Below are 55,013 nucleotides of genomic sequence, written 5' to 3'. Positions count from 1 at the left end.
AACAGAACCCGATTCCCCTGCTTATCGACCGCCAGTAATCCACGGTTGTGTGGCTGCATAGTGCCTCCTTTGTGTTAACCACCTCGTCTAAGCGTAGTTAACCTGCATCAGGAAGGGGCAAATCCCTGCCAGGCCAGCGAAAAATGTAGCCGCTTTAAACCATTTGAATGCGGGGATTTTTTATCTAAGCCGCAGCCAGCGCCAAGGCCAAGTTATTTTATTAGGAATAGTCCTAATGATGATTAATTATAAAATCAGTCGGCCATTCAATTATTTCCGGGAAATTTTACCCTTAACGGATCCTTCATTTTCCGTTTTATCTGAAAGAAAAAAAAAGTCATAGCCTCTAAGGCCAGAATGCTTTATTAAGCTGATGTGAGTACTTTTTACACACAGCCGTGAGGAAACATAAGAGCGCATAAGCTGCCAGCATCAGGGAATCCTTGCCACCATAATCACAATAATCAGGTGCACCATGAATAAAAAACGTCTCCAGCCAGCGCTCGCGCTCTGGCAGAACTGGAAAAGAATCGCTTTTACCAGCCAGACATTACTGCAGAAAAAACAGCATACTGCGCTCTGCGCGCCGGAGTACGATCCTCGCGAAGAGGACAATATCGTGTTGTTTTCTGGCGAAAAGTCGCTGCCAGAAATACCGAAAAAAGTGTGGATGTATTGGGATAATGAATATTTACCGAAATCCATGATGTTAAATATTCAAAAGCTGCGCAAAGATAATCCTGATCACGATATCTATTTGCTCAATCGATTAACGGTAAAAGAAGTTTTACCTGATTTTATTTTCACCTCAACATTATTAAGCGAACAGCAAAAAAGCGAAGTCATTCGTCTGGAACTGCTGTTGCGCTACGGCGGTATTGCCATTGATTGCAGCACGCTGTTATTTGAAGATCTCTCATGGGTACATCGTGCTCATCAAGAGCGCTGCATGGATGTGATTGGTTATTATCGTGAAAACTCCACCGTCAATTATCTGGCGCCAGTGATTGAAAACTGGTTTCTGGCGGCGGCTCCGAATAACCCGTTTATTCGTGAATGGCAGAAGCAATACGCCCCCATCAAACATCTGGGTGAGCAGAATTATTTCAACGAGCTCAACAAGCGCGATGACTTTTCACTCCTGACCCAGAAAATTGATCAACCTCAGCAGCAGTTGGGTTCACTGGCACAACAGGCGGCGATGCGGGAATATCGTCGGGTGAATCTCTATCTGCGCAAGTGTGAAGCCAACGCTTACTATTATCAGCGTTTGAGCGGCTGGAAAAGCGAGGCGTTTGCACATGCCATCCTGTTCAACCAGCGTCCTATGACACCACCACCGGTGATTAAGCTCAGCGGTAACGAACAGATGCACCTCGACTTCAACCTGCGTTTAGGCAATTACAACCGCAGCAGCCTGCTGGGTGAGATGATGCAGCCGCATGCGGCGATGGCGTTGGCTTCACCCATCAACAAAGCGCGCGCGTAGCCAGTGGATAAAGGTGGTCACCGCCCGTGGCACCTGTGCCGCATACGGGCGCACCACCCACAGCCGATCGGCAAAAGCATCCACGGTTTGCCACTGCGGCAGAACCTGTTGCAACGTGCCTGCTGCCAGCGCCGCCGCGGCGCTGAAATCGGGCAGCATGGCAATGCCCAGCCCTTGCAACGCGGCATCGCGGATTGATTCGCTGTTATTGGTGGCAAAATTACCCTGAATTTTCACCTGCACGGATTCACTGCCGCCACTCACCGGGCGGAAACGCCATTGTGGCGATTCCAGACCACGCGGGTAGTAGAGGCAGTTATGTTGCTGCAACGATTCTGGCACCTGAGGCACATCGTTTTGCGCCAGATAAGCCGGCGAGGCCACTAACAGCGCGCGCGTCTCACACAGCGGCAACGCCACATGGGTTTCGGGCAATGTCTGGCTGTGGCGGATGGCGAGATCAAATCCTTCACTGCCTAACGACACTAAGCGATCGGTAACATCCAACTGCAGCCGCACCTGCGGATACTCTCGCAAAAAATCACCGATAATCGGCACCAGCTGCTGACGTGCAAATGCCACCGGCGCGCTGACACGCACCAGGCCGCGAACTGGCCCGGCTTCATCACGTACGCTGAAAAAGCTTTGGGCGATGCGCGCGAAAGGATCGCGCAACTCATCCACCAGCTTCTCGCCCGCCGAGGTCAGACGCACGCTGCGCGTGGTGCGCTGCACCAGTGACACCCCCGCCATCTCTTCCAACTCTTTAATCTTTTGGCTCATGGCCGCTTTGCTGACATCTAATCGTTCAGCTGCACGAGTAAAACTGCCCAGTTCAGCCAGCACCGTTAGCCAGTGCAAATGCACCCAGAGCGCATCAGTTTTGATTTCTTTCATATGGATTGTTCAAAATAATAAATAATCATTTCAACCAGCGCGCTTTTTCTTTCCTGCAGCAAGCGGCAGCATAAAGCCACATCCTACTCTTATCTTGTGAGCAAAAACGAGGGTTTATTTATGCCGTTACTGACTTTTGATGTGATTCAGGGCCGTTCTGAATCAGAAATTCGTACCTTGCTGGACGCCGCGCACCGCGCGGTATTAACCGCGTTCAAAGTACCCGCGCGGGATCGCTATCAGATTGTTCATGAGAATAAACGCTATCAAATGGTGTTTCAGGATACCGGGCTGGGTTTCGAGCGGACCGATAACCTGGTGATGGTGCGCGTGTACACCAGCCCAAGAAGCGAAGAACAGAAAACGCTCTTCATGGCAGAGTTAGCGCGCGAGTTGCAGGAAAATTGTGGCGTGCAGGGCAACGATCTGATGATCAGTTTTATCACTAACAGCAAAGGCGACTGGAGCTTTGCCGACGGCGAAGCGCAGTATCTGACTGGTAAGCTCTAATCCCTCCTCGCCCCTCGCTGGCAGCGACGCGCGCGTTGCTGCCAGGTCAAACCATAGTCAATATAAACCTGCCTTAAACGGATCGGAACCCGCCGCACAATTCTGTGTGGTTATGTTGCAGCACTGTGACAGCCCATATAAATTGACGCATAACCCCCAAAGAGGGCCGAGGGCGCAGGGATGGCGTCACTAATTTATGTGAGGATCAAACCTTGTCCGAGTTGGTTTCGGTTGTACTCTTTTTAGCGGCAATCGCCGTTTACTCCTGTAAAGCCGGGCGAAATAAATTCTGGTTTATCCTGATCTTAGTGCTGCTCACGCTGTTTATCGTGCTCAATGCCACGCTGTTTGCCAGCAACTATTTTACCGGCGATGGCATCACCGATGCGGTGCTGTTTACCCTGACCAACAGCCTGACAGGTGCCGGCGTCAGTAAATATGTGGTGCCCGCCATTGGATTAATCATTGGCCTGTTTTTGCTGTTTTGCCTGCTTTCCTGGCTGCTACGCCGCCGTAGACGGCCGCATCATTTAGGCTGGAGTTTACTGGCTATCGCCTGCGCGGCAGGTTCGGTGCAAACCACACCTGCTTTTCGTCAGGTGAAAGATCTTATTGCCTCGCACTCACGTCTGGCCGACTCTGATTTCGATAACTATTATAAGACGCCCAATAAAACCATTCCCGAACCCAAACTTAACCTGGTGTACATCTACGGTGAGAGCCTTGAACGCACCTATTTTGATCAAGATGCTTTCCCCGGACTCGCGCCGGAACTGAGTCGCGAAAAAGACCAGAGCATCGATTTCAGTGAAACCGAACAGTTGCCAGGCACCGATTACACCATCGCGGGGATGGTGGCTTCGCAATGCGGTATTCCCCTGTTTGCGCCTTTTGATGGCAACGCCTCGGCCTCGCTTTCCAGCTTCTACCCACAGAATATTTGCCTCGGCGATATCCTGAAGAACTCCGGTTATGAAAACTGGTTTATTCAGGGCGCGGATTTACGCTTTGCGGGCAAGGACACCTTCCTGCTGTCACACGGCTTTTCGCCCGCACATATGTATGGTTCAGAAGAGTTAAAGAGCCGGGTTGCCGATCCTGGCTACCGCAACAACTGGGGTTTTTACGATGACACGGTGATGGATGAAGTGTTTGAGAAGTATGAAGAACTTTCACGTCAGCAAAAGCGATTTGCCTTATTTACCCTGACGGTGGACACCCATCATCCTGACGGCTTTATCTCGCGCAGCTGTCAGCGTAAAAGTTACAGCTACGATGGAAAACCCAATCAATCCTTCAGCGCTGTGGCATGCTCACAAGAGCATGTCGCGCGTTTGATTGCGCGTATCAAAGCGTCGCCCTGGTTTAAAAACACCATCATCGTGGTCAGTTCGGATCATCTGGCCATGAATAACACTGCGCATCAGTATCTGATTAAGCAGCCGCGCCGCGATCTGTTTATGGTGATTCGTGGTGACGAGCCACAGGCGGAAGTGCTGGATGGCAAACGCAGCACCCTGGATAACGGTGCCACGGTGCTGGATATTCTGGGTGGTGATAAGGCAATTGGACTCGGCCGCAGCGGCCTCTCTTCAACATCTTTATCGGCTCAGTTTGAAGACATGGCGCAGAAGGTGACGGCATGGAAATCCGATATCATTCAGCTGTGGAAATTCCCCAGTAAGATGGATGTCTTCACCATCGATCAGCCCAAAAACACCTTCAGCTTCTCGGGATCAACCTTCAAATTGCCGATTCTGTTCCGCGTCGGGCAGGATCGCGTCGAGCCACTGCCAGAAGGCGAATATTCTGCTCCACTGCGCTACCAGCTCGCGGACTTTACCGCCTCGGATAAATTCGTCTGGGTCGATCGCTGCTTCAAGATGGGCCGCTTATGGCAGCCTGATTTGGCCCTTTCTACCGATCTCTGTGTCGCCATGGGCCAGATGGGCGCAAAACCGACGGTAACGCGCATCGATAAACCGCAGTGGAAGGGCAAAGCGCAATTCCCGAAAGTCGAGGTGAGTGCCGCGACTTATCAACTTAACGAGCAGCAGATTCGCGTGGAAGATAATGCGATTCGCTATAACGCCGACAGCTTCCTGCTGACCGTGCCTGGCGCCCCCACTGGCGTGAAAGGTTTCACCGGGATTTCACGGCCCGAGAGCTGGGGAAGATGGTCGAATGCCAATCTGGCACCGGAAGTGAACATCGAATATGTCGAGCCGTTGCCCGCCCGTTTTGATCTGGTGATCACCGCACGCGCCTATGGCCCTAATGCGCATCGGCCCATCCCGGTGCGCGTCGGTGATGAGGAGCAGAGACTGAATCTCGGTGATGAATTCTCTACCACCACGCTGCACTTCAGTAACCCCAACGGCAGCCACAATTTGGTTATCGCACCGCCGGAGCCCCAGCCCTCCAACGATGGCAACATCACGGGCCAGGACCCGCGTAAATTGGGTATCGGTATGGTAGAGATAAAAATAATTCCACAGCCGTAACGCGAACTATTTCTTTCACAAACCAAGGCCTGCCTGTGCGCAGGCCTTTTTATTAGCCATTCACGTTACTCATTGTAAGCATTGATTTTTTTCGAGGTAGCGCGCAAAATCCATATTGTCACATTGAGAAACTATCACCCTCTGGATACGCTTGCTTCTTCATGGAACGACACCAGAGGAAATAAGGATGATATTGACAATGCTTAACACTCATAAAGCCTATAAAGCCTTGCAGGACGCGGGCGTTGCGGACAAGCAGGCCGAAGTCATGGTGGATATTTTTGCTGACATGCAGCAAGAAAATGCCTTAACCAAATTCGACTTGTCGCAAGCAACGGAAATCTTAGTACGAGAACAAAGAGCGACTAATCAGCGCATTGATTCTCTTGAAGGGCGTGTTGACAAGTTCGAAACTGAGGTCAATCAGCGATTTGACAAAATCGATGTGAAATTTGAAAAGATCGATGAAAGATTCGACAAAATCGATGTGAAATTTGAAAAGATCGATGAAAAACTCAGCCAGCACGATGCTAAATTTAACGAATTAGATCAACGCATGCAGATTGGTTTTACCGAGCTAAAACAAGACAATGTCTGGATGAGACGCATAATGTTCACTATCGCCACCACAATGATCGCGTTTACCACCAAATATCTGTTAAGCAACTGAGCCGGGTATCCCGCCCGGCTGTCAACATGCTATTAACGCTGCGCCTGCAACTTTGCGCGCTGCGTTCCATCCTCATTGAAATTGTCTGCTGCCAGCCAGCGCTCAAAGGCCTGTTTCAACTGCGGCCACTCTCCATCAATAATGGAGAACCAGCAGGTGTCACGGCTGCGGCCTTTGTACACGATGGCCTGACGAAAAGTGCCTTCAAATTGGAAACCTAACCGCAATGCTGCCTGGCGTGAGGGCTGGTTGCAGCTATCGCACTTCCATTCGTAGCGACGATAACCCAACTGCTCCAGTGCGTAGCGCATCAACAAATAGTGCGCTTCCGTTGCCATACGGGTTTGCTTGAGCAGCGGCGAAAAAGCCACATGCCCGATTTCGATTGAACCGTGCGTGGTATCGATGCGCATCAGCGCCAACGTTCCGACGGCACGCTGAGTCTGCAGGTCAATCACCGCGAAATGCATCGGATCGCGACCCTGCTCGATCTTGCTGGCATAGGCCAGATAAGCATCCTCATCGGTGAAAGGCTCAGCAAACATATAGGTCCAGTCACGCCCGTCGCTGGCCTGCGCATAGGCAGCATAGAGTTCGCGCCCATGGCGTTCAGCACTGAGTGGTTCCAGTCGGCAGTAGTGGCCGGTAAAGGTCTCATAAGCGGGCCAACTGCGCGATTGCCACTCTGGCAAAGGTGCGCCTACCGGTTGTCCGTACTGGTTAGTGTGTTGCGTCATCGCTCAATTCCTTTATCAGAGAATACCTGTTGCACAGCGTGCCAGTTCGCTGGCATGTTAAAAAGCACCATATTCAGTGAAATTTATGGATCCACGAAGAATCATAATGAATGAGAGTGAATTGCACAGCCTGCTACTGGCACCGTTACTTCCCGAGGGCGCACTTACGCTACAGCAGCAGCTGTTACAACGCATTAAACAAGCCATTCTGACAGGCGCACTCTCCGCAGGAACGCCTTTGCCCTCAACACGTCAACTGGCTGCCGACCTTAAGGTGTCACGCAATACCGTAACCGGCGTCTGGGCACAGCTTCAGGCCGAAGGCTTTTTGATTAGCGATCGTCAGGGCAGCCGCATCAGTCCTTTCGCGCAACCGCCATCCTCCCCTAATCACGACGTCAGCGCCAGTGACCTTCTGTTACCGCCAAGAGTGGCGCAGCTTCGCTCCAACCACCGCCCCCTAAGCCAGGAGATGGCGCTGCGGCCCGGTGTTCCCGCGCTGGCACACTTCCCGCTGGCCCAGTGGCGACGAACGCTTAATCGCGTGATGCAGCATCAGCCACAGCAGCTCCTCGGCTACGGTGATCCGCTCGGCGAGCCTGCTCTGCGTGCCGCACTGGCCCAACATCTGGCACTGGCGCGCGGCGTCCGCTGCACACCGGAGCAAATCGTCATTACCGAAGGCGCGCAGCAGGCGCTGACGTTGTGCGTGTCTCTTCTAAGCCAGCGCGGCGACATAGGTTGGGTGGAAGAGCCGGGCTATCGCGGAGCAAAAGCCGCCATGCGCCTTGGGGATATGCGCGTTGAGCCTATTCAGGTGGATGCACAAGGCCTGGCTCCGCAAACCCGTGACTGGCAACAGCGCCCGCCGCGGCTGATCTACAACACCCCAACTCATCAATATCCTACAGGCGTGGTGATGAGCGCGCCTCGTCGTATGGCTCTTCTCGCCACAGCGCGCCAACATCAGTCATGGATTATAGAAGACGACTACGACAGTGATTTCCGTTACAGCGGCGAACCGATCGCTGCGATGCAAGGCATGATGCAGCCATCATCGGTGATTTATGTGGGATCGTTCAGTAAAACGCTGTTTCCGGCACTTCGCATTGGATTTATGGTGCTGCCGCCCCAGCTATTGGCCCTGTTACGTCCGGCCTTGCATGAGTTACTGCGCGGGGGAAATCGCCCCGAACAGCAAGCGCTGGCCCAGTTTATTCACAGCGGGGACTACAGCCGTCATCTGAGCAAAATGCGTCGCCTCTATCGGCAGCGTCAAACCAGCTTGCGCGAAGCACTGTTGCTAACCCTGGGGACGCAGACGTCGTTGCTGGGCGGCGAGTGCGGCATGCATCTGGTATTGCGCCTGGCTGATACACAACAAGATGCAGAAGTGGTGGAGAGGCTGATGGCCAGCGGCTATGCGCCCGGTGCACTGTCGGGGTTTTATCTGGGAGAGGAAAAGCAACAAGGGTTGGTGCTCGGGTATGGCAACAGCAGTACCAGTCAAATCATTGCCGGCGTCGCGCGCATCGCGCAATGCCTGGACGTGAAGTAGCGGCGGCCTGATAGCCGCCGCGACAAAGGATTAACCTTTGAAGAAGATGTCGCCAGATTTACCCATCACAATTTTGCCGCTGTCGTCGGTGATCAGGATGTAGTTGGCATTGATATAAGCCCAGTGTGTACCAGGCTGCGGTGCTGGCAGGTGGCGTGGCTGCCACTCCACAATGGTGTACTGCTTTTTACGATACTCATCGGGTACCACATCACCGACTTTGTACTCTTTGTAGTCGATAATGATGGTATTCAGATCGTAATTATTTTGCCCGGCAGGGGCATCTTGCATCCCATTCTGCGATGGGCGAATCGGTGCCACATCACCGCTGGATTCGGCTGGTTCATTGCTGGCCGGGGCATCCACTGCCGGAGCCTGAGTTTGTGCGTCGGGTGCGGTCTGCTGCACCTGAGGTGGCGGTGGTACGTTATCCGTTTGCTCGCCTTCAGCCAGTGCGGCTGGAGTCAGGCTCAAAGCGCCCAGAAAAATTCCTGCAGAAAGAAGGGTGACGTGTGTCCTGCGCATTGGTGATTTCCACTCTGGTTAATTATTAACTGTCCAATCTACTGACAAGTGCAGCACGCACAAGGTTCCCCCGGCGCGTTTTGCGCGTCAAATTTCGCTGCACAGCATACCTCAGCAAAAGCGACTTTTGGCGCAGTAAAATTGCAAGCAACCATGTTCGCTACTCTGCCTGATTCTTCTGTGCCAGATCCATCAACAGAGCAATACCCAGATAGTTGCTCCAGTTAAAGGCGTTCTGCAGCACCACAATGGCATTGCCATTTTGCTTATCAAATCCGATAAAGCTGGAGTAACCGCCAATGTAACCCACCTGGTAAGTGATTTTCTGATCACCATAGGTGTCTGTTACCCAGGCAATATTCTGCGACTGATTGCCATGTTGCTCGTAACCGTGATTGACCTGCGCAAAAGCCGCATTGATGGGTGCGCTGGCGTCATTTTGCAGATGCGCATCCAGATAGCGGATTAAATCACGTGCGTTGCTATACAAACTGGCGGCGGCCACCATGTTATTGCTGAATGCCCAATCCGGCGTCAACTCACCACGCGGAATCAGCTTTGGCTGGTCGCCCGCATGGCCCAGCGCACGCATCGGATAGCCACGCAGGCTTTGTGGTTTGAAGCTGCTGCTGGTCATGCCCAGGGGTTGGAACAGATTGCGTTGCGCCAGGCTTTCGATGCCCTGATGCAGACGATGCTTCAGAATATAGCCGAGCAGCGCATAGCCCAGATTGGAATACTGCGCCGCGGGTTTTGCTGGTGCGTCAAAATCAGCCAGATAGCTCAGCACTGCATCGCTATCGAGGTTGCCGTAAAAATTCTCACCGCTGCGCAGATACGCCATAAATTTCATAAACATCGGTAAATCCATATCCTGACGCGGCAGGCCAGAGGTGTGCGTGACCAGTTGCAGCAGCGTGATGCGTTTTGCATCTTCACTGAGCGGCACCTCCGGCGGCAGCAGCGTAGCAAGCGTATCCTTCCAGCGCAGCTCACCGCGATCCACCAGCTCAATGATCACCTCCGCCGTTATGCCTTTGCTGAGCGATCCAAGCGCAAACAACGTATCGGGTGTGATCGGATAACGGTGTACCGCATCAGTTACGCCAAAACTATAAAACTGCGCAGGCTGGCGCTGATGGATAATCGCAATGCTGATGCCCGACACCTGCTTTTGCTGCATGTAATGCCGCACGATATCATCGACGTTTTCATTGAAGGTCGCATGGGAGAGATAGACTTTATCGCCGACCGGCGCAGAAGTTTGTGACAGCGTGCCACAGGCGTTCAATAGCAAACTGAAGCACAACAGCAGCGATCGCGGAATGATGCAGCGCATCACCGATTATTCCTGGTGAAAGTTTTCATAGCAATTGATTTATAAGATATTTTTTATTTTTAGCAAAAAGTGCGATGGGTGTTTGTGGCGAAATATAACACAGAAGAGGTGAATCGCCACCTGCCAGAAACAGGTGGCGAGGCGGGATTATGGGTTGACCGGAATCACCGAACCTTGATAGTGCTGGTTGATAAATTCAGCAGTTTGCTTTGACTCCAGATCTTTGGCTAATTCGAGAATCCGCGGATCATGGGCCAGTTTTGGCGTCGTCACCAGCACGTTCGCATACGGATTATCTTTTGCCTGCTCCAGCGCCAGCGCATCTTTCGATGGCACTAACCCCGCCTGCAACGCGTAGTTACCGTTAATGATCGCCAGTTGCGCATCATCCAGTGCACGCGGCAGCTGTGGCGCTTCGATTTCAATGATCTTGAGGTGATGCGGATTGTCACTGATGTCTGCCGTCGTCACCAGTGAACTGGCGTTGCTGCCCTTGAGCTTAATCAGACCGCTATCCTGCAGCAGATACAGCGCACGGCTGAGGTTCGTGACATTATTGGGCACCGCGACCTGCGCGCCATCAGGCAGATCTTTCAGGGATTTCACTTTATGCGAGTAAATACCCAACGGCTCAATATGCACCGTCGCCACCACTGCAAATTTCTCCCCCAACGCTTTTTCTTGATCGCGCAAATAAGGCACATGCTGGAAGTAGTTTGCATCCACATCGCCGCGCGCTAACAGTTCATTGGCGTTAAGATTTCCGTTGAGCTCAATCACCTTCAGATCGAGCTTTTTATCGGTTTGTTTGATGTGGTTGAGGATTTCGCTGTGCGGCACCGGATCGGCCGCCACACGCAAGGCAGCTGCCGAAGCATAAGTGCTGAATACCGAGAGCAGTGCCAGGGTTGCTATCACCTTTTTAGTCATGTGCTTTCCTTACTTTTATTATGATTGAACCGTGTTCTGGGCGTCGGCGTAGTAACGCGCTGCCACGTCGCGATGCGATCGCAAACGCCCTTTGAGATAGTTCCAGCCCACTTCACGCAGCAAGGGATTGGCGGGATCGCTGGTCGGCCCGTGCGCTTCTGCCGCCAGCTGCGGCGGTAATTGATAAATCGGCACTTCGGCATCCAGCTGTGCACCGAGGAAAAAGGCGATGGAAACACGCTCTTTGCGTGCAGGCGGCGATACCACACGGTGAACCGTGGCACGCAGATAACCATTGGTCGCAATCTCCAGCAATTCGCCGATATTCACCACAAATGCGCCCGGTTTCGGCAATGCATCCACCCAGTGACCCGGCGTCACTTCAACCTGTAAGCCGGGCTGCCCATCCTGTAGCAGAAACGTCAGGAAGCCTGAATCTTTGTGCGCGCCGACGCCCTGCTGGCTGGCATCGCTGGCCTGGCCGGGATAACGAATCAGTTTCACATGCTCGTTGGGATGCGTGCCGTACAGTGCATCAAATGCATCTGGCGGCAGCGACAACGATTTGGCAAACGCACGCAACAGGCGCAGTGCAATCCCGGTCATCGCCTGCTGCCAGGCGTGGATCACTGGCCTGAGCTGCGGCAGCGCCTCTGGCCATAGATTTGGCCCCTGCAGACGCTTCCAGGCGGGATCGCCCGCTTGTAACGCTAACGCCACACGTTCCGCGCCAATATCAAACTGCTCACGCTGGTCGCGTTGCTCACGGGTATATTCCACGCCAGCCCGGTTGTAGCCGCGGAAATGCGGTGAGTGGATCATCGAGACACGCTGCTTCTCCTCATCCGGCAGGGCAAAAAACGCCTGGGTGATGCTTTGCACGTTCTGCAGCAACTGTGGATTGATGCCATGATTGATCAGGTAGAAAAAACCGACATCGCGCGCCGTGGTGCGCAGTTCGGCGAGATAAGGCGACTGATCAGCATTCGGGAGTTCCAGCAGTGCCAAATCCAGCACCGGCAATGTTTCTGCCATACAATTTGGTCCTTAACGCAGTAAAGTTCTGCGTTTACGCTGCCACTGGCGTTCCATTCCAGCCAATACTGTTGCGCAATATGTTATGGCGAATGATTTTTAGGAAAGCTTCAGCAATCTATATGCAAAAAGCGGTAAATCCGTGCCGCTTACCGCTATAATCGCGCCGTCAAAATTTTGCCTACCCGCACCGCACAGGAGATGCCGTATGAACCAAGGCCCGTTAACCGAGAAAGAACTGAACTGGCTGGAAGATATGCTGGAGAAATACGGCAATGAACAGTCGGTGGTGGATACTTCCGAGCTGGATGGCATGCTGACGGCTCTGCTCTCCGGCCCGAACGATATCGAACCGAGTGAGTGGCTGGTGGCGCTGTGGGGCGACAAGAAACACATTCCCAAATGGGCCAACGAGCGTGAAATGGATCGCTTTATGGCGCTGATTTTCCAGCACTTCAACGACATTGCTGAGCGTCTGGCTGATTTTCCGGATCAGTTTGATCCCCTGTTTGGCATGCAGGAGATGGAAGGTCAGGAGTTCACTGTGGTGGAAGACTGGTGTTATGGCTATCTGCGCGGCGTAGCGTTAGATCAAGATTGGGATCAACTGCCTGAAAGCCTGCAACCGGCGATGGCCGCCATCACGCTGCACGGCAGTGAAGCGGAATTGGCAAAGCGTGAAGCGTTCTCGCCAGAGGAGTTTGAGGCCAGCATTGACGCCATTCGCCCGGCGGCGCTGGAGTTGCATGAATACTGGCAGGAACAGCGCATGGCACAGCCCGATCCGGAACCCCAACTGCCACACTTCGCGGGCGAGAAAACCGGCCGTAACGATCCCTGCCCGTGCGGCAGCGGCAAGAAGTACAAGCAGTGTTGCGGTAAATAACGCCTCATCACCGTGAGAGGGCGCCAGGTCGCGCCCTCTCCTCAATCTACTTTCAATGCTGCAACTTCACTGAACCCAACTCAGGGCGTGTAGGGCGATTAGGCCCTTGTGCCGGCTTCACAAAATCTCACAACGCATTAAGAGGCGGGCTTCACCTCAGTGACCAGGGTCGGCAATTGCCATGCACCGCCAGCGCGAATCGCACGACACATGCCGGTGGTAGCATCACTGCTCTGCACGAAATCCTTGCCATCCCATACCCAGGCCGCTGTACTCCAGCAGTCGCCAATACCGCGGCCTTTCTGCGCCTCGGAAATCACGCCCTGGCTGTAATCGGAACCGGAATCGGTGATCAGCTGCGGTTTACCCTGAAATGCACGATCCATCAGCCAATAGCCATAGCCTTCGTTATAGGCACCGCGCCAGCACAGCGCGGCAATCAGCACATGCGTATCATCCACTGGCGTTAACGTGAGCGGCTCAGCGCCCTCTTCAGGTTGATCATCCGTAGGGTCCAGATTATCGCAGCTGTCGTCATCGGTCAGCGAAGCAATCAGCTTCGGCTTGAGCAACGCCAGTTCATCCGCACTCAACGGACGAGGCGCGGCTTTCTCAACTTTGACCTGCTGAATCACCGGCATTGCGACCGCCGCAGGAACACTGTTTTCAGGCTTATTGCCCTTGCGCACCAGCGCGCCAGGCGTACTCAGACGACCCTGTGCATCGTCCATCTTCAGCAGCGTGGCAAAGGCACCATTGCTGGAAAGCTCGAACGGCTCTTCGCCGCCGCGAAACTCCACTTTGCTACTGCCTTTGATGGCATTAATCAGCGCCAGCGTTTGCGCATCGGTCAGCGTCCACTCATCGTTCTCGACTTTGGTGACCTCGCCCTGCGCGTGATCATCAATCCACAGCGCCAGTGCATCCACTTGCCTGGAGTCATCATCGCCAGTATCGGCCAGCACCACGCATCCATGGGTCGGTGCATTGGGCCCGCCCTCACGTGTGAGCAGGACTGAACCACCCGCGCCCTCTTCAGCGCTGTAACCCGCAGCGCGGCAGGTTAAGGTATTGTCGCAGGCGAGTTCCCAGTCTTTATGGCTGAAGGAGACGCCATCTTCATCTGCCAGCAATGGCACGCTCAAACTGGTGAGCAGCGCGAACGCCAGCAGCAATCGGGTTTTCATGCCATCACTCCATAACGGTAAAGGTGGCTAGTGTGATGATTTTTAGTGCGCGGGAGAAGTGAATTTTTTGCGCTGATAGGTTTTCCATGATCCTGCGTGATAATGACGCCACACCAGTGAATCGGATGCCCCGCAAGAAAATAAAACTCACTGTTTCCTCTTTTTTTAATAGATTTTTTTAATAAGTGAACGGCAACTGGCGCGCTGATATTAGAGCAGAAAAGGAGTCTGAAGTGGCATGACCGCTGGGTTGATGGAAACATCGGCGTTAACGTTTCACGTAATGAGCCACATTGGCTTGAGTGGAACGCGTTATTTGGTCAGGTATTGAACGACTCAAAGCTTGCGCACATACTCTCATCACATTCATTGAACGCCCGATGCCTTATGACAATTGCCAATATTAATCCTGCCATGCTCAGTTGGTCCCGCGAACGGGCAGGTTTTACCCTGGATAAATTGGCACAAAAGTGCGGCATCAGCCTGGAACGTCTACAGGAATGGGAAAGTGGCCAGCAACCCTTAACATTCAATCAGGCAATGGCGTTTGCTGGCAAAGTACATGTTCCCTTTGGCTACCTTTTCCTGCCCCATCCTCCCGAAGAACAACTGCCCATCCCAGACTTGCGCACAATTGGCAGCAAAGGGCCACTGCGCCCAAGTGCTGAATTGATCGACCTGCTGAAAGTTATGCTGATGCGCCAGGAATGGTACAGAGAGTACTTACAGCAACAGTTAATTGCGGCACCCAATATTAGTGGGCGTTTTACCGTCGGCAGTTCAGCTAACGCGATAGTTGAGGATATGCGCCACAAGCTTAATCTACCGGCGCACCCAACACGCGGTACCTGGGAGAGCTATTACAATGAATTGATAAAGCGTATCGAAGATCTCGGTATTCTGGTAATGCGAGCGCCTTATCTCAATCATCATACGCGTCCTTTCAACGTGGATGAGTTTAGAGGATTCGCCATTGCGGATGATTTTGCTCCCATTATTTTCATAAATCATGCAGATACACCCGGCGCTCGACTAGTTACGTTAATTCATGAGCTTGGTCATATCTGGATTGGACAATCCGGTGTTTCTGATGGAGGCACATCAACTCACAGACAGGAAGAAATCCTGTGCAATGCCGTTGCTGCCGAATTCCTGGTTCCGGCGAGTGAATTCCTCTCTTTATGGAATACCTATAAGGAAAACTGGCGCGAAAATCTTGCCCCGCTGGAAGGGCATTTTCATGTCAGTTGTTGGGTCATCGCCCGCAGAGCTTTGACACTTCAGTTGATTTCCCATGAGGATTATCAGCAATTTATCCAAGAGCAGAAACTTGCCCATCAACAGCGCAGTAAAAATGATAGCGGCGGTCCCAGTTATTTCAGAACGAAGAAGGCACAAATAAGCCCCTCTTTTTCTCGTGCTGTCTTAAGCCAGGCACTGAGTGGTCAAATGTTATTACGTGAAGCCAGCGATTTGCTGGATGGTATGCAGCCTTCCAGGCTATCAAAATTTGCAGAGGAGATGGGGCTTTGAAATATTTGCTGGATGCAAACACTTATATCATGGCGAAAAACTTTTATTACGGAATGGATATTTGCCCCGGCTATTGGGAATGGCTGGATAGACAGTTTGCATTCAACATTGTCGGCAGCGTAGACATGATCGCCCGCGAATTACGAGACGGAAATGATGAGCTATCAGACTGGGTAAAAGCGAGGCCTGCACATTTCATTGCTAATGATGATCATGATACCCAGCTGATTTTTCAGCAAATAGAGGAAGGTGTAATGAAAGCCGATTTCAATCCAGGGTCACGCGATTTATTTCTGGCAAAAGCTGACCCATGGATTATCGCAAAAAGTAAAAGCATCGGGGCTACCGTTATCACGCATGAACTTCCTCTGCCTGCCAACGCACGCAAAGTGAAAGTGCCCAATATCTGCCGCCAATTTGGTGTTCCTTGCATGACCACATTTGAGTTTTTAAGAAAGCTCAACGCGCGTTTCGTGCTGGAACGGCACGATTATTAACCGCAACTGCACGTGAAGTGATCGCGGGGCGTTGGTATTACTCATACAGCCAACGCCCTGCTTTGGCGGATTCAATCAGCATACCCAGGGTAAAGTCCGGCACCACCGGGACTTCTCGCTTATTGAAGGGATTCAGGATCTGCGCCAGTGACGGTTCTTCCGGATAGTAGGTATCAATCATAAATCCGCCGCGATCCACCTCGAATTCGCTGAAGAACTCGTCCATTAATGCCTGCACTTCTTCGCGCTCGAAGTTAAGATCGGTATCGATATCGATCTGTGGCGTCAGCGTTTTTTGTTTAAACAGATAGACGCCGTCGTAGCGACGTACTAATTCGTAGATACGCTGGTCGATTTCGTCGGTCATGATCCACCTCCTGTTAAACGAGCGGCTATTCTGCCATGCAATCTCATCCGCCTGGTAGCGTAAAAGATAGCGCGGTGCCGCTACGCTAACGCATCGGTCACAGCATCCATGGCATCCAACTCCTCACGGCTTAGCAGTTTCTCAATATTCACCAAAATCATCATACGATTATCCACCACACCCAGACCCAACAAATAACGGCTGGAAAGCGCTGCCGAGACATCTGGCGTGGGTTTGATCTGCTCGTGATCCAGTGACAACACGTCCACCACGCCATCCACGACAATACCGACAATGCGGTCGCTGAGATTCAGCACAATCACGACGGTGTTCTCATTCTGGTGAACCACCTGGAGGCTGAACCGCACGCGCAAATCTACAATCGGCACGATGACACCGCGCAGGTTGGTCACACCGGTGAGAAAGTCCGGCGCATTGGGCACGCGCGTCGCCCGGTCGCAGCCACGGATCTCCTGCACTTTGAGAATATCGATGCCGTACTCTTCATCGCCGAGACGAAAAATCAGATACTCCTGCGCTGCCGTATCACTCTGAAGCGCTTTCGATAATGTCATGCTGCTACCTCCTGTTGGCTGACACGCAGACGGTCAGCGTTTTCCTGTGGATGCGCTAAGGTTGCCAGCTCAACCACATCCAGAATCAGCGCCACGCTGCCATCACCGAGAATGGTGGCAGCAGACACGCCGGTCACTTTGCGATAGTTTTGTTCGAGGTTTTTCACCACTACCTGCTGCTGGCCAATCAGCTGATCGACCCACAGCGCGTAGCGACAGCCGGCGCTCTGCACAATCACCACGATGCCGTTATCACTCGGGGCTTGCCCGCTTACCGAAAAACGCTGACGCAGCATCACCAGCGGCAAATACTCGCCGCGCACCTGCAGCAAACGTTCGTCACCCACATAGCGGTACAGCATCTCCTCCTGCGGCATCAGCGATTCCATCACCGCACCCAGCGGCAACACATAAATCTCCTCGGCTACCCTGACCAACATGCCGTCGAGGATCGCCAGCGTCAGCGGCAACAGGATGCGGACTGTGGTGCCCTTTCCCTGCCGCGATTGCACCTCCACATGGCCGCCCATCGCCAGAATATTTCGCCGCACCACATCCATACCCACGCCGCGCCCGGAGACATCGGTGACACTTTCTGCGGTGGAGAATCCGGCGGCGAAGATGAGCATCCACACTTCGTCATCGCTGAGCGTGTCGCTAATGCTCATGCCCTGCGAGCGCGCTTTGGCGAGAATTTTTTCCCGGTTCAAGCCCGCGCCATCATCCGTTACTTCAATCACGATGTTGCCGCCGTGATGTTCAGCGGAAAGCGTCAGATTGCCGGTGCCCGGTTTGCCTTGGGCAATACGCTGTGCTTTGGCTTCAATGCCGTGATCGAGACTATTGCGCACCAGGTGAGTCAGCGGATCGATAATGCGTTCAATCAGGCTTTTATCCAGCTCGGCAGATCCGCCTTTCAGCGTCAGCTCAATCTCTTTGTCGAGACGCGAACCGAGATCGTGCACCAGACGAGGAAAACGGCTAAAAACGTAGTCCATCGGCATCATACGAATCGACATCACCGACTCTTGCAGTTCACGCGTGTTGCGCTCCATTTGCGCCACGCAGTTGAGCAACGCGTCATGATTGGCGTTATCCAATGTTTGGGTGAGCTGAGACAGCATTGCCTGGGTGATGATCAGCTCGCCGACCTGATTAATGATTTGATCGACTTTGCTAACGGCAACACGAATGCTGCTGGATTCCTGGCTGGCCGCACGCGGCGCGGTGGAAGGCGTGGGTGCCGGGGGTATAGACGTGGCCGTAGAAGTGGCCGGCACCGGAGCTGTAGAAGTGCCCGGGGACGCGGTTGGCGCCGGAGCAGTAGAAGTGCCCGGGGACGCGGTTGGCGCCGGAGCAGTAAGCGGCACCGTAGATGTCGGCGCAGAAGGTGCAGCCAATACGGAAGCCGTGGGCTCGGGTTCCGCAGTCAATGTGGGGGCAGCAGGTACGGCGACCACCGGTTCAATAGCGATCTGCGTGTCATTCAGCACAAAACCAAGCACCGCACGAATATCGTCGGCTGGCGTAGCGGTGGCGAGCACCACTTTCAGGCTTTTCGACGTCTGCTCCTGATGGCGCAGCGATCCGAGGTTTTCCAGCTCTTGTCTGAGCAGCGTTTGTTCGCCTTCTTCGATATCACTCAGCGTAATGCATAATTCAGCTTCAGCGGCATCACCTGCTATCGCAGCTGGCTCGGCAGCCTCAAGCGCAATCTGCCGCAGGGCTTCGCAGATGTATTGAAAGCGCGCCTCATCGGGCGGCTGAGACGCGCGGTACGCGGCAAGCTGGTTTTGCATGATGTCTTTGCTCTCCAGCAACAGCTGAACCGTTGCCCGGTTAAGCCTGCGTTCACCGCTGCGCGCCTCATCCAGCAGGTTTTCCAGCAGATGGGTGGTTTTCTGCAGCGCATCAAAACCAAAGGTACCCGCCCCGCCCTTCAGCGAGTGCGCGGCGCGAAAGATGGCATTGAGCTGCTCAATATCGGGCGCGGCAATATCCAGCTGCAACAGGTGCAGTTCCATCTCTGCCAGCAACTCTTCAGCTTCACTGAAAAATATCTGCGAAAAATCATTCAATTCCATCGGAGTTTCCTTCAACAGGCTGAATGGAGGCATCCTGCAATAGGGCATCAGGGTGCTGCGCGAGGGTATTTTCCATCTGGATCTCCTGCTCTTTCATGTGGCTGAGGACAAGAATGCTGATGCGGCGATTACGCGGATCCTCTGGTCTACTTTCTTCCAGCGGCATACGGCTGGCGGTGCCAATCACCCGCAGAAAACGTTCATCCGCCAATCCGCTATGGGTCAGCACGCGTCGCGTGGCGTTGGAACGTCCCGCTGACAGTTCCCAGTTGCTGTATCCACTGACACCGCCCGCGTAGGGCAGCGAATCGGTGTGGCCGGTCAAACTGATCGCATTCGGCAACTCGTTGAGCAGCGGCACCAACGCCTCCAGAATGCCCAACATGTAGGGTTCGGGCTGCTCGCTGCCCAGCTTGAACATCGGGCGCTGTTGCGAATCGGTAATCTGAATCAGCAGACCATCCTGCGTGAGCGTCAGCAGCAGATTTGACTGGAAATTATTCAGTCGGGGATCGGTGGCAATCATCTGCTGCAGTTTCTGTTTTGCCCGCTTCAGGCTCTCCATCTGGCGCTTTAACGCATCCAGCCTGCTTTTATAGACTTCGCCCTGCTGTTTAATCAGATCGTCCCCGCCGCCGGGAATGACGCTGTCGCTGAGGCTGGCTTTGTTGCCCTGCGCCAGCGTGGTTTTTAACGGGGTGCGAAAGTAATCGGCAATCATTTCGCGTTGCTGCGCGGTGGACTGCGACAGTAGCCACATCACTAAAAAGAACGCCATCATCGCGGTGATGAAATCGGCATAAGCGATTTTCCACGTCCCCCCATGATGCGCATGTTTATGCTTTTTACGGCGGCGAACGATGATGACCGGGCTGCCGTCCTTCATGCGCTGGCGTCCGACGGCTTCATTTTGCTGGCGTTCGATTTCACGCTACGCACGTGCTCTTCCAGCTCTTCAAAGGAGGGGCGTTCGCTGGTGAAGATGGTTTTGCGACCAAATTCCACCGCAATCTGCGGCGCATAGCCATTTAGGCTGGAGAGCAGCGTGACTTTGATGCACTGCAAAATTTTGACCTGATCGCTGCTCTTCTGTCGTAGTAGCGTGGCGAGCGGCAATACAAAACCGTACGCCAGCAGGATGCCAAGGAAGGTGCCGACCATGGCGTGGGCGATCAGCACGCCCAGCTCGGAGGCCGGTCGATCGGCGGCGGCCAGCGCATTCACCACCCCCATCACCGCCGCTACGATTCCGAAAGCGGGAAAGCCATCACCCAGCGTGTTCATGCTGTTAGCCGGCACTTCCAGCTCCTCTTCGCAGGTTTCAATCTCTTCATCCATCAGCGCTTCGATTTCATGCGCATTCATGCTGCCGGCGATCATCAGGCGAAAATAATCCAGCACGAAATTTTTTAGCATGGGGTCATTGAGCAGACGCGGATAGGCGCTGAAGATCTCACTGCTTTCCGGTTCTTCAATGTCCTTCTCCAGCGACATCAACCCTTGCATGCGACTCTTCGACAGCAAGAGGAACAGCAAAGCCATCAAATCCATGTAAATCGCTTTGCTGTAGCTGCGGCCAACAAACAGCTTTACCAACGCTTTGCCCGTGGCCTTCAGCGACTTAATATTGTTGCCCACCAGAAAGGCACCCATACCCGCGCCACCAATGATCAGCAGTTCGATAGGTTGAAACAGCGCGGCCATTTGACCGCCAGCCAGCATAAATCCGCCAAACACTGTTGATATAACAACAAGATAGCCAAAAATAACTAACACGATTGCTCCTTGTATTATTGATAGCCCGCGCCAGACTGGCCACGGGCGTATGACTTTCTTGTCACTGAAATAGGGCTAGCGCCTCAGGCAATGACCGGCATAAAAGCGGCGGCGGCCTGAATGTGCCGTTGATTAACGTGGTCAACCTGAGATTTTTTACTGGCGCGTGAGGGTGGGCTGCACAAACTGCAGGTAAAGGGTTTCTTGATGTTCTCGGTGATCACCACATATCCCCCCTGACAGATCCGGCACGCTTTACGGGAAATAATGCCGCACTCAATAAAGCGAACTAACGTCCAGGCGCGCGTCAGACCTAATATGGGCTCCTCATGACTCTGACCGTAACACTGTTCCAGATAGAGCCGATACGTTTTCATCAACACGTTAATCGGCGGACCTTTTTCCGTCACTTTCAAATACAGGTAGATGTTATAAAACATCGACGAGTGAATATTCTGTTCCCACGACATAAACCAGTCTTCGGAGAAAGGCAACATGCCTTTCGGTGGTGGGCATCCACGTAACTCCTTATACAAGCGTAATAGTCGTCGTCGACTTAGAGATGTCTCAGATTCTAAAACCTGCATACGTGCTCCGAGAGAGATCAACTCCATGGCGATTTGAACGTCATGCACTTCCTGCAATAAATTTCTTTCACTCATTCTCGCCCCCTTAATCCACAGCCATAGGTTCTTTATTAATTGAATTAAGCAAATCCGTCGACAAGATAATGCCGGTGTGAATTTTCTGCAGAGCCTCAATCCGCGATTCTTTCGTGAGATTCTCAATCAAGACTTCATCATCAATGCGTAAGCGGCAAATTAATTGATTGGTCGAGGCCAGCTTCATCAATTGGGGTAACGTCAGCGCCTTCAAATTATCAGTGGTAGACTCCGATAATCCAAGGCGAAAACCTGCCGCAAATTTATCCTGTCGAATTAATTGTTGCGCCAGTAGAAGGTAAGATAAATTCATATCGTGGATATGCTGAAGATACTCATCAAAGTCAGACATTGATAACACCTTATATTTATCGTGCAAAGCAGAGGTCATTAAGAGAGGAATATCCATTCCCCATGTGATGCTGATAATCGTGTGGTCGTAGGGTGAACATTTTTGTGACTATCGATCATCCCAACAGCCGACGATTGAGCCGCATCCAGCAATGAAAAAATGATAGCCATCAGAAATTTCCGTAACAACACGTCAGAAAACCCTCACATGAGAAACCCAACTAACCAAATGATTAATAACGATAATAATATTATTAATTGTTATTAATTATCGATGATGTCCTTTTACAACTTTGCAGGTGCTGCATCACTTTAGATTGCTCCATCATAATCCATTCGACTACGCAAACGTTTTATTGCCAGACTGTGAAGTTGACTCACTCGTGTTTCCGTAATGTCGAGAAGTAAAGCAATCTCGCGCATATTGAGATCATAGTGATAATAAAACTGTAAGATGCGCTGCTCCCGCTCAGGAATATAACGTACGTAGTCAGCAATACGCTCAATCAAATCCTCCTGAATAGAGTGATGCAGGGGGTTCAGCAAGGCATGTTCTTCATCAGCTTGTTCCCAAAGATCGGCATAATGCTCTTGCAATTCATCCATGGAAAAAAGTTGGCTGTTGTTATTATCTGCCAGCATCTGTTGAAAATCCCGCAGCGATACGCCCATTCGTTCGGCAATATCTCTTTCACTGGCACTGGCGCCCTGCTCCTGTTCAATTATCTGGATAACCGCAGATATCTCACGCGAATGGGTTCTGACCCGACGCGGCACCCAATCACGTTCTCGCAATTCATCGATTAACGCCCAGCGCACGCGTTGTGTAATCCAGGCGCTGAGCGTGACACCTTTCTTCGCGTCATAACTGTCAACCGCAGCAATAAATCCTATCGCACCTGCCTGAATGAGATCATCGAACTCGACGCTAGCCGGTAATCTTTTTTGCAGGCGTAACACTTCCTGCCGCACCAGATAATGGTAGGTTAGCCACAGTTCGTTTTTATCATTCAGACCGGATGCGTTATATAACCTATCCATATTGCCACCCATCTGATAGTCTTGTTATTAATTATCAGCTGAGCGTTATTATTTATATAGCGCAATAAGCTCTTAGTACCTGGGCTATTTAATCTCTTTATTTCACTAATGGGTAATACGTTAGAACGATTCCCACTGCGTATTCTCTTTTTCCGATATCAGATCCTGATGGCGGTTATTCACTTTATTGACCAAACGAGCCGGTTGTGCGGAGCCTTCATGAGTTAACACAAACTGTGCCACCAGCTTCTCCAGCGCGTCGGACTGCGCTTCTAATCCACCAGCCGCCATCGCGGCTTCTTCCACCATCGCCGCGTTCTGTTGAGTCACCAAATCCATTTCGTTTACCGCCTGCGAAATCTGGTTGATACCGGTGCTCTGCTCATCTGACGCTGAGGTAATTTCCCCCATAATCTGCGTCACCTGCGCCACCGAGCTGACGATATCCTGCATCACGACGCTGGCCTGGTTCACCTGGCGCGATCCCGTATCCATATTGCTGACGCAGGTGTGGATCAGCTGATTGATCTCTTTGGCTGCATCAGCGCTGCGCCTGGCGAGGTTACGCACCTCTTCAGCCACCACCGCGAAACCACGTCCCTGTTCACCGGCGCGTGCCGCTTCGACTGCGGCATTCAGCGCCAGGATATTGGTTTGATTAGCAATGCTGTCAATCACGCCGTTGATATCGGCGATTTGGCGCGAGCTGACGGTGATCTGCGCCATGATCTGCTCCAGACTTTGCATCACATTGCCGCCCTGCTGCGCATTGTCGCTGGCACTAACCGCCAGCTGGCGCGCGGTGTGGGCGTTGTCGGCATTCTGCCGCACCGTGGTTTTGATCTCCTCCATACTGGCGGCGGTCTGCTGCAACGAGGCTGCCTGCTCCTCGGTACGCGCAGATAGATCGCTGTTGCCCTGGGCAATTTCCTGCGCATTGGTATGAATGTGCTGCACACTCTCACGAATACTGAGAATGGTGCCGGTCAGCGACACGCGCATTTGTTCCAATTCGCTCAGCATAGTGCCGATTTCATTGGCGCTGCCGATCTCGACGCGGCGGCTCAAATCACCTGCCGCCACGCGTTTCAGTACCTCAACCGTGCCTTCCATACGACGCACCAGCGTCTTGCGCAGCCAGATACGCACACTAATCAGTAAGAGTGCCGCCAGAACGGTAACGCTGATCCCAATCACCAGCATGGTGCGGTAATTGCTCGCCGCATGGCTGACATACTCCTGATTCTGCTTAAAATTAATCTGGTTATAGCCCTCAATGCGTTGATTCAATGTGGTGCGCAACCCCAGTTCACTTTCCAGTGAACCGCGATAACTCTCCTGGCGCTGGAGCTGATCCAGTTTAATCTGCACCACGTCATACACCGCTTTAAAAGCGGTGTTCACCTCTTCGGCGACTTTGGTTTCCTCTTCGCTGTTGAACGGTGAGCTCATAAACTGCTGCATATCTTCTTCAGCGCTTTTCAGGATCAGCGCCGTGGTTTGCAGCAGCGTTGGCGAGGCCGTTTCTCCCTGCGCCTGCAGCAGCATAATGCCGTTGGTGTTAGCCAGTGCTGCACTGATGTTATAGGCAGCATCGCGCATCTGATTATTACTATACGAGGCGATCTGTATTTTATTAAAGTTCTCGTTATTGGAATAAGCGTTAAATAGCGAAAAAGTGACGGTAGAAAAGAGGACGACAGCAAACATCACGATAATCAAGCTGACCGCAGTGTAGATTTTTATTTTATTAAACATAGGATTTACTCTCGCGCTACACGATGATATTGAGAATCAGAAAGGTAAATTTATAATTTATTGAACAAGTTCATTTTTTGCATCGACTGAAAGACCATCATCGACGCATTTAACGCATATTCAGACATCTTAGAATCCATAATTAACGATGTCATGGTGCCGTAATCTGCGCCAATCGCATTTTGTACTTTGACGATGGTGTCATTGATCAAACTCTCACCGCTTAAATCGAGGCTATCAAGTTGCTGCAGATGGGTGCCCAGTTCAGCCTGCGCTTTGCCCAATCGATCCATGCCTTTGTCGACCGCCTGGCTGGCAGCGCTCAGGGCTTTCTCCAGTTCGTCTCTGTCGATAGGATCACGGCTCAACTCCGCCACCGCCTTATCCAGATCGGCAAAGATGTCACCAAATACCGCATCGCCCAGTCGGCTAACCGACATGCCAGTGCCATCTGCTACGGTTTGCTGGCGCGCTTCGCTACCGCCCTGATAATTTCCTGCCGCATCAAAGGGTGCAGTATCACTATGATAACCCGAGAAAATATAGCGTCCCTGACTGTCGCGCGTATTAGCAAGATCAAATAAGGTGCCGCGAATGCCGGATAACTCTTTTCCCAGCGCAGCGCGGTCTTCTGCGGAATAGGTATCGCTTTTCGCCGCGATGATTTTCTCCGTCAGGCTGGTAGTGATGATACTGCCGACGCTGCTGAGAATACTCTCCTCGTGCTCCATGGCACTGCGCGCGCCGGATCGCACGCTGCGGTACAACTCCAGTTTTGCCAGCGCGTCCTGGTTTTTTACCGCGTCGGTGGCACCTTGCGGATCGTCTGATGCGCGTAACAGTGATTTACCTGCCGAGAGGCGCAAGTAAATATTGTTATTCTCACTCACACGCTGCGACATACTTTCCGCATTCTGTTTGAACATATATAAAGTGCTTAATCGCATCGCTGACTCCTTTATTTAATCGATAGCAGCGTGTCAAATAACGTGGTGGCGGTTTGCAATATTTGACTGTTGGCCTGGTAGTACTGCATAAACATCTGCATATTCACCATCTCTTCATTCATATCAACGCCGCTAAGCGACTGTTTGGTGTTGAATTTGTCATCGAGATCTATTTTGGCCGATTCCAGTCCGGAATTAACCGCGCGCGCATTGGAGCCGATGGTGCCAACCAGTTGGGTATAGGCATCGGTGAGCGTATTTTTGCCGATCAGTTTTTCATCCTGAATTTTCAGCATCAGTTCCAGATTTTTGTTATTGGAACTGCCGCCAGCAGGATCATCAGAGGCGGCAAATTTGCTGGCGCTGTCCAGGGCACGGCCAATCCCTTCAGCAGCACCGGCCATCGGATTGAGGCTAAAGCTGTCGCCCGCATTCACGCCAGCAGGTAGATCGATTTCCACGCCGTCAAATGACAGCATGCCGCCCGTCACCGTCGCCGGAACCGTGCGACCATCCGCACCGGTAACATGCCAGTCTGTGCCATCAAAGCTGACGTTATAATCTTCGGCATTCACCGCTTTGTAGTCGGTAACACGGATGGAATCGAGCCGGCCGCTGCCGGTGTTTTGGCTATTAGCGAGGGCTTTGATCTCCGGCAGCGAGAACAGATCCTGACCGGGATTGCCGTCCGCATCGAAGCCCGCATGGTGCTGTTCGTTTAAGCGGCTCGCCATCATAAAAGCGATATGGTTCAACTCATTGCGCGCCACCGCCAGATCGTCATTACGGAACTTAAATAATCCGGCGAGACGGCCTTTGGTGACGCTGGTTTCACTCAGTGGCTCAGGCTTGCCATTGTGACCCACGTAAGAGACCACGGTTTTATTGGGATCGCTGGCGGACGGCGAGGTTTGTAACTTATAGGCGCGATCGCCGGCGATAAGGGGGCGCCCATCAGGCAGAGTCACATCCACACGGCCCGAGGCTTTGTCTTCAGTGACCTCAACACCCAGCTGTTCGCTGAGCTTTTCCAGCAAGCCATCGCGTTGGTCCAGCAGATCAGCGGGGGGATTACCGCCCTGCGCCTGCACTCGCTCCAGCTGTTTATTGATATTGGCTAACTGGTCGCTGTAGCTGTTGATGTCCTTCACGCTCTGCTCAATGTGCGTGTTGGTGCTTTTCTCCAGCCCAGTGAGTTTTTTACCGCTGTCGTTAAAGCGCTGCGTTAATACACCCAGCGCACTAAATAGTGCGGAACGCGCTGGCCCATCAGAAGCATCACCGCTCAGCGTGGCCATGGCCTTGAACAGATTGTTAAGTGAAACCGAGACGTTGTCGGATTCGTCGCCGAGCATGTTGTCGATTTCAGACAGTTGCTCCTGTCGCCCTTTCAGCCCGGCCCAGTTGCTGATAGAGCCGCGCAGTTGTGAATTGGCAAATGCGTCATAAGCGCGATCGACGCCATTCACCTGGGCACCGTAACCAAAAAAGCCCAGCGAGGTATTCATGCCGCCTGATTCACCAATCAAAATATTGCGGCGGCTGTAGTTGTCGGACATGCCGTTAGTCAGATTACTGCCCACCACACTCAGGGCCGCCTGACCGGTGCTTAAACCACTTCGGGCTAAATTAAACAGGTTGTTCATCGCTATCCACCGCTTGTCTTTGAGGTTGCTCTCTACCTTTCATCGGTGATTCGCCGATTCTCTAAAACACCGGATTAAAATATTTTCGTCAGATCACTTTGATAGGCGGCAGCAGGTTGTTGCAGCGTGGTCTTAACCTTATTAATCAGCGAGATAAGCTTTTGCGCATAAGCGGGATCGGTGGCATAGCCGCTGGATTGCAGGGCGCTAGCACCCTGCTCCGCTGAGGTGGCGCGCACCACTGACTGGTAGCGCGCGTTGTGGCTTAACAGCGCGGCATAATCGCCCAGCCCCTGCTCGTAAGAGTCATAGACGCGAAATACCGCTTTTACCTGCTGTTTCACGCCATTGATGTATTCGCTGGTGGTAATTTCACTGGTTTTTCCCCGCCAGCCCGCGCTGGCTTTAATGCCAAACAGGTTATGACTCGGGGAACCATCGGCGGCCGGAATTTCACGCTGGCCCCAACCCGACTCCAGTGCCGCCTGCGCCACGATCAAATGCGCATGCAGGCCGGTTTGCTGCGCCACCCGCTGCGCAGCAGGCAGTAAGCGTGCGATAAAGGGATGTGTGCTTTCAGTCTGAGGAGAAAAGGCCAGCGGCGCAGGTAAGCGCAGTGGACCACTGGCGCGGCGCGGCGGCGGGATCGGGGAGCGCATATCGCCACCACCTGATTGCCGTACAATCATTTCGGCAAATCCCAATTGGCCACTGCGGGCGATTTCCTGCGCCACCTGCTGGTCGTGCATCGCAGTAAACATGTCAGAAGCCGCGCTGTGCATTAGTTCATCTTTGAAGGTGGCATCGCGCATGCTCTTCATCATCATCTGCACAAAAATGCCTTCCATCTGCTGTGCAGCAGCCTGCAGCGCTTCAGGTGAGGAGCGCTTTGCTTCGCGCTTGAGCGCATCCAGCGAACGCAGATCAAATGCCGAACGATCGGCGATCATCATTCGAACTCCAGACGCGCGCGCAGGCAGCCCGCATTTTTCATCGCCTGCAGTATCGCCATCAACTCATTGGGCGTAGCGCCTAAGGTATTTAACGCTCGCACCACATTGTTAAGATCGGTGCTGCTGCGTACATTTTGCAGCGCACCGCCGCTATCACGCACCGAGATATCCGTTTGCGGCGTCACCACCGTTTCACCGCCGGCAAACGGCGTGTTGGGTTGGCTGACCACATTACTTTGCGCCACTTCTACCGACAGCGATCCATGCGCCACCGCGCAGCTCTCCAGCGTAACGTGGCGATTGATCACCACCGATCCGGTACGCGAGTTGACCACCACTCTGGCATCCTGCACCGCCACGCGTAGCGGGATGTTCTGGATATTGGCAAGAAATCGCACGCGGGAAGGGCCATCAGCGGGCGCAAACAGGCGCACCGTGCGCGCATCTTCCGCGATGGCCGCCCCTCCGCTGTAACGCTGATTGATGGCATCGCTGATCTGCTGCGCCAGCGAGAAATCGGAGTGATTCAACTGCAAACGCACCACGCTCTGCTGAGCGAAATCATTCGGTACTTCACGTTCAACGGTAGCACCCGCACTGATTCGGCCGCCATTCAGTTGATTGACTTGCACGCGGCTGCCGCCTGCCTGCGCACCTGCGCCGGAGATCAGCACGTTGCCCTGCGCCATGGCGTAGATCTGGTTGTCGGCGGCCTTCAGGGGCGTCATCAGCAAGGTGCCACCGCGCAAGCTTTTGGCATTGCCCAGTGAAGAGACTAAAATATCCAGTTTTTCACCGGGTCGCGCAAACGGCGGCAGCTCCGCGGTCACCATTACCGCCGCAATATTTTTGAGCTGCATATTGGTGCCAGGCGGCACAGTAATACCGAGCTGCGACAGCATGTTCGTCAGGCTTTGCCCGGTAAACGGTGCCTGCATGGTTTGATCGCCGGTGCCGTCCAATCCCACCACCAGCCCATAGCCCATCAGCGCGTTAGAACGCACGCCCTGCACGGTGACCAGATCGCGGATACGTTCGGCCTGTGCGGCGGGCAGCACGCTAAGGCTCAGCAGGCTGGCAATAAAAACAACAAAGGCTCTGTTCATGGTGATCTCAAAAAGGTGAAAGGTTGAGAAACAGGCGTTGCAGCCAACCCATGGTTTGGGCTTCATTGATGTAGCCATCGCCGACATATTCGATGCGTGCATCCGCCACCTGCGTGGAAGGCACGGTGTTGCTGCCGCTGATGGTGCGCGGGTTCACCACGCCGGAAAAACGAATGAATTCGGTGCCTTGATTGATGGCGATCTGCTTTTCGCCCACCACGCCAAGATTGCCGTTGGGCAGCAGCTGATTCACCGTGACGGTAATGGTGCCGGTAAAGGTATTGCGCGCCGCCGCACCACCTTTGCCGCTGAAATCGTTCTTGCCTTTGGCATCCAGATCCCACTTGCCGTCACCCAGCCAGCGATTAAGCTTGTCCGGCACCGAGAGCAGCTCCATGCCCGCCGAGCCATTACGATTGGCGTTGGCCGACGCGCTTTTGCTGGCGCTGACGTTTTCCTGCAATAGGATGGTTAAGGTGTCACCCACGTTGCGCGGGCGCCGATCCTCAAACAGCGGCTGATAGCCGTAATTCATGCCCTGCCCCGCCATAAACAACGAACCGCCGCTGGCGAACATTGCCATCGGTAACGGAGCGGCCGAAGTCGGCCCCGCTACCAACGGCTGCTGTAAAATATGTGCACAGCCGCTCGCCAGCAGCGCGGCACTCATAATCACCACACGTCGCATGTTGATTCCTGTGTTGAGCACTACAGCTGCGTGAGGCGTTGCAGCATCTGGTCAGAAGCCGATACCGCTTTGCTGTTGATCTCATAGGCGCGCTGCACCTGGATCATGGTGACCAACTCTTCCGCGACGTTGACGTTGGAGGTCTCAACGTACTTTTGCTTTAGCGAACCGGCATCTTCCATGCCCGGATTCAGCTCGTTCGGTGCGCCAGATGACTGGGTTTCGCGGTACAGATTGCCGCCCACGCTTTCCAGCCCGGCTTCGTTGATAAAGGTCGCCAGGGTTAGTTGGCCGATTTGCTGTGGCTGCGCCTGACCGGGCTGCGTCACGCTGACGATGCCGTCATTGCTGATCGACAGGGTTTTCGCATCCGGCGGGATCACAATTCCCGGCTGCACCGGATGGCCCTCCGCATTCACCAACTCACCGTTCTCGTTTTTATCGAAGTGCCCATCGCGGGTATACGCGGTGCTGCCATCGGGCATTTGCAACTGGAAGAACCCTTTGCCCTCAATCGCGACATCGGTTTCATTGCCGGTTTCGTTATAGCCACCCTGGGTGTGGATCCGCTGCGTCGAAACCGGGCGCACGCCGGTGCCCAACTGCAAACCGCTGGGCAGCGTGCTCTGTTCCGAGGCCTGCGCACCCGGCTGACGCAAGGTTTGATACAGCAGATCCTGGAACACCGCGCGCTGGCGCTTGAAGCCGTTGGTGTTAACGTTGGCGAGGTTGTTGGAAATGACATCCATATTGGTCTGCTGCGCTTCCAGACCGGTTTTTGCAATCCATAACGATCGGATCATTGAGATCTCCCTGGCAGGCGCTTAGCCCACGCTTAATAACTGATTGGCTTTCTGCGCGTTTTCATCGGCGCTGCGGATCACTTTCATGTTCATGTCGAAACCGCGCGAGTTAGCGATCATCTCGGCCATGGTGTGCACCGGGCTGACATTACTGCCCTCCAGCGCTTCCGGGTTGAGACGCAGCGTCTCATCCTGCGCCAGCGCATTCCCGGTTGCGGCACGGAACAGGCCATCATCGCCATGCCGCAACTCGCTCATCTGCGCACTGACCAGCTTGATGCGACCGACCGGCACCACCGCGGTGGCATCATTGCCAGCACCCAGCGCGGAAATCGTGCCATCGGCGGCCACGGTGACGTACGATTGCGGTGGCACCGTCAGCGGTGCGCCATCGCCCATCAGCGGCCTGCCGTTGACGCGCAAGCCCCCTTCGTTATCAACCTCGATGTTGCCGTTGCGGGTGTAACCTTCGCTGCCATCTTCTAACGCCACGCTAAGCCAGGCGTTTTGCGGCAGGGCCACGTCGAGACTGCGTCCGGTGTGGGTAATCGGCCCCATGCTGCTGTCATGCATCGGGGTCGAAGCCGCCACCAGCGCACGCGTGGGCAGGCTGTCACCGTTGACCGGCACGGCGCGGAAGGCCGCCAGCTGAGCGCGAAAGCCTGCGGTGGAACTGTTTGCCAAATTGTTGGAGGTCACGGCCTGGCGGTTTAACGCCGCCTCCGCGGCCGTCATGGCGGTATAAATGGCGCGATCCATCGTCGATGTCCTTAACGCAGGTTAGTCAGCGTTTGCAGCAGTTCGGATTGGGTTTTGATGGTCTGAGAATTGGACTGGTAGTTGCGTTGATAGATGATCATGTTGACCATCTCCTGCCCCATATCGACGTTTGAACCCTCCAGCGAACTGCCCTTGAAACTGCCAAAGCTGCCGCTTCCGGCAATGCCAAGGAAGGGCTGACCGGAGCCGGGGGACTCCGCCCAGGCATTGCCGCCCTGAGGCGACAGACCGCCGCTGTTGGGGAAATCAGCCAGCACAATCTGCGCCACGGTCTGTTTCTTGCCGTTGCTGTAGGTGACCACGATCTCGCCGTTATCACCGATGACAAAGTTTTGATATTTGCCCGGTGCCTGGCCATCGATCTCGTTGAGTTTGATGCTGCTGTCACCGCTGTATTTGGTGATAGCAGAGAGATCCAGATTGATATCCAGCGGCTCCGATCCGTTCAGCGACAGACCTTTGATGTTGATGTTGGCATCCGGCATGTCAATCTGGCCGCTGGAATTAAAATTCAGCTCCAGTTCGCTGTAACCAGCGGGATCGGGCGCAGTTTCATCGCGCGCATAGGCCTTCCATTCCCCCTCCGCAGTCTGCACAAAGTAGAGTTTGATAGTGTGCTTATTGCCGAGACTGTCAGTGGCTTCAATCTGGCTGCTGTAGTTATAGGTTTTTTGGTCTTCGTGATTAAACGGGTCGGTGATGACGTTATCGTCGTCTGCTTTCAGGTTGCCGTTCAGTGATCCTTTGGACGAGGCATTTGGCGGCATATCGTCTGTGGGAATACGGATTTTGTCCACCGGCGCGCCGGGTTCAATAGTCGGCGGCGTACCGGTCGCCTGAAAGCCAGTGAGGAACAGGCCATTGCTTTTGTTGTAAATATTGCCGTCAGCATCACTGTCGAACTGACCGTTGCGTCCGTAAAACACGCCGCCAGCCTCGTTCTCCATGCGGAAGAACCCGCGCCCACTCAGCGCCATGTCCAGCTTGCCGCCGGTGAAATTGATCCCGCCGTCAGCGAAGTTCTGGTTGACGTTGGAGACCTGTACGCCCAATCCCACCGACCCGGCGAAAATATCGGAGAAGGTGATCGAGCCGCTTTTAAAGCCACTGGTTTGCGAGTTAGCAATGTTGTTACCCACAACATCGAGGGCTTTGGAGGCGGCGTTGAGGCCGCTAAGACCTTGTGAAAAGCTCATAATGTTTCCCAGAGAGTAAGTGAGGCACTATTTTTGGATTACCACCACATCGCCGATACGGATGGGATCGTGGTCGAGCAGATGCAGCACCGCGCCGTCCGGCGTAATGGTGACGCCCTGCACTTGTTCCTGAATCAACCCGGAGATTTTTGGCGGCTCGCCGTCAGGGTTTTTCGCGTCAAAGCTCAGGGTGTATTCCCGATCCTGCGGCGGGCCGGGTTCCGGCTGGAAGTTTTGTAAATCGTCGAGGGTGAAGGTCTTCACGCCCGCCTTCACGTTCTTCAGCTGTGCGGTGTAGCTGTTGCCTTCAGCATCGGTGAACGTGACGGTGACCGTTTCGGCTTCACCACCCAGCAGGAAGCTAAAGGTGTCGTTCGCCCCTTCGCCCTCCTCTTCGCTACCGCCAAATGTTACTTTCGGGTCGCCCTCAATCAGAATGCTGCGACCGACCCATGCGGCGGTACCCATGCCGCCCAGTTGCGCCATCAGCGCCTGTACATCCGCCACTGAGCTATTGAGCTTTTCGACGCCCGCCGCCGTAGAGAACTGCGCCAGCTGCGAGGTGAGCTGGTTGTTGTCCATCGGATTGGTGGGATCCTGGTTTTGCATCTGCGCCACCAGCAGTTTCAGAAAGCTGGCGCTAAGATCGCCTGCACTGCTGCCCGATCCGTCGCCGCTGCCATTGTTGTTATTGACCTGAGGTATCACGTTTGCACTTCCTTATTGGCCGAGAGTGAGCGTTTTCTGCATCAGCGCTTTGGCGGAGTTCATCACTTCGACGTTGGCCTGATAGCTGCGTGAGGCCGAGAGCGTGTTGACCATCTCGTGCACCACATTGACGTTGGGCATGCGCACATAGCCCTGCGGATCTGCAAGCGGATGGCCCGGCTGATACTCCAGACGTTCGGGTGCACTGCTCTCCACCACCTCACTGACCCTGACGCCGCCGATCTCACTGCCCGGCGCGGCATCAACACGAAACAACACCTGGCGGGCGCGATAAGGCTGCTGATCGGGACCCGCCACACTGTCGGCATTGGCCATATTGCTGGCGCTAACGTTGAGCCGCTGCGATTGCGCCGCCATCGCCGAACCGGCAATATCAAATACGCTAAATAACGCCATTTATTTACCCCTGACTCAGCACGGTCATCATTTTCTTTATATCCGCCCCAAGAAAAGTGAGGCTGGATTGGTATTTCAGGGCGTTGTCTGCAAAATTAACGCGCTCGCGATCCATATCGACGCTATTACCATCGGCACTGGGCTGATCGGGAATGCGATATAACAGGCTATCGTCATTGAAATTTGTCGATTGCGCCGCGATATGACGGTCTGCGGTTAATGACAAAGACACCGCTGATTTACCAGCAGCAGGAGATGCCATGGCACTTTTTAATTGCTGAGAGAAATCGATATCCCTTGCCAGGTAGCCCGGCGTATCCGCATTGGCAATATTGGCCGCCAGCACGTCCTGACGGCGAGAGAGTATATTGAGCGCATGCTGTTGAAAGCGAAACGCCTCATCGAGTTTAGTGTTCATAATAAGGGAGATCCTGCCTCTCGTTATCCAAACATCAGCAGTCTAATCAGGAATAATGAAATATCACACTGTGAAGAGTGCACAGAAATAGGGGTTATTAGTCTGTTAAATACATACCCGGTTAATTACCTTCATAAACGAGACTATTTAGCTCGTTTGAATATTCATTATTCCATTTATCATAACGGGGATGACGATATAAAAGGCATCCTGATGAGACATGATGTTTTACGCCCGATCATTTTATTTCTCGTAGCCCTTTCCGCGCCGGCGCAAGCCAGCACTGCGGCTGAGCAGCGCTTGCAGCCTAAGCTGGATGCGTTATTAAAACTCCCCGATAACCAGGGTGAGATTGTACGCAGCGCAACGCTGCTGGCGACGTCAGAACAGCTGGCAGCCCTGTGTGATGCGCCCGTATTGAGTCTGGCGGGTAAAGATTCGCGTCTGACCGGTAGGCGAACGCTGGTCGCACGCTGTGGTGCGCGTAAGCACTTTTTAGCCATCCGTATTCACGCTCAGGGACGCTGGTGGGCAGCACGAACGTCTTTGCCTGCCGGACATGTGCTGCAAGCGGGCGATATCGTGGCGCAGCGTGGCGATCTGGCCGGGCAACCTGCGGGTTTGATCTTTCAGCAGCGCGATATCCTCGGCCAGCGCCTGATACGTGACGTTGAAGCGGGCAAGCCGCTGTTATCTCAGCAATTGCGCCAGCCGAGGTTATTGCGTGCCGGTCAGACGGTGGAGGTAATCACACTCGGCGAGGGATTTCGTGTGCGCAGTCAGGGCAAGGCGCTGCATCATGCGGCGGAAAACGACACGTTGCGAGTGCAGATGCGCAATGGACAGACGCTAAGCGGGCTTGTCAGCGCCGGCGGTTTGGTGGTGATCTCGCTAACACAATAATTTTTAGATTTCTCAGCGATCCCCGATGTAAAGGCTATACAACCTATTGCTTTCGAGGATCCCATGATTGACCGAACTCAACCTGTTTCACCCATTGCGGGCACGCATGAGCTACCTGCCCGCTCCTCACCACAATCACTCCGCGCCCGCCCGGATGCGGAGCGTCAAAGCACCGTGAGCCTGAGCAGTGTGATGAAACAACTCCAGACGGACGATAGCCGCGATGTGAATGTCGCACGCGTTGTCGAATTGCGCACCGCACTGGAAGCCGGTGATTTGCCGATTGCCGTAGAAGAGATCGCGCGCGGCATGGTGCACTCCCTTATCTCGCCACAACAGTGAGGTGTTTAAGTGATGGAGACACTGCATACAACACTGCTTCAGATGAAAAGCACGCTGGAGGAGCTGGATGCCATTATGGTGGCCGAGGCGAACCAGCTTGATCGCCCCCAGATTAACCCTGTGGCGCTGCAGGTGCTCACCGACAGCAAGAGTCAGTTACTTGCGACCTTGCAGCATCACGATGAGATGCGGATCCAGCAGGAGACACGCTTAGCCATTGCCGCGCCCTATCCGCATCGCGTGCAGTTGTTTGTGTGCTGGCAGCAAATCACCGAACGCGTCCGTCGCAGTAAGGCTTTGAATAGTGAAGTTGAGTCACGTTTACAACATCATCTGGAGAAAACCCAGCGGGTGCAGAAGGTGGTGGATCAGCTGGGGCATCATCATACGCTATACGGGTCTGACGGAGAGTCTGGCCCAGCGGTGGTGGGCAGGAAATACGATATCAGTGTTTAGGGGGCTGGGTGCGGGCTCGCGCCAGCACCCATGTCCTACGACACCGCATAAGCACGAGCAGAGTGACGGGATTTACGCAGCGCGGCGATCTCACTTTGTAGCATTGCCAGACGAGCCGGAATGCACTGCATCAACTGCGCAGCCTCCGCCAGTAACTGCGCTAAACACACTGCATCCGCCTGACTGAAATCACACGCACACAGCGCTTTCATCCGCTGTGTATACTCCACAATCTCCTCGCTGAATACCTCCCACCCGTCCTGTTGCGCCAGTGCAATCAGCCGCTGGTTCAGTGCCAGCAAGGCTTGAATCTGCTCTTTCACATCACTGAGCATATTTCACCTGCGGATCAATGGCTTTCCAGGTATCGGACATCTCCACCATTAACGTAATCAGTTGCGGCAACGACTCAGCCGATTGATTGACACTCGCCAACAGCAAATTGCGCGACACATACTCATACAACCGCTCCAGATCGGCGGCGATCTGCCCGCCCACCTGATGATCAAGCCCGGCACGCAAACCGTTATCAATGATGTTAATCGCACGTGAGATCATCTCGCCTCCCCGGGCAACATTGCCGGTTTGAAAATAGATCTCAGCGCGGCGCATGGCATTGATCGCGCCTTCGAACAACAGCGCGATCAGCTGGTGCGGTGTTGCGCCGCTTACCTGGCTCTCTAATGAAACCGCAGAATAGGCGCGGTTACCGGTTTGACCGTACATCGCCCGTTCCTCAGCCTAATCCTGCCAGCGCACCCTGCAACTGATTGCTCATTGCCTGCATATCCGTCATCGCTTTATCCAGACGCATAAACTCTTTCTGCTGGCGCTTCAGGCTCTCTTCGATGCGCTGTTCCATGCGCTCGATCTGCTTCGCAACCCGCGCTTCTTGATCTTTAAGCCCTTTAACAGTCGAAGCGATGGTGCCTTCCGTTTTGGGGATCGACTCGTTATCGCCCAGATAACTTTTGAACACCTCGCCCATCTGGCCCTTGATGCCCTGCGCACCGTCTTTACCAAGGAACAGCGCTTCCACCTCTTTCGGGTGCTCTTTCAACGCGGCATCCAGCTTTTTACTGTCGATACTCAGCGTGCCCAGCGTCGCGGTGCGATCTTCGCCGGGCTTTAACTCCTCGAACTTCACGGTGATACCGATACTGGCTAGCGAGTGATACAACTCGCTCGACTCACCATAGTTGCCGCCGGCAGCCGATTTCATCTGGCTGTTCAGACGGCGTAAGGTGCCATCGCTGAACAGTGGGCCATTTTGCTTGTTCTGCTCATCGGAATTTTTTTCCGGTGGCTTATAGGTGCTGGCGCTGGCGGAAGTACTGAGGAAGCTGTTGTAATTATTGATGAACTCCTCAATCAGGCTTTTCACCTTTGAAGTATCCGCCGTCACTGACAGCGTTTCAGGCTTAAACTGACCGGGATCGTCCGGATCTTTTTCCGAGACTTCACGCAGCTCAAAAGTAATGCCTTCAATCGCATCGCTGATGGTGTTTGAACTGCGCTCCACCGTGATGCCATCGATTTTCATCAGTGCATTTTGCGCAGCGCTGATCTGCTTCATGCGCGTTGGATCGTAACCCGGATCTCCCGGCACATTGGCGGCTTTGGGATCGTAGTTGAGTACACCGGCCAGCTGGCTATCTCCGCTGACTTCCATCTTGATTTGGCCGTCACTGCCGGTTTTTTTCGAGGTCACCACCAGCTGAAACTTGCCGCCTTCGGCAGGCATCACTGAGGCGCTGACATCGCCATTCTGCGCATTGATCTTCTTCGCCACTTGCGCCAGCGAGGTTTCATCATCTTTCAGCTCCACCGACAGCGGTTTACCGTTGCCCAGCGTGATGGTCAGAGTGCGCGTTGCCGAGCCATCCCCCAGCTGTGCGCTGTTACTGTCCTGCTCCGGCGAGCCAATTTTGTGTGCTTTTGCCAATTTTTCGACAATCACTGAATAGCTGTCGGGAATCGCGCCTTTTCCGGCTGTGGCTTTAAAAGCTTTATTATCGCCAATGCTGACACCGTTAAAACCTTCATTCTGCAGCTTATCCAGATTCGATTTTAACGAGGCCAGTGAATTGGATATTTTTCCCCATGACGATACCTGGCCGTTAAATTTACTCTGCTTATTTAAATAGGGATTCAGTTTCTTGCTCTCCCCATTTTTAATCTGCTCCATCAGCGCGGGGATATCTAAGCCGGATCCGCCCAATCCTGAAATAGGTGTCGTCATTTTTAAATTCCTTGATTCATCGAGGGTATCAACTCTTCCCATCGGTGCCGGCAGGATTTCGCTTAATAATTTACACAATGATTTTTATCCATCGTCTTAAGTCTCGATATAGCGACAAACCTGTCGTGATTTTTTGCCTTTGCATGAAAAAACAAAAAATTATTTCAGCACCTGATGGCTGCCCCGATGAATAAGGTATGCGTCACCTCTCACGCATATTCCCGCTGCCACGCTTAAGCAGCATTCACTGGAAAAAAGGATATCGATTATGGCCCAGGTCATTAATACCAACGCACTGAGTCTGATGGCTCAAAACAACCTGAACAAATCACAGAACTCACTGGGAACAGCGATTGAGCGCCTCTCTTCGGGCCTGCGTATTAACAGCGCCAAAGATGATGCCGCCGGTATGGCCATCTCTAACCGCTTCACCTCATCTGTGCGCGGTTTAACGCAGGCAACGCGCAATGCCAATGACGGCATTTCACTGGCGCAAACCACTGAAGGCGCGCTGGAAGAAGTGAATGAAAACCTGCAACGTATTCGTGAACTGACGGTGCAGGCGAAGAACGGCACCAACTCCAAAGAAGACCGCGAGTCGATCAAAAAAGAAATCACCGCACGTCTGGATGAAATCGGCCGTATCGCCGAATCCACCAACTTCAACGGCGTGAAAATGCTGGATGGATCGCAGGAAAAACTGTCGATTCAGATCGGTGATAAAGATGGCCAGACCATTGATATTAAGCTGCCAAAAATGGCGCTGGGTTCGCTGGGTCTGGATACCTTTGCTAAAGACTTTGAGAAAATCATCGACAGTCTGCCGATGGATTCGAAGTTTACTGCTGCAGGGACGGCTCGGGCTGATGGTGATACGTTCACAGTACCAGGTATGACCGAGCAGTTTGAACTGACCACCGCTGAACTTGGCAAGATCGCCACTGCAATTGGTGGTGCTGCTGCCACCACTGAAGTTTTCACCGTCGATGACGGCAAAGGCAATATGCGCTTCTTTGCGGCAGACTCTGCCATCCCGGGTAGCCAGGTCGAGTTAAACATCGCATTTACCGATGGCACGCCAGGTAACCCTACAACCATCGATACCGTGTCAGTGAAAGAGAAAATCTCCGACCTCGACATCGATATCCTGCGCAATGGCCCAAGCGATCTGAAGAACCTGAAAAGTCAGGGCATCGGCGCGCAAATCGGTAGCAAACTGATTGATGAAGCCACGCTGAATCAGATGTCCAATGACATCTTCGGTGCCGACATGGCGGATACCGAGATGCAGATCTTCAAAGCCGACAACGGCAATTACTTCGCCATCAACAAAGACGGTGAAGTGAAATCCTTTACCTGGGATGATGCCGCAGGCGGCGCTACCGCGGTAGCTGATGCCAGTGCGCGTGACACTCATGAAGTGCAGAAGGTCGCTAACCATCTGCTGGAACGTCTCGATAGCGCCATGACCGACGTCAACAGCTTCCGCTCGGATCTGGGTGCGATTCAAAACCGCTTTGGCTCGATCATTGCCAACCTCAACTCTACCGTCATCAACACCAGCGAAGCGCGTTCGCGCATTCAGGATGCGGACTTCTCGGTAGAAGTCTCCGCCATGAGCCGCGCCAACATCCTGCAGCAAGCGGGTGTTTCGGTGCTGTCGCAGGCAAATCAGGTGCCGCAGAACGTGCTGAGCCTGCTGCGTTAATTAGTGCCTCTCCTTAATTGCATTCAGCGTGCAATTTTCGCCCTCCCCGTGGAGGGCTTTTTTGCTTCTGCCCGCAATTTTCTGATGAAAAATACTAATCATTTTTAACCGAACAACTAACGTGAAACGGCCATAAGCCTTGTTAATAATCGATAAAAAATAACTCTATAAATCTTACGGGTTAGATCAAATAAATAACCTTAATGATTAAGAGGATTTTGGGTGGCTTTCGGGAAAATAAACGCGGGAGAGCGCTGAAAATCTGGCACTCTTTAGCCGCAAAAAATGGGTTCGGTTAGCACAAAAATAACATTAACAACCGACTCGCTCTTTACCCTAATTGATAGACGACTTCTCTATGCCTAACACAATCTTGCTTGGTCAGGCGGCCAGATTAGATCGACGTACGCGCATCCTGAGCCGGACGCTGGATGATATGTCCGTGACGCTGCCCGCCAGCGCCGCGCGCTGCCTGTATGCACTCGCGGAGGCGCAAGGCGAAGTGCTGACGCATGAACAGCTGATGGAGATTGGCTGGCGTCGTGCCGGTTATGCCGCCACCGATAACAGCGTGCGCGTGATGATCAATAAACTGCGCCGTGCATTGATGTCGCTGGAACTTGAGCAGCAGATTAGCCTGCTGGCCGTCACGCGCAGCGGTTACCGCTTGATCATCAATACGCCGCCAGCCGTCGAGCAACCCGCCGCACTGACAATGCCCCTTTCGCTACCGGCACGGAGCCCGCTGAATGGGCGGCGAGTAGCAGGCGTCACCGTCGCTGGCATCACTGCCGGGTGTCTGGTGGCTTTACTGGTACAACACTTTTTTCTGCTTACGCCAAAACCGATTGATTTTGTCAGCTGGCAGGGACCGTCCATCCCTGCTGGCAGCAGCGTCTGGGTGCCGAAAGGACATCACACGCAGCACGCCTTAATTGAAACCACGTTACGCACTTATCGCCGTTATGTACTGGAGACGAACCCGGATAAACCTGCGGCCAGCGTGCTGTACGTCACCCTCAGTTCAGCCAACAATCCGCAACATCAGGGTGTGATTGCGTGCCAACACCCCTTTGAGGAAGCGAACAATGCATGCGAGTCGTTCTATTTTCGCGTCAATTAAATCCCCGCAGCTCTGGCTGTTTATCGGTTGCTTTGTGCTGGCGTTTTCTGCCGTGATCGGTCGCTGGCTGACCACCACCACACAGCAGTCCCAGTGCCTGTTTCCGCTGGCATTTTATGACATCAAAAGTGAGCGTGAATGGGTGCTGACGCAGGGGATTTACCGCAGTTATCGCGATGGCTTCAGCCAGGGCCATTTAAGCTATCTCGGCACGCTTTCGCGTTTTGAGGATGGGCAACTGACGGCACCGATCACTCCGATTCATCGTGCAGTGTGGTTTAACGGTGAGTTCAACCACAACCTGCTTAAAATCACCGTCACACAACACAGTCGTGGCCTGGGTGACAAAAGCCGCGATGAGGACGTGCAAAAGTATGTCTTCCCGCATTTGCAGGCAGGCGATGTCAGCGTGATTGCCATGTATCTGTTCAATGGCCGCGTGCTGGCCTCCGGTACAGAGAGCGTGGCGCGTAATGTCTGCATCAGGTAGCCAGATTATTTAGCGTAGCGTGGCTAACAGCTGTTCAAGGTGAGTAAACATGCGCGCGGTGAGGTGGGTAAAAAAGGGGGGCAAGGTATCGCCCATCAGGAACAGCGCCAGCATGCCCGCCCCTAACGTCAGGGGAAAACCCACCACGAAGATCGAGAGCTGCGGGGTTAAACGGTTCAACAACCCCAGCGTCATATTGATACAGAGCAACAGCGTGATGATTGGCAATCCCAGCATCAATCCCTGGCTGAAGATCAACCCGCCCTGCATCACCAGATAACGTAGGCCACCCGCGTGTAACGGTTCGGCATCCACCGGCAGGCTGGTAAAGCTCTCTGCCAGCAGCGCCAGTAGCCACAGATGACCATTGATACTGAGAAACAGCAGCATCGCCAGCAGGTTGAGCAAACGTGAAATAACCGGCGTGTTGCCGCTATTAGGGTCAAAAAAGGTGGCGAACGAAAGTCCCATCTGCATGCCAATGATCTCGCCGCACAAACGCACCGCAGCGAAAAGTAGCTGCAGCATCAGACCGAGCGCGGCACCGATCACAACCTGCTTCACCACCAGCCAGGCACCGCGCCACGACATCAACGCCACCTGCGCATCTTCCACGCTGCTGGCAATTAGCAAGGCGATAAGCAGCGCCAGTGCAGCCCGCAGCCGTTTACTGATCGCCTTCTCACTGAAAATCGGCGCGACAAACAGCAGCGCGGCCACGCGCACCATAATAAAAAACACGTGGGCAATCTGCGCGGTCAGCAGCTCAAACGGGATGCCAAACGCCATTAGCCGATCGCGAATGAGATGCTGGTGAACACCGTGCGCATGTATTCAATAAAGATTTTCAGCATCCACGGACCCAGTAACACGGCAACGCCGACAATCATCAGGATCTTCGGGATAAAGGTCATGGTCATTTCATTGATTTGAGTGGCGGCCTGCATGATGCTGATCGCCAGCCCGGTGACCAGTGCGGCCAGCAGCAACGGCCCGGCAATCATCAACCCTACCTTTATCGCCTGCATGCCCAGCACCATCACACTTTCGGGTGTCATTCGCGGCTCCTTAGCTGTAGAAACTTTGTGCCAGTGAACCCAGCAGCAGCTGCCAGCCGTCGACCAACACAAACAGCATCAGTTTGAACGGCAGCGCGATGGTGGTGGGTGGCACCATCATCATGCCCAGCGCCATCAGAATACTGGCGACCACTAAATCGATAATTAAAAACGGGATGAATATCGTGAAGCCAATCTGGAAAGCGGTTTTCAATTCGCTGGTGACAAAGGCAGGCACCAGAATACTGAGCGGCACTGCATCCGGCCCGCTCATCGGCGGTGCTTTGGCGATACGTGCAAATAGCGCGAGATCCGCTTCACGCGTTTGATCCAGCATAAACGCGCGCAGCGGTTTAACCCCTTCCGCCAACGCTACTTCCATGGTGATGCTGTTGTTTTGCAGCGGCTGCCACGCTTTTTCATAAATCTGGTTCAGCACTGGCGACATCACGTAGAAAGTGAGGAACAGCGCCAGCCCGACCAGCACCTGATTCGGTGGTGCGGTGGGCGTCCCCAGCGCATTGCGCAGTAACCCCAGCACGATCACAATGCGGGTGAAACCCGTCATCATTAGCAAAATGCCGGGAATAAAGGTAAAGCCGCTCAGCAACACCAGCGTCTGCAGCGGCAGCGTCCAGCCATCTTCACCGTTGGGTCGGGCGATGACAATGTCGCTGTTGGCCGCCCCGGCGCTGGCGGCGGTGAAGAGCAGCAGCAACGCCATGACCGCGCGCCCTTTCATCGTCCGTCCTTAGCGTCAGGTTGCGGTGATTGGCTCAGGCAGGTGATTTGATGCGCGGTGACGCCGAGCAACAGCCGCTGCTCACCGATATCCACCAGCACCAGCCGCTCGCGCGCGCCGAGCGAGAGACGCGCCACCACATTAATGGCCGGATGGCTGCGTTGATAACGCTGCAGCCAGCCGCTGCGTTTCGCACTCCATGCCAGCAACAGCATCAGTAATATCACCAATCCCAGCGCACCGAGCAGCGTCATAAGCAGCGAATCATCAGCAGAGTGTGTGATCATTAGCGACTTAGCCGGTGCATACGCTCAGACGGCGTGATGATTTCGGTGATGCGAATACCAAATTTATCCGACACCACCACCACTTCGCCCTGGGCAATCAGATAGCCATTGATCAGGATATCCAGCGGTTCTCCCGCCAGACCATCCAGCGTCACCACTGAACCCTGGCTGAGACGCAGCAGCTCTTTGATAGTCATTTTTGTACGGCCCAATTCCACAGTCATTTTCACTGGGATATCCATTATCAGGCTCAAATCGTCAGTGCTTTGCGACGCGCTGCTGGCAGCCTGCTGCTCGCTCATGGCGTCTCCCCAAAGATTGTCGATAGAGGGATCTTCAGCGCCCGTCGAGGTTGGGTTATCGCTCATGGGGATGTGGCTCCTTGCTTATTGATGACAATGCAGGCTGAATTTTTTGTTCAACCTTGAGGGCATATTGGTTATTCACGGCCCCGTAGTGCGCAGTGAATATCGGCACACCGCCGGCGCTGGCGGTGATGCGATCCTGTTTGTCAAAGGTCAGTACATCGCCCTGCTGCATGCGCAGCACCGATGAGAGCCGGGTTTCCATTTGCGCAAAGGTCGCCACCAGCTCCAGCTCGGTTTCGCGCATCTCGCCCGCCAGCATGCCGCGCCAGTGAGCATCTTCACTGCGGGAGTGGCTGAGCGGCGGATTGCTTAACAGTTCGCGTAGCGGTTCGAGGGTGCTAAACGGAATACAGATATTAAATTCGCCACGATGCGAGCCAATCTCGACCGCAAATGGGGTGGTGACCACCACGTCATTGGGTGATGAGGTGATGTTGGTGAATTTCACCTGTATTTCCGAACGAATGTACTCGGTTTTGATGCTGAAAATGGTGCTCCAGGCGAACTCATAGGCTTCGCGCGCCATGCTCACCATGCGGTTAATTACACGCTGCTCGGTGGGGGTGAATTCGCGCCCATCGGCTTTGGTGGGAAAACGCCCATCGCCGCCAAACAGGTTATCCACGGCCATAAACACCAGCCCCGGTGAGAAGGCCATCAGCGAAGTGCCGCGCAACGGATGCAGATGCAGCAGATTCAGGTTGGTGGGCACCGGCAAATTGCGCGCAAACTCGTGGTAGGACTGGATGTGAATATTGCCAGCGGTCACATCCGGGCCACGACGCAGCAGATTAAACAGCCCGATGCGGAACTGACGAGCAAAGCGCTCATTAATGATCTCCAGCGAGTGCAGACGCTCGCGAATCACCCGACGCTGCGTATGCGGATCGTAAGGCCGGATATCACTGGCTTCTGCACTGTCTGAGACCGGGGCGCTGCTATCACTGTCGGCATTCAGCAGGCGATCGATTTCATCCTGAGACAAAAAGCTATCTGACATAGTATTTACCGCAGAATAAATTCATTAATTAACACTTCAGCGGGCGTGATTGCCTGTTGATGTGGCAATGGCTGGCTGAGTGCCGTTTGAATATCGGCAATCAACTGATGCTTTCCTTCATCCGTTGATAACGTTTCAAAAGTTTGCTGGGTGAATAACATAAATAGCCGACTGCGATATTCCGGCATAAATTTCGCTAACGTCGCCGATGACTGTGAGTCAATAAAACTCACCGTAATGCCTAAATACAGCACGCGATCAGCTTCTTCCTCGGTGGGTTTAAGGCTGACGGTGAAAGTATTCAGCGGCACATAGACCGGATCTACTTTTTCTATTACCGGTTCTTTCGGCTCGTCAGTCGAGACGCTCTGTTTTTCCAGCCAAAACCAATAGGCTACACCGCCACCGGTGGTTACCAGGCTGAGTGTGAGAAATATAATAAGGAGTGTTCGCAGGCGGCTACGTTTTGGTTTATCGGTCTTTTCTTCTTCCATAATGAATACACTCAGCGTGAGAGTTAATAGACTCAACAATATTGATGAAGAGCATGATTATAATATTTTCCGATGGAGTGGAATAAGCCAATGTCATTTCACACCTGAGGCTAATTCACCCTTTTATACGAAGGTATTTATTCCATAACTATTTCCCGGTGCTGACGCTATTAACTCTGTGGTGGATTCGTCTTCTCCCGCTCGATGGTCATCTGCATCGTCAGGCGATGGTGGCTGTGAGGATCCGCGCTGGCCATCTGCATTGGCATGTGGGTTTTCACTGCCCACGCTGGCTTGCTCCAGCTGCACGCCGGACTCGGCCATCGCCGCTCGCAGTTGCGGCAATGCCTGCTCAATGGCCTGACGTACGCCAGCATGTTCGCTGACGATATGGATCTGCGCCTGTTCTTGCTGCATGCGCAGGGAAATCTGCAACGAACCTAAGCTCTCCGGATGCAGGCGGATCTCCGCGCTGTGCACGCCCTGACGGCTCAGTAATGCAATCTGCTGGCTGAATTCCTGCTTCCACGCGGGAGATTCAGGTGGATGTTGCAGGGCCACCGTGACCGTTGCCGGCGCGGGCAGCGCTCGCTGTAACGGCATCGGAGTAGGATGATTGGTGGAGAGTCCCAGCTCGGTGATCGCTATGGTGTCAGCTTGCGATGCCAGAATTGGTGTACTTTGTCGCTCGGCGAGTTGGCCGCTGGCTGCCGTGGCAGAAACTTCGGGCTGCGGCACAGGTGACCGGCTGCCTGAACCTGGCTGACTAAAGCGATCGGCGGGCGCGCCGCGCATTTCGGCGAGAAGCGGACTGCGCGTCTTCACGACAGGCTGGCTACTCGCGTTGGCGAGAAGCGCATGGCGCGTGTCCACGGCAGGCAGACTATCTGCATTAGCAACAAGTGCATGGCGCGTATTCGTGACAGACAGGCGATCCGTGTCTGCGAAAAGCATATTGCGCGTGCCAGCGCTAAAGGCTCTGGCGGTAGCATCAGACCCGGCGTCGTCTAATCCGATGGAGTCGGCTGGGGCCGATCCGTGAAGGTTGGCCGTCTGTTGGCTTATCAACTGCTGCAACTGCCAGCGGGGATTGTCGCTGCCAGTGAGTGCAGACGCTGGCGCCCGCCCGGAATTCGACGATGCCGAACTCCGCATGGAAATGGCAGTGGCCAATACCGATAGCAAAGGTTCCTCCATCGCCAGCATGCCATCCTGCTTCTCCAGTAACAGTTCGCTAAAATCCTCGTCAGTCGGCTCGCGGGTTTTCAACACATCGCTGAGTTTGCCGTTAAGCAGTGCCGTGATATCCATCGTCATAACCGGCCACGCTGATGATTGATTCGCTGCGCACACTCATCCATCAGCTTCTGCTCACGACGGCTGGCCGCCTGCGCCTCATCACTCTGCCGCCGCGCCAGCAAGGTTTCAAACGCGTTCAGGCGCTGCTTGTCATTAATCCAGCATTTTTTCGCGCCATCGACGGCACGTTCGCACTGATCGACCTGGTTCTCATGTTGCCTGACCACCTGATTGAGCGACACGATAAACGCCTGATGGTTGACCAGATGCGCCACCGACATACCGCTGCCCGTCATGCCCCGCCGCAGTGACTGCTGATACTCATCTGCATAGGTTTGCAGCTGCTGATGCTGCGCCATGGCGTGCTGCAACGTCTGCTGCACCTGCCCCAGCGTTTGCGTGGAGGCGGTCAGTGTCTCTTCGGCTCTGTCACGTAACATAACCATGGGATTGCGCATGTGCATTGTCACTCCGGGATGTCAGGGAATAATTGAGCCAGCGCCGCCATTGCAGTCGGGTAGTCGCTGCGTTGGTGGATCGCCTGCTGGAGAAAGGCTTCAAGAGCGGGAAAACGATCGATGGCCTGATCGAGTAGCGCATCGCTGCCTGACGCATAGGCACCGACACTGACCAGATCGCGGTTACGCTGGTAGCAGGCCAGCAGCTGCTTAAAGCGCTGCACCTTGCGATATTGCGCTTGCGGGATCAGCTCGGTCATAGCGCGGCTGATTGAGGCTTCAATATCAATCGCCGGATAGTGCCCCGCTTCCGCCAGGCGACGTGACAGCACAATGTGGCCGTCGAGAATCGCGCGTGCCGCATCGGCAATCGGATCCTGGGGATCGTCGCCTTCGGTCAATACGGTATAAAACGCGGTGATCGATCCGCCGCCTGCCATGCCATTGCCCGCGCGCTCCACCAGCGCGGGCAGCCTGGCAAATACCGAAGGTGGATAGCCTTTGGTGGCGGGCGGCTCGCCGATGGCTAACGCCACTTCACGCTGCGCCATGGCATAGCGCGTCAGGGAATCCATGATCAGCAGGACATTCATGCCGCGATCGCGAAAGTCTTCTGCAATGCGCGTGGCATACACCGCACCCTGCATGCGCAGTAGCGGCGATACATCGGCAGGCGCGGCAATTACCACTGCGCGCGAACGCCCGGCTTCACCCAGAATATTTTCAATGAAATCTTTAACTTCGCGGCCGCGTTCGCCAATCAATCCCACCACGATCACCTCGGCGGTGGTAAAACGCGCCATCATGCCAAGCAGAACACTTTTGCCCACACCGGAACCGGCAAACAGGCCCATGCGCTGACCACGCCCCACCGTCAGCAGGCCATTGATCGCTTGCACACCAACGTCCAGCACGCTTTTGATCGGATCGCGATGCAGCGGATTGAGTGAAGCGGTGAACAGGCTCGCCAGCGGTTTGCCCAGTGCAGCACCGCCATCCAGCGGATGGCCCTGCGCATCCAGCACCCGACCCAACAGCTGGGGCCCAACGGGCAACTGTTTATCGCCGCCGCTATCGTGCGCAGGCGCATACACGCGCGCACCAGGCACAATGCCCTCCACCTGCGCCAGCGGCATCAGATACAGCGTGTGGCCGTTGAAACCCACCACTTCCGTGTCGACCACGGTTTTGCCTTGCGGGGTCTGCCGCTCGACGAGACACAGCGCGCCTATCGGCAATATCAGCCCCACAGCTTCCATCACCAGCCCGGTGGCGCGCGTCAGTTTGCCGTATTGGCGAAACCCCGGCACCGCCGCCATGTTGTGCTCAATGGTGTCGAGCGCATCGAGCCACTGCCTGAGTTGCTGGCTCATGGCACATTCTCCTGACGCGCCAGCTGGCACAGCGCCTGCCAGCGCGTTTCCAGGCTGGCATCGAACTCGCTTTCAGCCGAGGTAATGCGACAGCCGCCGGGCGCCAGTTGTGCATCGCTGTGTAGCTGCCAGCCCGTCTCAGTTAACGCCTGCGCCAGTGCCTGCTCAATCACCGCACGATCGTCGGGATGCACGTAGAGCTGGATAGTGCCGTGCAGCAGTGCGTCATGCTGGAGTAACTGGCGAATCTGTTGCAGCAGCGCGGGGTGATCGATCTGTGCCTGGCGGCCATACAACTGCTGCACGGCGGTGAGCGCCAACTGCACCAGACGACCGGGGATCACACTGTCGAGATTCTCGCGCGCCAGCCTGAAGTTTTGCAGCCAGCACTCGGCCTGACGCAACAGTGCCTGCTGCTGTGCTGCGGCCTGTTCGATGCCCTGCGCCAGACCCGCTTCATGCCCTTCGCGCCATCCAGCTTCGTAGCCCTGCTGCTGACCCGCCTCTTCACCCTGTTTCATTCCCTGACTGAAACCTTGCTGTTCAGCCTGTTTACGCAGGCGCGCCAGATCCGCCTGCCGCTGGGCCTCTGAGGCCGTGCTATCGATTTCAACCGTGATTTCCGCCGCTTCCTGCAGCAGGTTATCCGGCTGCCAGCGGCGCCATTGTGCGTGATCAGACATAGGCATCGTCGCTGCCTCCAATCACAATCTCACCGGATTCCGCCAGTTTGCGCACAATATTCAGGATGGTTTTCTGCTCGGCCTCAACCTGCGACAAGCGCACCGGGCCACGCGAAGCCAGATCGTCGAGGATCAGCTCCGCCTGGCGGCGCGACATGTTGGCAAGGAACTTGGTGCGCAACGCCTCGTTGGCCCCTTTTAGCGCAATCAACAGAGTTTCATTTTCAATCTCTTGCAGCAGACGTTGAATATGGCGATCTTCCACTTCAATCAGATTCTCAAACAGGAACATCTCATCGATCAGTTTCTGCGCCAGCTCCTGATCAAAATCGCGCACCGCTTCAATCGCAGAAGCCTCCTGCTGAGTTTTCATCAGGTTAAGGATTTCGGCAGCCGGTCGCACGCCGCCCATTTTGCTGCGCTTGAGATTTTGACCATCCAGCAAGGTATTCAGCACTTCGGTCAACTCTTGCAGCGCGGCAGGCTGGACGCCGCCAAAGGTGGCGATGCGCAGCATGATGTCGTTGCGCTCGCGGTCTTCAAACTTGCCCAGCACATCAGCGGCCTGATTGCGCTTGAGGTGCACCAGAATGGTGGCGATGATCTGCGGATGCTCTTCGCAAATCAGATCGTACACCGCCTGCGGCTCCATAAAGTTGAGCGTTTCCATGCCGTTGCTGCCCTGCTGGGTGTCCAGCAGATCTTCCAGCAGCGAACTGGCACGATCTTCGCCCAGTGCCTTCACCAGCACGCTGCGCAGATAATCATTGGTGTTCAGGCTGAGCGCGGCATATTCACTGGAATCCTGTTCAAACTGCTGCAATACCGCCGCCATTTGCTGATGGCTAAATCCGGCCATGTTGACCATCGCACCGCCGATCTGCTTCACCTCATGCGCATTGAGATGCTTAAACACCTCTGCCGCCAGCTCGTCGCCCAGCGTCAGCATCACCACCGCACTCTTATCTGCCGCATTCATGGCCTGCCCTCCTGGTTCATCCACTGGCGCAGCACCAGCGCAATCACGCGAGGCTCCTGCTCTGCCAGCTCACGCAGTTGCTGAGTGCTAATTTCGGTATGCGCACGCTGCTGAGCACGCTGGCGCACATCGTTCTCTGCCGCATGTTTTTGCGCTGCAGCGGCCTCGTCGCGCGCCTCTTTCTCCAGCTCCATCTGGCGCAGCGTGGTCTGCTGATGGCGTTCCCAGCTCGGTTGCACCAGTTTGCGCCACATGATCCAGGCGATGATCGCCACCACCAGATAGCGAAACAGATTCATTAACAGCGTGTGGAAACTCGCCTGCTGCCACAGCGGCAGCGGAGGCTCATCGACCAGGCCGTTAAACGGCGCATGCATGATATTGATGCTGTCTCCCCGCGTGGCTTGATAGCCAATCGCTTCCTGCACCAGGGTATTCAGGCGGGCCAGCTGCTCATCACTCATCGCACTCACGCTGCCCTCTTCGCCCTGCGGCAGATGGTTAATCACCACCGCCACCGAAAGACGCTCAATGCGGCCTATGCTGGATTTGCTGTGGATCAGTGTGCGGTCCAGCTCAAAATTGGTGGTCTCGTCGTTGCGATTATTGAAAGGCTGGCCTGCGGGACGCTTGCTGTCGCTGTCACCTAATGGCTGGGTAATCGGTGCCGTGGCGGGCGTGGGCGGCTGATGGCTGAGTGCGCCAGGAACACCGCCAGTGCCACTGTTGTTGCCCTGCTCTGCCTGGCTGGCCTGTCGGCTGCGAATCGCCATTTTTTGCGGATCGCTATTCGGCTGATATTGCTCCTGGGTCTGCTCCAGCTGGGTGAAATCGATCTGCGCCGTGACCTGCGCGCGCACGTTGTTTTCACCCACCAGCGGCGCCAGCATACGTTGAATTCGCTGCTGGTAATCAAACTCAATGTCGTTGGTGTATTTCAGCTGTGAGGTTTGCAGACCGCGCATGCCACTCTGCGTCAGCAAATTGCCACGCTGATCCACCAGCGTGACGTTCTCTGCTGCCAGGCCGGTTACCGCACTGGAGATCAGATGCGTTATCGCCACAATCTGGCCTTCATCCAGCGTGCGGCCGTTGATTAGATTGACGCTCACCGAGGCGGTAGGCGCTTTCTGCTCACGCACAAACAGGGACGGTTTGGGCACTGCCAGATGCACGCGCGCCGACTGGATCGGACCCAGATTCTCAATGGTGCGCGACAGCTCCCCCTCCAGCGCACGCTGGAAGTTCACCTGTTCGCTGAACTGGCTGATGCCAAATTTTTCCTGATCCAGCAGCTCAAAGCCGACTGCACCGCCCTTGGGTAAACCCTGCTGCGCCAGCTTCATACGGACTTCATGCACCTGCCCTTCTGGCACCCGGATCGCGCCGCTGGATGCGTCAATGCGATACGGGACGTTCAGCTGGGTGAGCTGCGCCACGATGGCACCGCCGTCTTCATCACTGATATTGCTGAGCAGGATGCTGTAACTCTGCTGATTGGCCCACATCACCAGCGCGATAACCACCGAAAGCGTGGCCGCTGCGGCAATTGCCAGCGCGATTTTCGGGCTGGATCGCAGCGATAACAGCACCGATTTTAATTGTGCGGACGGGTGATGATTTAAATCCTTTAACGTGGCACTCATGCCGCCTTCCTGTAAAAATAGTGATAGGTCATCAGGAATATTCAGAGAATCATTATTCATCGAAAGCGCGATTTATTAATGGGCAATAAGCTCGAAGTTGTGTTGTCTTATTGCATTTTCTGATGAATAGCCTCGAATGCTAATCTGCCGCTCTGTATTCTTATTCCAATGGGCGTGAAGCATGTCAGCGAGCTTATTACGAGGCGTACTCGATCAGATTCAATCTCAGGCGCAACAAGTCACAGGCGCGATATCTCCGCGCGATAACACCCCTTCCTTCTCAGATAGGTTATTGCACAGTATCAATGAGATAAATAAAACCCAGCTGGATGCCAAAACCAAAACGCAGCAGTGGATGTCAGGCAGCAGCGATCTCGGCCTTAACGATGTGATGCTGGCGATGCAGAAATCCTCAATTTCATTTAGCTTTGGCATGCAGGCTAAAAATAAAATGATTGCTGCGTATCAGGAAGTGATGAATACGCCGGTATAAGGCTTGATGGCAATGCATGAAAATAACACCACAGCTGCGCGCTTATTACCCGGCTCGCTGTCATTAACCGATATTGAATTAATTCGCCTGGGAAAACTGATTTATCAGCGCGCCGGCATTGTGGTAAATACACAAAAAAAAGAGATGATATTTAACCGTCTCTCACGCCGGGTGCGCGAACTCAAACTGAACACCTTTACCGCTTATGCCGACCTGCTCGAATCCCACCCTGAGCAGCCGGAGTGGCAGATTTTTATCAATGCCATGACCACCAATCTCACGTCGTTTTTCCGGGAAGCGCATCATTTCCCGATTCTGGCGGAACATGCACGCCAGCGTCCGAAAGATTATCGCGTGTGGTGTACCGCCGCCTCGACCGGTGAAGAACCCTGTTCAATCGCCATCACGCTGGATCAGGTTTTGGGCAGCGGATTACGCGTCTGGGCGTCTGATATTGATACCGATGTGCTGGCCAAAGCGCAGGCGGGAATCTATCGCTTTAGCGACATTCAAATGCTGAATCAGACGCAGAAACGCCTCTATTTTCTGCGCGGCAGTGGTCACAGTCGCGAGTACGTCAAAGTGAAACCCGCGCTGTTGGCGAACATCCATTATCAACAGATCAATCTGCTGGCGGACAGCTGGCCGCTGCCACAGCCGTTTGATGCCATTTTCTGTCGCAACGTGATGATCTATTTTGATTTTCCTACCCAGCTGCGGCTGCTTGAGCGCTTCGCTCGTCTGCTTAAACCCGGCGGTTTGCTGTTTGTTGGCCACTCTGAACACTTCTCCCAGCCCACGCTGCCTCTACAGTTGCGCGGGCAATCAGTGTACGAACGGATGGAGGTTGCACCTTGAAGCGGATACGCGTGATGGCGGTGGATGATTCCACCTTAATGCGCAATATGCTCAGCGCCATCGTCAATCAGCAGGCCGATATGGAGATGGTGGCTACGGCACCCGATCCGCTGATCGCCCGTGACCTGATTAAACAACTCAACCCGGATGTGCTGACGCTGGATATTGATATGCCGCGCATGGACGGGCTGGAGTTTCTGAGCCGACTGATGCGGCTGCGGCCCATGCCAGTGATCATGATCTCCAGCATGACCACGCGCGGATCCAGCGCCACGCTCAATGCATTGGAACAGGGCGCGGTGGATTTTATCCCTAAACCCGGTAACCAGATGCCCGGCGATCTGGCGGCATGGGGCGCGCTGCTGGCAGACAAAATTCGTGGAGCCGCCAAAGCCAATCCCAATCGCTATCGGCTCAACGCTGCCTCCGGTGCGCTACTGGCTGGCATCAAGACCGATGCCTCGCAAATTATCGCCATTGGTTCGTCTACAGGCGGCACCGAAGCGCTGCGCCGGGTGCTGACACAGATGCCGTTAAGCAGTCCCGGCATCGTCATCGCCCAACATATGCCAGCCGGTTTTACCCGCTCCTTCGCCCAACGCATGGACTCACTGTGCCAGATTTCGGTACGTGAAGCCGAACACGGTGAACCGCTGTTGCCGGGCAATGCCCTGATTGCGCCGGGCGATCGTCATCTGGAGATCGTGCGCCTCAGCCGGGGTTACGAAGTGCAGATCAGCGACAACGCGCCGGTCAATCGCCATCGCCCGTCGGTGGATGTGCTTTTCCATTCCGTGGCGCAGCAGGCAGGCAAACTCGCCAGCGCTGCCATCCTCACCGGTATGGGCAACGATGGCGCACGCGGCCTGCTAACGCTGCGGCAGGCCGGTGCCTGGACGCTGGCGCAGGACGAAGCCAGTTGTGTGGTGTTCGGCATGCCGCGCGAAGCCATTGCGCTGAACGGTGCCTGTGAGGTGGTGGATTTGGATCAGGTCGGCCAGCGTTTACTCGACGGTTTCAGCAACAACCTACAACGCAAATAAATGGATTAACCGGTTCAGGAGAACATTGAGATGTCAGATAAAAACCTGCGTTTTCTGGTGGTAGATGACTTTGCCACTATGCGACGCATCGTGCGTAACCTGCTGCAGGACCTCGGCTATCAAAATATTGAAGAGGCGGAGGATGGTCAGGATGCGCTGAATAAACTGCGTGCCGCCACGTTCGATTTCGTGGTCAGCGACTGGAATATGCCCAATCTCGACGGGCTGGAACTATTGAAGGCCATTCGCAGCGATGCCGCCATGGCCAAACTACCGGTGCTGATGGTCACGGCCGAAGCCAAGCGCGAGAACATTATTGCCGCCGCACAGGCGGGCGCGAACGGCTATATCGTCAAGCCCTTCACGGCTGCCACGCTGGAAGAGAAGCTCGGCAA

62 protein-coding genes (2 of these 62 cut by a window edge) are annotated in these 55,013 nt (G+C 54.2%); 18 read left to right on the top strand and 44 right to left on the bottom strand.

The window, feature by feature from the left end:
• Positions 1-59: the start of a YncE family protein gene (locus QMZ65_RS18015; RefSeq protein ID WP_160833968.1), read on the bottom strand. Its footprint begins 892 nt before the window's first position; 59 of the gene's 951 nt are visible here — the first part of the coding sequence; it begins with the start codon at positions 57-59; its stop codon lies off the left edge, out of view.
• A gap of 416 nt (positions 60-475) precedes the next feature.
• On the opposite strand from QMZ65_RS18015, the gene QMZ65_RS18010 reads away from it, so the two are divergent.
• Entirely contained in the window at positions 476-1,489 is a 1,014-nt protein-coding gene (locus tag QMZ65_RS18010; RefSeq protein ID WP_097118283.1) for a glycosyltransferase family 32 protein, read from the top strand.
• Here the strand turns inward: QMZ65_RS18010 and QMZ65_RS18005 are convergent.
• Complete coding sequence (locus QMZ65_RS18005; RefSeq protein WP_283216456.1) at positions 1,463-2,386, bottom strand: LysR family transcriptional regulator; 924 nt, start codon at positions 2,384-2,386, stop codon at positions 1,463-1,465. The genes QMZ65_RS18010 and QMZ65_RS18005 overlap by 27 nt on opposite strands.
• Positions 2,387-2,506: 120 nt before the next feature.
• On the opposite strand from QMZ65_RS18005, the gene QMZ65_RS18000 reads away from it, so the two are divergent.
• From QMZ65_RS18000 to QMZ65_RS17990, 3 genes are all read left to right on the top strand, one after another.
• Positions 2,507-2,896, top strand: coding sequence for a tautomerase family protein (locus QMZ65_RS18000; protein WP_034826287.1), 390 nt, complete (start codon positions 2,507-2,509; stop codon positions 2,894-2,896).
• A gap of 212 nt (positions 2,897-3,108) precedes the next feature.
• Complete coding sequence (gene opgB / locus QMZ65_RS17995) at positions 3,109-5,400, top strand: phosphatidylglycerol--membrane-oligosaccharide glycerophosphotransferase (RefSeq protein ID WP_283216455.1); 2,292 nt, start codon at positions 3,109-3,111, stop codon at positions 5,398-5,400.
• 199 nt (positions 5,401-5,599) lie between these two features.
• Complete coding sequence (locus QMZ65_RS17990) at positions 5,600-6,070, top strand: hypothetical protein (protein WP_283216454.1); 471 nt, start codon at positions 5,600-5,602, stop codon at positions 6,068-6,070.
• Between the two features lie 32 nt (positions 6,071-6,102).
• Here QMZ65_RS17990 and QMZ65_RS17985 read toward each other — a convergent pair whose 3' ends face one another.
• A complete protein-coding gene (locus QMZ65_RS17985) occupies positions 6,103-6,807 on the bottom strand; it encodes a GNAT family N-acetyltransferase (RefSeq protein ID WP_160833963.1) in 705 nt (234 codons plus the stop codon).
• Between the two features lie 106 nt (positions 6,808-6,913).
• Between QMZ65_RS17985 and pdxR the strand changes: the two genes are divergently transcribed.
• Positions 6,914-8,365, top strand: a complete 1,452-nt coding sequence (gene pdxR, locus QMZ65_RS17980; RefSeq protein ID WP_097118279.1) for a MocR-like pyridoxine biosynthesis transcription factor PdxR — start codon at positions 6,914-6,916, stop codon at positions 8,363-8,365.
• 30 nt (positions 8,366-8,395) lie between these two features.
• On the opposite strand, the gene QMZ65_RS17975 is transcribed toward pdxR, so the two are convergent.
• The 4 genes from QMZ65_RS17975 to QMZ65_RS17960 all read right to left on the bottom strand — a co-directional run bounded on the left by QMZ65_RS17975 (position 8,396) and on the right by QMZ65_RS17960 (position 12,194).
• Positions 8,396-8,890 (bottom strand): RcnB family protein, encoded by a 495-nt coding sequence (locus tag QMZ65_RS17975; RefSeq protein ID WP_034826295.1) that lies wholly within the window; start codon positions 8,888-8,890, stop codon positions 8,396-8,398.
• Between the two features lie 160 nt (positions 8,891-9,050).
• Positions 9,051-10,229 carry a serine hydrolase domain-containing protein gene (locus QMZ65_RS17970; RefSeq protein WP_283216453.1) on the bottom strand — a complete coding sequence of 393 codons (1,179 nt, stop codon included), beginning with the start codon at positions 10,227-10,229 and terminating at the stop codon, positions 9,051-9,053.
• Between the two features lie 147 nt (positions 10,230-10,376).
• On the bottom strand, positions 10,377-11,159 hold the full coding sequence (locus tag QMZ65_RS17965; RefSeq protein ID WP_058959406.1) for a MetQ/NlpA family ABC transporter substrate-binding protein: 783 nt from the start codon (positions 11,157-11,159) through the stop codon (positions 10,377-10,379).
• Positions 11,160-11,177: 18 nt separating this feature from the next.
• A complete protein-coding gene (locus QMZ65_RS17960) occupies positions 11,178-12,194 on the bottom strand; it encodes an isopenicillin N synthase family dioxygenase (protein ID WP_160833960.1) in 1,017 nt (338 codons plus the stop codon).
• A 208-nt stretch (positions 12,195-12,402) separates the two neighbouring features.
• On the opposite strand from QMZ65_RS17960, the gene QMZ65_RS17955 reads away from it, so the two are divergent.
• Entirely contained in the window at positions 12,403-13,080 is a 678-nt protein-coding gene (locus QMZ65_RS17955; RefSeq protein ID WP_160833959.1) for a YecA/YgfB family protein, read from the top strand.
• Positions 13,081-13,217: 137 nt separating this feature from the next.
• Here QMZ65_RS17955 and QMZ65_RS17950 read toward each other — a convergent pair whose 3' ends face one another.
• Entirely contained in the window at positions 13,218-14,267 is a 1,050-nt protein-coding gene (locus QMZ65_RS17950; protein ID WP_283216452.1) for a DUF1176 domain-containing protein, read from the bottom strand.
• Between the two features lie 387 nt (positions 14,268-14,654).
• On the opposite strand from QMZ65_RS17950, the gene QMZ65_RS17945 reads away from it, so the two are divergent.
• Positions 14,655-15,800 (top strand): helix-turn-helix domain-containing protein, encoded by a 1,146-nt coding sequence (locus QMZ65_RS17945; RefSeq protein WP_097118274.1) that lies wholly within the window; start codon positions 14,655-14,657, stop codon positions 15,798-15,800.
• Entirely contained in the window at positions 15,797-16,297 is a 501-nt protein-coding gene (locus QMZ65_RS17940; protein ID WP_097118273.1) for a DUF4411 family protein, read from the top strand. The genes QMZ65_RS17945 and QMZ65_RS17940 overlap by 4 nt, the downstream gene beginning before the upstream one ends.
• 37 nt (positions 16,298-16,334) lie before the next feature.
• Here the strand turns inward: QMZ65_RS17940 and QMZ65_RS17935 are convergent, their stop codons facing one another.
• The 20 genes from QMZ65_RS17935 to flgB all read right to left on the bottom strand — a co-directional run bounded on the left by QMZ65_RS17935 (position 16,335) and on the right by flgB (position 34,573).
• Positions 16,335-16,664, bottom strand: a complete 330-nt coding sequence (locus tag QMZ65_RS17935) for a DUF1493 family protein (protein ID WP_097118272.1) — start codon at positions 16,662-16,664, stop codon at positions 16,335-16,337.
• A gap of 80 nt (positions 16,665-16,744) precedes the next feature.
• Positions 16,745-17,239, bottom strand: a complete 495-nt coding sequence (locus QMZ65_RS17930; RefSeq protein WP_034826310.1) for a chemotaxis protein CheW — start codon at positions 17,237-17,239, stop codon at positions 16,745-16,747.
• On the bottom strand, positions 17,236-19,323 hold the full coding sequence (cheA, locus tag QMZ65_RS17925) for a chemotaxis protein CheA (protein ID WP_283216451.1): 2,088 nt from the start codon (positions 19,321-19,323) through the stop codon (positions 17,236-17,238). The genes QMZ65_RS17930 and cheA overlap by 4 nt, the downstream gene beginning before the upstream one ends.
• On the bottom strand, positions 19,310-20,209 hold the full coding sequence (gene motB / locus QMZ65_RS17920; RefSeq protein ID WP_283216450.1) for a flagellar motor protein MotB: 900 nt from the start codon (positions 20,207-20,209) through the stop codon (positions 19,310-19,312). Before motB ends, cheA begins: the two co-directional genes overlap by 14 nt.
• Positions 20,206-21,099: a flagellar motor stator protein MotA gene (gene motA, locus QMZ65_RS17915; protein WP_160833952.1), complete on the bottom strand. Its 894-nt coding sequence runs from the start codon at positions 21,097-21,099 to the stop codon at positions 20,206-20,208. The genes motB and motA overlap by 4 nt, the downstream gene beginning before the upstream one ends.
• An 83-nt stretch (positions 21,100-21,182) precedes the next feature.
• Positions 21,183-21,761, bottom strand: coding sequence for a flagellar transcriptional regulator FlhC (gene flhC / locus QMZ65_RS17910; protein ID WP_097118268.1), 579 nt, complete (start codon positions 21,759-21,761; stop codon positions 21,183-21,185).
• A 10-nt stretch (positions 21,762-21,771) separates the two neighbouring features.
• Positions 21,772-22,113, bottom strand: a complete 342-nt coding sequence (flhD, locus tag QMZ65_RS17905) for a flagellar transcriptional regulator FlhD (RefSeq protein ID WP_097118267.1) — start codon at positions 22,111-22,113, stop codon at positions 21,772-21,774.
• 311 nt (positions 22,114-22,424) lie between these two features.
• Positions 22,425-23,153, bottom strand: a complete 729-nt coding sequence (gene fliA / locus QMZ65_RS17900) for an RNA polymerase sigma factor FliA (protein WP_097118404.1) — start codon at positions 23,151-23,153, stop codon at positions 22,425-22,427.
• Positions 23,154-23,273: 120 nt separating this feature from the next.
• The gene (locus tag QMZ65_RS17895) at positions 23,274-24,911 is read right to left on the bottom strand and encodes a methyl-accepting chemotaxis protein (RefSeq protein ID WP_097118266.1); all 1,638 of its coding nucleotides are present in this window, start codon (positions 24,909-24,911) and stop codon (positions 23,274-23,276) included.
• Between the two features lie 50 nt (positions 24,912-24,961).
• Positions 24,962-25,858 carry a flagellar hook-associated protein FlgL gene (gene flgL / locus QMZ65_RS17890; RefSeq protein ID WP_160833950.1) on the bottom strand — a complete coding sequence of 299 codons (897 nt, stop codon included), beginning with the start codon at positions 25,856-25,858 and terminating at the stop codon, positions 24,962-24,964.
• 11 nt (positions 25,859-25,869) lie between these two features.
• Complete coding sequence (gene flgK / locus QMZ65_RS17885) at positions 25,870-27,504, bottom strand: flagellar hook-associated protein FlgK (protein WP_097118264.1); 1,635 nt, start codon at positions 27,502-27,504, stop codon at positions 25,870-25,872.
• A 74-nt stretch (positions 27,505-27,578) separates the two neighbouring features.
• Positions 27,579-28,457: a flagellar assembly peptidoglycan hydrolase FlgJ gene (flgJ, locus tag QMZ65_RS17880; protein WP_283216449.1), complete on the bottom strand. Its 879-nt coding sequence runs from the start codon at positions 28,455-28,457 to the stop codon at positions 27,579-27,581.
• Positions 28,454-29,563, bottom strand: coding sequence for a flagellar basal body P-ring protein FlgI (locus tag QMZ65_RS17875; protein ID WP_283216448.1), 1,110 nt, complete (start codon positions 29,561-29,563; stop codon positions 28,454-28,456). The genes flgJ and QMZ65_RS17875 overlap by 4 nt, the downstream gene beginning before the upstream one ends.
• Before the next feature lie 7 nt (positions 29,564-29,570).
• Positions 29,571-30,251, bottom strand: a complete 681-nt coding sequence (locus QMZ65_RS17870; protein ID WP_160833948.1) for a flagellar basal body L-ring protein FlgH — start codon at positions 30,249-30,251, stop codon at positions 29,571-29,573.
• A gap of 20 nt (positions 30,252-30,271) precedes the next feature.
• On the bottom strand, positions 30,272-31,054 hold the full coding sequence (gene flgG, locus QMZ65_RS17865) for a flagellar basal-body rod protein FlgG (RefSeq protein ID WP_097118262.1): 783 nt from the start codon (positions 31,052-31,054) through the stop codon (positions 30,272-30,274).
• A 21-nt stretch (positions 31,055-31,075) separates the two neighbouring features.
• Entirely contained in the window at positions 31,076-31,813 is a 738-nt protein-coding gene (locus QMZ65_RS17860) for a flagellar basal body rod protein FlgF (protein WP_283216447.1), read from the bottom strand.
• An 11-nt stretch (positions 31,814-31,824) separates the two neighbouring features.
• Entirely contained in the window at positions 31,825-33,030 is a 1,206-nt protein-coding gene (gene flgE / locus QMZ65_RS17855) for a flagellar hook protein FlgE (protein WP_097118260.1), read from the bottom strand.
• A gap of 27 nt (positions 33,031-33,057) precedes the next feature.
• On the bottom strand, positions 33,058-33,738 hold the full coding sequence (locus tag QMZ65_RS17850) for a flagellar hook assembly protein FlgD (RefSeq protein WP_283216446.1): 681 nt from the start codon (positions 33,736-33,738) through the stop codon (positions 33,058-33,060).
• A gap of 12 nt (positions 33,739-33,750) precedes the next feature.
• The gene (gene flgC, locus QMZ65_RS17845) at positions 33,751-34,155 is read right to left on the bottom strand and encodes a flagellar basal body rod protein FlgC (RefSeq protein WP_097118258.1); all 405 of its coding nucleotides are present in this window, start codon (positions 34,153-34,155) and stop codon (positions 33,751-33,753) included.
• A gap of 4 nt (positions 34,156-34,159) precedes the next feature.
• On the bottom strand, positions 34,160-34,573 hold the full coding sequence (gene flgB, locus QMZ65_RS17840; RefSeq protein WP_283216445.1) for a flagellar basal body rod protein FlgB: 414 nt from the start codon (positions 34,571-34,573) through the stop codon (positions 34,160-34,162).
• 213 nt (positions 34,574-34,786) lie between these two features.
• On the opposite strand from flgB, the gene flgA reads away from it, so the two are divergent.
• The 3 genes from flgA (at position 34,787) to QMZ65_RS17825 (ending at position 36,274) form a co-directional block, all read left to right on the top strand.
• Positions 34,787-35,476: a flagellar basal body P-ring formation chaperone FlgA gene (gene flgA, locus QMZ65_RS17835; protein WP_211729351.1), complete on the top strand. Its 690-nt coding sequence runs from the start codon at positions 34,787-34,789 to the stop codon at positions 35,474-35,476.
• Between the two features lie 63 nt (positions 35,477-35,539).
• Positions 35,540-35,818, top strand: coding sequence for a flagellar biosynthesis anti-sigma factor FlgM (gene flgM, locus QMZ65_RS17830; RefSeq protein WP_283216444.1), 279 nt, complete (start codon positions 35,540-35,542; stop codon positions 35,816-35,818).
• A 12-nt stretch (positions 35,819-35,830) separates the two neighbouring features.
• Positions 35,831-36,274: a flagella synthesis protein FlgN gene (locus QMZ65_RS17825; RefSeq protein WP_283216443.1), complete on the top strand. Its 444-nt coding sequence runs from the start codon at positions 35,831-35,833 to the stop codon at positions 36,272-36,274.
• Positions 36,275-36,309: 35 nt separating this feature from the next.
• Here the strand turns inward: QMZ65_RS17825 and fliT are convergent, their stop codons facing one another.
• The 3 genes from fliT to fliD are packed head-to-tail and all read right to left on the bottom strand — an operon-like array spanning position 36,310 to position 38,516.
• Positions 36,310-36,609, bottom strand: a complete 300-nt coding sequence (gene fliT / locus QMZ65_RS17820) for a flagellar protein FliT (protein ID WP_283216442.1) — start codon at positions 36,607-36,609, stop codon at positions 36,310-36,312.
• Positions 36,599-37,000 (bottom strand): flagellar export chaperone FliS, encoded by a 402-nt coding sequence (gene fliS, locus QMZ65_RS17815; protein ID WP_283216441.1) that lies wholly within the window; start codon positions 36,998-37,000, stop codon positions 36,599-36,601. Before fliS ends, fliT begins: the two co-directional genes overlap by 11 nt.
• 10 nt (positions 37,001-37,010) lie before the next feature.
• Positions 37,011-38,516: a flagellar filament capping protein FliD gene (fliD, locus tag QMZ65_RS17810; RefSeq protein ID WP_283216440.1), complete on the bottom strand. Its 1,506-nt coding sequence runs from the start codon at positions 38,514-38,516 to the stop codon at positions 37,011-37,013.
• 268 nt (positions 38,517-38,784) lie between these two features.
• Between fliD and QMZ65_RS17805 the strand changes: the two genes are divergently transcribed.
• From QMZ65_RS17805 to QMZ65_RS17795, 3 genes are all read left to right on the top strand, one after another.
• A complete protein-coding gene (locus QMZ65_RS17805; protein ID WP_097118251.1) occupies positions 38,785-40,224 on the top strand; it encodes a flagellin N-terminal helical domain-containing protein in 1,440 nt (479 codons plus the stop codon).
• Between the two features lie 358 nt (positions 40,225-40,582).
• Entirely contained in the window at positions 40,583-41,347 is a 765-nt protein-coding gene (locus QMZ65_RS17800) for a winged helix-turn-helix domain-containing protein (RefSeq protein WP_097118250.1), read from the top strand.
• Positions 41,313-41,837 (top strand): hypothetical protein, encoded by a 525-nt coding sequence (locus QMZ65_RS17795; RefSeq protein ID WP_097118249.1) that lies wholly within the window; start codon positions 41,313-41,315, stop codon positions 41,835-41,837. The genes QMZ65_RS17800 and QMZ65_RS17795 overlap by 35 nt, the downstream gene beginning before the upstream one ends.
• 9 nt (positions 41,838-41,846) lie before the next feature.
• Here the strand turns inward: QMZ65_RS17795 and fliR are convergent, their stop codons facing one another.
• The 13 genes from fliR to fliF form a co-directional block, all read right to left on the bottom strand.
• Positions 41,847-42,626, bottom strand: coding sequence for a flagellar biosynthetic protein FliR (gene fliR / locus QMZ65_RS17790; protein WP_097118248.1), 780 nt, complete (start codon positions 42,624-42,626; stop codon positions 41,847-41,849).
• Entirely contained in the window at positions 42,626-42,895 is a 270-nt protein-coding gene (fliQ, locus tag QMZ65_RS17785; protein ID WP_097118247.1) for a flagellar biosynthesis protein FliQ, read from the bottom strand. The genes fliR and fliQ overlap by 1 nt, the downstream gene beginning before the upstream one ends.
• Positions 42,896-42,905: 10 nt before the next feature.
• Positions 42,906-43,637, bottom strand: coding sequence for a flagellar type III secretion system pore protein FliP (gene fliP, locus QMZ65_RS17780; protein ID WP_211729347.1), 732 nt, complete (start codon positions 43,635-43,637; stop codon positions 42,906-42,908).
• A complete protein-coding gene (fliO, locus tag QMZ65_RS17775) occupies positions 43,634-43,924 on the bottom strand; it encodes a flagellar biosynthetic protein FliO (RefSeq protein ID WP_211729346.1) in 291 nt (96 codons plus the stop codon). Before fliO ends, fliP begins: the two co-directional genes overlap by 4 nt.
• Positions 43,924-44,292: a flagellar motor switch protein FliN gene (fliN, locus tag QMZ65_RS17770; RefSeq protein WP_097118244.1), complete on the bottom strand. Its 369-nt coding sequence runs from the start codon at positions 44,290-44,292 to the stop codon at positions 43,924-43,926. The genes fliO and fliN overlap by 1 nt, the downstream gene beginning before the upstream one ends.
• Positions 44,282-45,292, bottom strand: a complete 1,011-nt coding sequence (gene fliM / locus QMZ65_RS17765) for a flagellar motor switch protein FliM (RefSeq protein WP_097118243.1) — start codon at positions 45,290-45,292, stop codon at positions 44,282-44,284. The genes fliN and fliM overlap by 11 nt, the downstream gene beginning before the upstream one ends.
• Before the next feature lie 5 nt (positions 45,293-45,297).
• A complete protein-coding gene (locus tag QMZ65_RS17760) occupies positions 45,298-45,786 on the bottom strand; it encodes a flagellar basal body-associated FliL family protein (protein WP_211729345.1) in 489 nt (162 codons plus the stop codon).
• Between the two features lie 123 nt (positions 45,787-45,909).
• Positions 45,910-47,097, bottom strand: coding sequence for a flagellar hook-length control protein FliK (locus tag QMZ65_RS17755; RefSeq protein WP_249221770.1), 1,188 nt, complete (start codon positions 47,095-47,097; stop codon positions 45,910-45,912).
• Positions 47,098-47,099: 2 nt separating this feature from the next.
• The gene (fliJ, locus tag QMZ65_RS17750; protein ID WP_097118241.1) at positions 47,100-47,549 is read right to left on the bottom strand and encodes a flagellar export protein FliJ; all 450 of its coding nucleotides are present in this window, start codon (positions 47,547-47,549) and stop codon (positions 47,100-47,102) included.
• Between the two features lie 2 nt (positions 47,550-47,551).
• Positions 47,552-48,916 carry a flagellar protein export ATPase FliI gene (gene fliI / locus QMZ65_RS17745; RefSeq protein ID WP_160833935.1) on the bottom strand — a complete coding sequence of 455 codons (1,365 nt, stop codon included), beginning with the start codon at positions 48,914-48,916 and terminating at the stop codon, positions 47,552-47,554.
• Complete coding sequence (locus tag QMZ65_RS17740; RefSeq protein WP_283216439.1) at positions 48,913-49,605, bottom strand: flagellar assembly protein FliH; 693 nt, start codon at positions 49,603-49,605, stop codon at positions 48,913-48,915. The genes fliI and QMZ65_RS17740 overlap by 4 nt, the downstream gene beginning before the upstream one ends.
• Entirely contained in the window at positions 49,592-50,578 is a 987-nt protein-coding gene (gene fliG / locus QMZ65_RS17735) for a flagellar motor switch protein FliG (RefSeq protein WP_097118238.1), read from the bottom strand. Before fliG ends, QMZ65_RS17740 begins: the two co-directional genes overlap by 14 nt.
• A complete protein-coding gene (fliF, locus tag QMZ65_RS17730; RefSeq protein ID WP_283216438.1) occupies positions 50,575-52,224 on the bottom strand; it encodes a flagellar basal-body MS-ring/collar protein FliF in 1,650 nt (549 codons plus the stop codon). Before fliF ends, fliG begins: the two co-directional genes overlap by 4 nt.
• A gap of 181 nt (positions 52,225-52,405) precedes the next feature.
• Between fliF and fliE the strand changes: the two genes are divergently transcribed.
• The 4 genes in view from fliE to cheY are tightly spaced (at most 30 nt apart) and all read left to right on the top strand, a layout consistent with a single transcriptional unit that may run on beyond the window.
• Positions 52,406-52,717 carry a flagellar hook-basal body complex protein FliE gene (fliE, locus tag QMZ65_RS17725; RefSeq protein ID WP_283216437.1) on the top strand — a complete coding sequence of 104 codons (312 nt, stop codon included), beginning with the start codon at positions 52,406-52,408 and terminating at the stop codon, positions 52,715-52,717.
• Positions 52,718-52,729: 12 nt separating this feature from the next.
• Positions 52,730-53,575, top strand: a complete 846-nt coding sequence (locus tag QMZ65_RS17720) for a CheR family methyltransferase (RefSeq protein ID WP_097118401.1) — start codon at positions 52,730-52,732, stop codon at positions 53,573-53,575.
• A complete protein-coding gene (locus QMZ65_RS17715; protein ID WP_097118235.1) occupies positions 53,572-54,618 on the top strand; it encodes a protein-glutamate methylesterase/protein-glutamine glutaminase in 1,047 nt (348 codons plus the stop codon). Before QMZ65_RS17720 ends, QMZ65_RS17715 begins: the two co-directional genes overlap by 4 nt.
• Before the next feature lie 30 nt (positions 54,619-54,648).
• Positions 54,649-55,013: the 5' portion of a chemotaxis response regulator CheY gene (gene cheY / locus QMZ65_RS17710; RefSeq protein WP_034826392.1), read on the top strand. 22 nt of this gene lie beyond the right edge of the window; 365 of the gene's 387 nt are visible here — the first part of the coding sequence; its start codon is at positions 54,649-54,651; its stop codon lies off the right edge, out of view.

It is taken from the genome of Pantoea sp. EABMAA-21, from assembly GCF_030053335.1.
Taxonomy (GTDB): Bacteria; Pseudomonadota; Gammaproteobacteria; order Enterobacterales; family Enterobacteriaceae; genus Pantoea; species Pantoea communis.
This window is presented reverse-complemented; position numbering and strand designations above follow the sequence as displayed.

Bases quoted from the DNA above. Each gene is read 5' to 3' on its own strand.
- flhC (WP_097118268.1), bottom strand. From the start codon at position 21,761: ATGAGTGAAAGAAATTTATTGCAGGAAGTGCATGACGTTCAAATCGCC.
- QMZ65_RS17975 (WP_034826295.1), bottom strand. From the start codon at position 8,890: ATGCGCAGGACACACGTCACCCTTCTTTCTGCAGGAATTTTTCTGGGC.
- QMZ65_RS17760 (WP_211729345.1), bottom strand. From the start codon at position 45,786: ATGGAAGAAGAAAAGACCGATAAACCAAAACGTAGCCGCCTGCGAACA.
- fliD (WP_283216440.1), bottom strand. From the start codon at position 38,516: ATGACGACACCTATTTCAGGATTGGGCGGATCCGGCTTAGATATCCCC.
- QMZ65_RS17990 (WP_283216454.1), top strand. From the start codon at position 5,600: ATGCTTAACACTCATAAAGCCTATAAAGCCTTGCAGGACGCGGGCGTT.
- flgL (WP_160833950.1), bottom strand. From the start codon at position 25,858: ATGCGATTAAGCACTTTATATATGTTCAAACAGAATGCGGAAAGTATG.
- QMZ65_RS17930 (WP_034826310.1), bottom strand. From the start codon at position 17,239: ATGACATTATCGAAAGCGCTTCAGAGTGATACGGCAGCGCAGGAGTAT.
- QMZ65_RS17875 (WP_283216448.1), bottom strand. From the start codon at position 29,563: ATGAACAGAGCCTTTGTTGTTTTTATTGCCAGCCTGCTGAGCCTTAGC.
- fliO (WP_211729346.1), bottom strand. From the start codon at position 43,924: ATGATCACACACTCTGCTGATGATTCGCTGCTTATGACGCTGCTCGGT.
- QMZ65_RS17895 (WP_097118266.1), bottom strand. From the start codon at position 24,911: ATGTTTAATAAAATAAAAATCTACACTGCGGTCAGCTTGATTATCGTG.
- QMZ65_RS17970 (WP_283216453.1), bottom strand. From the start codon at position 10,229: ATGCGCTGCATCATTCCGCGATCGCTGCTGTTGTGCTTCAGTTTGCTA.
- fliE (WP_283216437.1), top strand. From the start codon at position 52,406: ATGTCAGCGAGCTTATTACGAGGCGTACTCGATCAGATTCAATCTCAG.
- QMZ65_RS17955 (WP_160833959.1), top strand. From the start codon at position 12,403: ATGAACCAAGGCCCGTTAACCGAGAAAGAACTGAACTGGCTGGAAGAT.
- QMZ65_RS17870 (WP_160833948.1), bottom strand. From the start codon at position 30,251: ATGCGACGTGTGGTGATTATGAGTGCCGCGCTGCTGGCGAGCGGCTGT.
- QMZ65_RS17965 (WP_058959406.1), bottom strand. From the start codon at position 11,159: ATGACTAAAAAGGTGATAGCAACCCTGGCACTGCTCTCGGTATTCAGC.
- QMZ65_RS17945 (WP_097118274.1), top strand. From the start codon at position 14,655: ATGACAATTGCCAATATTAATCCTGCCATGCTCAGTTGGTCCCGCGAA.
- QMZ65_RS17935 (WP_097118272.1), bottom strand. From the start codon at position 16,664: ATGACCGACGAAATCGACCAGCGTATCTACGAATTAGTACGTCGCTAC.
- QMZ65_RS18010 (WP_097118283.1), top strand. From the start codon at position 476: ATGAATAAAAAACGTCTCCAGCCAGCGCTCGCGCTCTGGCAGAACTGG.
- fliS (WP_283216441.1), bottom strand. From the start codon at position 37,000: ATGTACGGTCAAACCGGTAACCGCGCCTATTCTGCGGTTTCATTAGAG.
- flgB (WP_283216445.1), bottom strand. From the start codon at position 34,573: ATGAACACTAAACTCGATGAGGCGTTTCGCTTTCAACAGCATGCGCTC.
- QMZ65_RS18005 (WP_283216456.1), bottom strand. From the start codon at position 2,386: ATGAAAGAAATCAAAACTGATGCGCTCTGGGTGCATTTGCACTGGCTA.
- flgE (WP_097118260.1), bottom strand. From the start codon at position 33,030: ATGAGCTTTTCACAAGGTCTTAGCGGCCTCAACGCCGCCTCCAAAGCC.
- QMZ65_RS17805 (WP_097118251.1), top strand. From the start codon at position 38,785: ATGGCCCAGGTCATTAATACCAACGCACTGAGTCTGATGGCTCAAAAC.
- cheA (WP_283216451.1), bottom strand. From the start codon at position 19,323: ATGGAATTGAATGATTTTTCGCAGATATTTTTCAGTGAAGCTGAAGAG.
- motB (WP_283216450.1), bottom strand. From the start codon at position 20,209: ATGAAGGACGGCAGCCCGGTCATCATCGTTCGCCGCCGTAAAAAGCAT.
- fliI (WP_160833935.1), bottom strand. From the start codon at position 48,916: ATGAGCCAGCAACTCAGGCAGTGGCTCGATGCGCTCGACACCATTGAG.
- QMZ65_RS17860 (WP_283216447.1), bottom strand. From the start codon at position 31,813: ATGGATCGCGCCATTTATACCGCCATGACGGCCGCGGAGGCGGCGTTA.
- pdxR (WP_097118279.1), top strand. From the start codon at position 6,914: ATGAATGAGAGTGAATTGCACAGCCTGCTACTGGCACCGTTACTTCCC.
- flgG (WP_097118262.1), bottom strand. From the start codon at position 31,054: ATGATCCGATCGTTATGGATTGCAAAAACCGGTCTGGAAGCGCAGCAG.
- QMZ65_RS17800 (WP_097118250.1), top strand. From the start codon at position 40,583: ATGCCTAACACAATCTTGCTTGGTCAGGCGGCCAGATTAGATCGACGT.
- QMZ65_RS17720 (WP_097118401.1), top strand. From the start codon at position 52,730: ATGCATGAAAATAACACCACAGCTGCGCGCTTATTACCCGGCTCGCTG.
- fliP (WP_211729347.1), bottom strand. From the start codon at position 43,637: ATGAAAGGGCGCGCGGTCATGGCGTTGCTGCTGCTCTTCACCGCCGCC.
- flhD (WP_097118267.1), bottom strand. From the start codon at position 22,113: ATGTCTGACTTTGATGAGTATCTTCAGCATATCCACGATATGAATTTA.
- QMZ65_RS17795 (WP_097118249.1), top strand. From the start codon at position 41,313: ATGCATGCGAGTCGTTCTATTTTCGCGTCAATTAAATCCCCGCAGCTC.
- flgA (WP_211729351.1), top strand. From the start codon at position 34,787: ATGAGACATGATGTTTTACGCCCGATCATTTTATTTCTCGTAGCCCTT.
- fliN (WP_097118244.1), bottom strand. From the start codon at position 44,292: ATGAGCGATAACCCAACCTCGACGGGCGCTGAAGATCCCTCTATCGAC.
- QMZ65_RS17960 (WP_160833960.1), bottom strand. From the start codon at position 12,194: ATGGCAGAAACATTGCCGGTGCTGGATTTGGCACTGCTGGAACTCCCG.
- flgM (WP_283216444.1), top strand. From the start codon at position 35,540: ATGATTGACCGAACTCAACCTGTTTCACCCATTGCGGGCACGCATGAG.
- QMZ65_RS17985 (WP_160833963.1), bottom strand. From the start codon at position 6,807: ATGACGCAACACACTAACCAGTACGGACAACCGGTAGGCGCACCTTTG.
- QMZ65_RS17950 (WP_283216452.1), bottom strand. From the start codon at position 14,267: ATGAAAACCCGATTGCTGCTGGCGTTCGCGCTGCTCACCAGTTTGAGC.
- fliR (WP_097118248.1), bottom strand. From the start codon at position 42,626: ATGGCGTTTGGCATCCCGTTTGAGCTGCTGACCGCGCAGATTGCCCAC.
- fliJ (WP_097118241.1), bottom strand. From the start codon at position 47,549: ATGCACATGCGCAATCCCATGGTTATGTTACGTGACAGAGCCGAAGAG.
- fliM (WP_097118243.1), bottom strand. From the start codon at position 45,292: ATGTCAGATAGCTTTTTGTCTCAGGATGAAATCGATCGCCTGCTGAAT.
- flgC (WP_097118258.1), bottom strand. From the start codon at position 34,155: ATGGCGTTATTTAGCGTATTTGATATTGCCGGTTCGGCGATGGCGGCG.
- fliQ (WP_097118247.1), bottom strand. From the start codon at position 42,895: ATGACACCCGAAAGTGTGATGGTGCTGGGCATGCAGGCGATAAAGGTA.
- fliF (WP_283216438.1), bottom strand. From the start codon at position 52,224: ATGAGTGCCACGTTAAAGGATTTAAATCATCACCCGTCCGCACAATTA.
- QMZ65_RS17755 (WP_249221770.1), bottom strand. From the start codon at position 47,097: ATGGATATCACGGCACTGCTTAACGGCAAACTCAGCGATGTGTTGAAA.
- fliA (WP_097118404.1), bottom strand. From the start codon at position 23,153: ATGGATAGGTTATATAACGCATCCGGTCTGAATGATAAAAACGAACTG.
- QMZ65_RS18000 (WP_034826287.1), top strand. From the start codon at position 2,507: ATGCCGTTACTGACTTTTGATGTGATTCAGGGCCGTTCTGAATCAGAA.
- QMZ65_RS17825 (WP_283216443.1), top strand. From the start codon at position 35,831: ATGGAGACACTGCATACAACACTGCTTCAGATGAAAAGCACGCTGGAG.
- flgK (WP_097118264.1), bottom strand. From the start codon at position 27,504: ATGAACAACCTGTTTAATTTAGCCCGAAGTGGTTTAAGCACCGGTCAG.
- fliT (WP_283216442.1), bottom strand. From the start codon at position 36,609: ATGCTCAGTGATGTGAAAGAGCAGATTCAAGCCTTGCTGGCACTGAAC.
- fliG (WP_097118238.1), bottom strand. From the start codon at position 50,578: ATGAATGCGGCAGATAAGAGTGCGGTGGTGATGCTGACGCTGGGCGAC.
- QMZ65_RS17740 (WP_283216439.1), bottom strand. From the start codon at position 49,605: ATGCCTATGTCTGATCACGCACAATGGCGCCGCTGGCAGCCGGATAAC.
- flgJ (WP_283216449.1), bottom strand. From the start codon at position 28,457: ATGATGATCGCCGATCGTTCGGCATTTGATCTGCGTTCGCTGGATGCG.